This is a genomic window from Nostoc sp. ChiQUE01b, assembly GCF_034531255.1.
Taxonomy (GTDB): Bacteria; Cyanobacteriota; Cyanobacteriia; order Cyanobacteriales; family Nostocaceae; genus Nostoc.
Window position 1 is genome coordinate 1 of the sequence record NZ_JAVRBM010000021.1, and the last position, 57,671, is coordinate 57,671.

The 57,671-nt window shown below is 41.9% G+C and carries 49 protein-coding genes and 2 pseudogenes (1 of these 51 running past the window's edge); 23 read left to right on the forward strand and 28 right to left on the reverse strand.

Annotated features, from left to right (window positions below; translation table 11 throughout):
* Window positions 1-79: 79 nt before the first annotated feature.
* Window positions 80-982, reverse strand: a complete 903-nt coding sequence (locus tag RMY63_RS15815) for an AraC family transcriptional regulator (protein WP_322729611.1) — start codon at window positions 980-982, stop codon at window positions 80-82.
* A 623-nt stretch (window positions 983-1,605) separates the two neighbouring features.
* On the opposite strand from RMY63_RS15815, the gene RMY63_RS15820 reads away from it, so the two are divergent.
* Window positions 1,606-2,346, forward strand: a complete 741-nt coding sequence (locus tag RMY63_RS15820; RefSeq protein WP_322729702.1) for a dienelactone hydrolase family protein — start codon at window positions 1,606-1,608, stop codon at window positions 2,344-2,346.
* A gap of 26 nt (window positions 2,347-2,372) precedes the next feature.
* On the opposite strand, the gene RMY63_RS15825 is transcribed toward RMY63_RS15820, so the two are convergent.
* The 4 genes from RMY63_RS15825 to RMY63_RS15840 all read right to left on the reverse strand — a co-directional run bounded on the left by RMY63_RS15825 (window position 2,373) and on the right by RMY63_RS15840 (window position 5,989).
* Window positions 2,373-3,332: an N-acetylglucosamine kinase gene (locus RMY63_RS15825; protein ID WP_322729612.1), complete on the reverse strand. Its 960-nt coding sequence runs from the start codon at window positions 3,330-3,332 to the stop codon at window positions 2,373-2,375.
* 15 nt (window positions 3,333-3,347) lie between these two features.
* Window positions 3,348-4,613 carry an AmpG family muropeptide MFS transporter gene (locus tag RMY63_RS15830; protein WP_322729613.1) on the reverse strand — a complete coding sequence of 422 codons (1,266 nt, stop codon included), beginning with the start codon at window positions 4,611-4,613 and terminating at the stop codon, window positions 3,348-3,350.
* A 345-nt stretch (window positions 4,614-4,958) separates the two neighbouring features.
* Entirely contained in the window at window positions 4,959-5,495 is a 537-nt protein-coding gene (locus tag RMY63_RS15835) for a hypothetical protein (protein WP_322729614.1), read from the reverse strand.
* Window positions 5,492-5,989, reverse strand: a complete 498-nt coding sequence (locus RMY63_RS15840; RefSeq protein ID WP_322729615.1) for a DUF4365 domain-containing protein — start codon at window positions 5,987-5,989, stop codon at window positions 5,492-5,494. The genes RMY63_RS15835 and RMY63_RS15840 overlap by 4 nt, the downstream gene beginning before the upstream one ends.
* Before the next feature lie 305 nt (window positions 5,990-6,294).
* On the opposite strand from RMY63_RS15840, the gene RMY63_RS15845 reads away from it, so the two are divergent.
* Entirely contained in the window at window positions 6,295-7,593 is a 1,299-nt protein-coding gene (locus tag RMY63_RS15845) for an MFS transporter (protein ID WP_322729616.1), read from the forward strand.
* 381 nt (window positions 7,594-7,974) lie between these two features.
* Here the strand turns inward: RMY63_RS15845 and RMY63_RS15850 are convergent.
* Window positions 7,975-8,127: pseudogene (locus RMY63_RS15850) on the reverse strand (GxxExxY protein); the annotation flags it as partial.
* A gap of 58 nt (window positions 8,128-8,185) precedes the next feature.
* Here RMY63_RS15850 and RMY63_RS15855 point away from each other — a divergent pair.
* Window positions 8,186-11,251 carry a valine--tRNA ligase gene (locus tag RMY63_RS15855; protein ID WP_322729617.1) on the forward strand — a complete coding sequence of 1,022 codons (3,066 nt, stop codon included), beginning with the start codon at window positions 8,186-8,188 and terminating at the stop codon, window positions 11,249-11,251.
* Between the two features lie 142 nt (window positions 11,252-11,393).
* Window positions 11,394-11,828 (forward strand): hypothetical protein, encoded by a 435-nt coding sequence (locus tag RMY63_RS15860; protein WP_322729618.1) that lies wholly within the window; start codon window positions 11,394-11,396, stop codon window positions 11,826-11,828.
* Between the two features lie 188 nt (window positions 11,829-12,016).
* Here the strand turns inward: RMY63_RS15860 and RMY63_RS15865 are convergent, their stop codons facing one another.
* The 5 genes from RMY63_RS15865 to RMY63_RS15885 form a co-directional block, all read right to left on the reverse strand.
* The gene (locus tag RMY63_RS15865; protein ID WP_322729619.1) at window positions 12,017-13,120 is read right to left on the reverse strand and encodes a TIGR03032 family protein; all 1,104 of its coding nucleotides are present in this window, start codon (window positions 13,118-13,120) and stop codon (window positions 12,017-12,019) included.
* Between the two features lie 381 nt (window positions 13,121-13,501).
* The gene (locus RMY63_RS15870) at window positions 13,502-13,927 is read right to left on the reverse strand and encodes a hypothetical protein (protein WP_322729620.1); all 426 of its coding nucleotides are present in this window, start codon (window positions 13,925-13,927) and stop codon (window positions 13,502-13,504) included.
* Window positions 13,928-13,976: 49 nt separating this feature from the next.
* Window positions 13,977-14,921, reverse strand: coding sequence for a hypothetical protein (locus tag RMY63_RS15875; protein WP_322729621.1), 945 nt, complete (start codon window positions 14,919-14,921; stop codon window positions 13,977-13,979).
* 89 nt (window positions 14,922-15,010) lie between these two features.
* A complete protein-coding gene (locus tag RMY63_RS15880; protein WP_322729622.1) occupies window positions 15,011-15,709 on the reverse strand; it encodes a hypothetical protein in 699 nt (232 codons plus the stop codon).
* Window positions 15,710-16,027: 318 nt separating this feature from the next.
* Entirely contained in the window at window positions 16,028-17,245 is a 1,218-nt protein-coding gene (locus tag RMY63_RS15885; RefSeq protein ID WP_322729623.1) for a hypothetical protein, read from the reverse strand.
* 494 nt (window positions 17,246-17,739) lie between these two features.
* Here RMY63_RS15885 and RMY63_RS15890 point away from each other — a divergent pair.
* Window positions 17,740-18,024 (forward strand): annotated as a pseudogene (locus RMY63_RS15890) (IS630 transposase-related protein); the annotation flags it as partial.
* 244 nt (window positions 18,025-18,268) lie between these two features.
* Here RMY63_RS15890 and RMY63_RS15895 read toward each other — a convergent pair.
* From RMY63_RS15895 to RMY63_RS15910, 4 genes are all read right to left on the reverse strand, one after another.
* The gene (locus tag RMY63_RS15895) at window positions 18,269-20,032 is read right to left on the reverse strand and encodes a Rieske (2Fe-2S) protein (RefSeq protein ID WP_322729624.1); all 1,764 of its coding nucleotides are present in this window, start codon (window positions 20,030-20,032) and stop codon (window positions 18,269-18,271) included.
* Window positions 20,033-20,481: 449 nt separating this feature from the next.
* The gene (locus tag RMY63_RS15900; RefSeq protein ID WP_322729625.1) at window positions 20,482-20,661 is read right to left on the reverse strand and encodes a hypothetical protein; all 180 of its coding nucleotides are present in this window, start codon (window positions 20,659-20,661) and stop codon (window positions 20,482-20,484) included.
* 200 nt (window positions 20,662-20,861) lie between these two features.
* Complete coding sequence (locus RMY63_RS15905; RefSeq protein ID WP_322729626.1) at window positions 20,862-21,269, reverse strand: hypothetical protein; 408 nt, start codon at window positions 21,267-21,269, stop codon at window positions 20,862-20,864.
* Between the two features lie 532 nt (window positions 21,270-21,801).
* Entirely contained in the window at window positions 21,802-24,255 is a 2,454-nt protein-coding gene (locus RMY63_RS15910) for an ATP-dependent Clp protease ATP-binding subunit (protein WP_322729703.1), read from the reverse strand.
* A 373-nt stretch (window positions 24,256-24,628) separates the two neighbouring features.
* Here RMY63_RS15910 and RMY63_RS15915 point away from each other — a divergent pair, with 373 nt between their 5' ends.
* Window positions 24,629-24,925, forward strand: a complete 297-nt coding sequence (locus tag RMY63_RS15915) for a DUF3288 family protein (RefSeq protein WP_322729627.1) — start codon at window positions 24,629-24,631, stop codon at window positions 24,923-24,925.
* Here the strand turns inward: RMY63_RS15915 and RMY63_RS15920 are convergent.
* Window positions 24,922-25,260, reverse strand: coding sequence for a choice-of-anchor tandem repeat GloVer-containing protein (locus RMY63_RS15920; protein ID WP_322729628.1), 339 nt, complete (start codon window positions 25,258-25,260; stop codon window positions 24,922-24,924). The genes RMY63_RS15915 and RMY63_RS15920 overlap by 4 nt on opposite strands.
* A 963-nt stretch (window positions 25,261-26,223) precedes the next feature.
* Here RMY63_RS15920 and RMY63_RS15925 point away from each other — a divergent pair.
* Window positions 26,224-27,186, forward strand: a complete 963-nt coding sequence (locus RMY63_RS15925; RefSeq protein ID WP_322729629.1) for a general stress protein — start codon at window positions 26,224-26,226, stop codon at window positions 27,184-27,186.
* A gap of 303 nt (window positions 27,187-27,489) precedes the next feature.
* Here RMY63_RS15925 and RMY63_RS15930 read toward each other — a convergent pair whose 3' ends face one another.
* Both RMY63_RS15930 and RMY63_RS15935 read right to left on the reverse strand, forming a co-directional pair.
* A complete protein-coding gene (locus tag RMY63_RS15930; protein ID WP_322729630.1) occupies window positions 27,490-28,989 on the reverse strand; it encodes an MlaD family protein in 1,500 nt (499 codons plus the stop codon).
* A gap of 122 nt (window positions 28,990-29,111) precedes the next feature.
* Complete coding sequence (locus tag RMY63_RS15935) at window positions 29,112-29,894, reverse strand: ABC transporter ATP-binding protein (RefSeq protein WP_322729631.1); 783 nt, start codon at window positions 29,892-29,894, stop codon at window positions 29,112-29,114.
* A gap of 891 nt (window positions 29,895-30,785) precedes the next feature.
* Here RMY63_RS15935 and RMY63_RS15940 point away from each other — a divergent pair.
* The gene (locus RMY63_RS15940) at window positions 30,786-31,847 is read left to right on the forward strand and encodes a low specificity L-threonine aldolase (RefSeq protein WP_322729632.1); all 1,062 of its coding nucleotides are present in this window, start codon (window positions 30,786-30,788) and stop codon (window positions 31,845-31,847) included.
* 88 nt (window positions 31,848-31,935) lie between these two features.
* On the opposite strand, the gene cobW is transcribed toward RMY63_RS15940, so the two are convergent.
* Both cobW and RMY63_RS15950 read right to left on the reverse strand, forming a co-directional pair.
* Window positions 31,936-32,994, reverse strand: coding sequence for a cobalamin biosynthesis protein CobW (cobW, locus tag RMY63_RS15945; RefSeq protein ID WP_322729633.1), 1,059 nt, complete (start codon window positions 32,992-32,994; stop codon window positions 31,936-31,938).
* 41 nt (window positions 32,995-33,035) lie between these two features.
* On the reverse strand, window positions 33,036-34,037 hold the full coding sequence (locus tag RMY63_RS15950; RefSeq protein WP_322729634.1) for a methyltransferase domain-containing protein: 1,002 nt from the start codon (window positions 34,035-34,037) through the stop codon (window positions 33,036-33,038).
* A gap of 352 nt (window positions 34,038-34,389) precedes the next feature.
* Here RMY63_RS15950 and RMY63_RS15955 point away from each other — a divergent pair, with 352 nt between their 5' ends.
* The 5 genes from RMY63_RS15955 (at window position 34,390) to RMY63_RS15975 (ending at window position 41,808) form a co-directional block, all read left to right on the forward strand.
* Entirely contained in the window at window positions 34,390-34,752 is a 363-nt protein-coding gene (locus RMY63_RS15955; protein ID WP_322729635.1) for a PAS domain S-box protein, read from the forward strand.
* Window positions 34,753-34,785: 33 nt separating this feature from the next.
* Entirely contained in the window at window positions 34,786-34,932 is a 147-nt protein-coding gene (locus RMY63_RS15960) for a hypothetical protein (protein WP_322729636.1), read from the forward strand.
* A gap of 90 nt (window positions 34,933-35,022) precedes the next feature.
* Window positions 35,023-39,423 (forward strand): PAS domain S-box protein, encoded by a 4,401-nt coding sequence (locus RMY63_RS15965; RefSeq protein WP_322729637.1) that lies wholly within the window; start codon window positions 35,023-35,025, stop codon window positions 39,421-39,423.
* 502 nt (window positions 39,424-39,925) lie between these two features.
* Complete coding sequence (locus tag RMY63_RS15970; protein ID WP_322729638.1) at window positions 39,926-41,428, forward strand: ATP-binding protein; 1,503 nt, start codon at window positions 39,926-39,928, stop codon at window positions 41,426-41,428.
* Window positions 41,425-41,808: a response regulator gene (locus RMY63_RS15975; protein ID WP_322729639.1), complete on the forward strand. Its 384-nt coding sequence runs from the start codon at window positions 41,425-41,427 to the stop codon at window positions 41,806-41,808. Before RMY63_RS15970 ends, RMY63_RS15975 begins: the two co-directional genes overlap by 4 nt.
* A 246-nt stretch (window positions 41,809-42,054) precedes the next feature.
* Here the strand turns inward: RMY63_RS15975 and RMY63_RS15980 are convergent, their stop codons facing one another.
* The gene (locus tag RMY63_RS15980) at window positions 42,055-44,397 is read right to left on the reverse strand and encodes a response regulator (RefSeq protein ID WP_322729640.1); all 2,343 of its coding nucleotides are present in this window, start codon (window positions 44,395-44,397) and stop codon (window positions 42,055-42,057) included.
* Window positions 44,398-44,629: 232 nt separating this feature from the next.
* Here RMY63_RS15980 and RMY63_RS15985 point away from each other — a divergent pair, with 232 nt between their 5' ends.
* From RMY63_RS15985 to RMY63_RS16015, 7 genes are all read left to right on the forward strand, one after another.
* Window positions 44,630-44,962: an NHLP leader peptide family RiPP precursor gene (locus RMY63_RS15985; RefSeq protein WP_322729641.1), complete on the forward strand. Its 333-nt coding sequence runs from the start codon at window positions 44,630-44,632 to the stop codon at window positions 44,960-44,962.
* A 99-nt stretch (window positions 44,963-45,061) separates the two neighbouring features.
* On the forward strand, window positions 45,062-45,394 hold the full coding sequence (locus RMY63_RS15990) for an NHLP leader peptide family RiPP precursor (RefSeq protein ID WP_322729642.1): 333 nt from the start codon (window positions 45,062-45,064) through the stop codon (window positions 45,392-45,394).
* Window positions 45,395-45,493: 99 nt separating this feature from the next.
* A complete protein-coding gene (locus RMY63_RS15995; RefSeq protein WP_322729642.1) occupies window positions 45,494-45,826 on the forward strand; it encodes an NHLP leader peptide family RiPP precursor in 333 nt (110 codons plus the stop codon).
* A gap of 99 nt (window positions 45,827-45,925) precedes the next feature.
* The gene (locus RMY63_RS16000) at window positions 45,926-46,258 is read left to right on the forward strand and encodes an NHLP leader peptide family RiPP precursor (RefSeq protein WP_322729641.1); all 333 of its coding nucleotides are present in this window, start codon (window positions 45,926-45,928) and stop codon (window positions 46,256-46,258) included.
* Window positions 46,259-46,394: 136 nt separating this feature from the next.
* Window positions 46,395-49,694, forward strand: a complete 3,300-nt coding sequence (locus tag RMY63_RS16005) for a type 2 lanthipeptide synthetase LanM family protein (RefSeq protein WP_322729643.1) — start codon at window positions 46,395-46,397, stop codon at window positions 49,692-49,694.
* A 247-nt stretch (window positions 49,695-49,941) separates the two neighbouring features.
* On the forward strand, window positions 49,942-50,160 hold the full coding sequence (locus tag RMY63_RS16010) for a hypothetical protein (RefSeq protein WP_322729644.1): 219 nt from the start codon (window positions 49,942-49,944) through the stop codon (window positions 50,158-50,160).
* Window positions 50,160-50,741 (forward strand): hypothetical protein, encoded by a 582-nt coding sequence (locus RMY63_RS16015; protein ID WP_322729645.1) that lies wholly within the window; start codon window positions 50,160-50,162, stop codon window positions 50,739-50,741. The genes RMY63_RS16010 and RMY63_RS16015 overlap by 1 nt, the downstream gene beginning before the upstream one ends.
* 159 nt (window positions 50,742-50,900) lie before the next feature.
* On the opposite strand, the gene RMY63_RS16020 is transcribed toward RMY63_RS16015, so the two are convergent.
* Together RMY63_RS16020 and RMY63_RS16025 are read right to left on the reverse strand one after the other, a co-directional pair.
* Window positions 50,901-52,364 (reverse strand): TGS domain-containing protein, encoded by a 1,464-nt coding sequence (locus RMY63_RS16020; protein ID WP_322729646.1) that lies wholly within the window; start codon window positions 52,362-52,364, stop codon window positions 50,901-50,903.
* A gap of 53 nt (window positions 52,365-52,417) precedes the next feature.
* Window positions 52,418-52,696, reverse strand: a complete 279-nt coding sequence (locus tag RMY63_RS16025) for a hypothetical protein (protein WP_322729647.1) — start codon at window positions 52,694-52,696, stop codon at window positions 52,418-52,420.
* Between the two features lie 398 nt (window positions 52,697-53,094).
* Between RMY63_RS16025 and RMY63_RS16030 the strand changes: the two genes are divergently transcribed.
* Window positions 53,095-53,391 carry a hypothetical protein gene (locus tag RMY63_RS16030; protein WP_322729648.1) on the forward strand — a complete coding sequence of 99 codons (297 nt, stop codon included), beginning with the start codon at window positions 53,095-53,097 and terminating at the stop codon, window positions 53,389-53,391.
* Window positions 53,392-53,492: 101 nt separating this feature from the next.
* Here the strand turns inward: RMY63_RS16030 and RMY63_RS16035 are convergent, their stop codons facing one another.
* The 5 genes from RMY63_RS16035 to RMY63_RS16055 form a co-directional block, all read right to left on the reverse strand.
* Complete coding sequence (locus RMY63_RS16035) at window positions 53,493-53,999, reverse strand: hypothetical protein (RefSeq protein WP_322729649.1); 507 nt, start codon at window positions 53,997-53,999, stop codon at window positions 53,493-53,495.
* A 1,040-nt stretch (window positions 54,000-55,039) separates the two neighbouring features.
* A complete protein-coding gene (locus tag RMY63_RS16040) occupies window positions 55,040-55,270 on the reverse strand; it encodes a hypothetical protein (RefSeq protein ID WP_322729650.1) in 231 nt (76 codons plus the stop codon).
* Window positions 55,271-55,479: 209 nt separating this feature from the next.
* Window positions 55,480-56,283 (reverse strand): aldo/keto reductase, encoded by an 804-nt coding sequence (locus RMY63_RS16045; RefSeq protein ID WP_322729651.1) that lies wholly within the window; start codon window positions 56,281-56,283, stop codon window positions 55,480-55,482.
* Between the two features lie 106 nt (window positions 56,284-56,389).
* Window positions 56,390-56,566: a hypothetical protein gene (locus RMY63_RS16050; RefSeq protein WP_322729652.1), complete on the reverse strand. Its 177-nt coding sequence runs from the start codon at window positions 56,564-56,566 to the stop codon at window positions 56,390-56,392.
* A 50-nt stretch (window positions 56,567-56,616) separates the two neighbouring features.
* On the reverse strand, window positions 56,617-56,754 hold the full coding sequence (locus tag RMY63_RS16055; RefSeq protein ID WP_322729653.1) for a hypothetical protein: 138 nt from the start codon (window positions 56,752-56,754) through the stop codon (window positions 56,617-56,619).
* A 165-nt stretch (window positions 56,755-56,919) separates the two neighbouring features.
* Here RMY63_RS16055 and RMY63_RS16060 point away from each other — a divergent pair, with 165 nt between their 5' ends.
* A complete protein-coding gene (locus tag RMY63_RS16060) occupies window positions 56,920-57,087 on the forward strand; it encodes a hypothetical protein (protein ID WP_322729654.1) in 168 nt (55 codons plus the stop codon).
* A gap of 87 nt (window positions 57,088-57,174) precedes the next feature.
* Window positions 57,175-57,671: the 5' end (the start) of a lipoxygenase family protein gene (locus tag RMY63_RS16065; RefSeq protein ID WP_322729655.1), read on the forward strand. Its footprint extends 1,345 nt past the window's final position; the window shows 497 of its 1,842 coding nt (coding positions 1-497); it begins with the start codon at window positions 57,175-57,177; the stop codon falls past the right edge of the window.

Genomic DNA, 57,671 nt, shown 5'->3' on the forward strand with positions numbered 1-57,671 from the left:
CCCTTGTCGCCCTTGTCTACCTGCCCGTGCTTTGTGCCAGTTGCGTAAGTCCTGCTAAATATAGAAATTAACGTATAAATTATAAAGATTTTCTGTAGGTAGAAGGTGTTATCCCCATATGTTTACGGAAGAAGGTCGTAAATTGTCCCTGATATTCAAACCCTAGACGCATACCGATAGATGAGAGCGATAATTCCGGCATTGCTAATAACTGCTTGGCAATTTCCAGGCGACGTTGCATGACATACTGCCAAGGTGCGACTCCTATAGATTGTTTGAACAAGCGTGAAAAATGACTCATGCTCATGCCGACAGAGGAAGCGATCGCATCAATAGACAAATCCTCTGCCAAATGGTCGTTAATATATTCCAGCGTCCGTCGCAACTGAGAATTAGACAGACCGTCTTGGTATTTGCGAATAGTTAATTTTTGTGTAGAGTATTTTTGCAACAGGTGAAGTGCCAGCATATTTGCCGCAGCTTCAATGTAAAGACGGTTACTCATTTCACTAGACTCAATTTCAGCCTTCAACATCAACCCAATGCTGTGAATTAATGGATCATGGAACTGAGACTGAGGTATAATCTCCACCGAATCTGTATTAACTAATTCACCAGCAGTGCGGTTAATAAATTCCGGTTCAAAGCAAAGAACGATATATTCCGCATCTCCGTGCATCCATACTTGGTGAGGCATATAAGCAGGAACCAGGAAACCGCCGTGACTTTCTATCCACGAGCTATGAAAACAATCATCCAACTTCCGCTCTATTTTGAATGGATGGTATGCATTCATAATGCAAAGGACGTGTTGTTTAAGATAATGCTCAGGAGTTTCATGAGTCGGCTGATATAAATATTCAACATAAATATCGTTCCATCCTTTCTGATGACTAGAGACAAGAGACGGACGTGGGAGAATTAGCGAAAGTGAGTTTTCTGTAGCAAAATCAACTCTAATTAAGCGTGTCTTACTGCTCATTGCTTTCCTCCAAATGCACTGAAGCTTTTTTAACGGTAAATTATCAGCCCTTGAGGTTAATTGTTGTCAGTTAACAGATTGTTTATTGCTTTAAAAAATTAATGTCATCAAAATATAAAATCATACAATGTAAGGTTTTCAGTTGTTGATGCGATCGCTAATCCATGCCCCATGCCTTGTGAGGGATGGTCAAAAAATTAGAACTCCTTGAGCCGACTTGATTAAAGCTGTTATCTCTAGACCAAAGACTCATTGCTATTATCAAAGTGACCACTAATTGTGCTGGTAGCGGTAAGCGAAGCCATGCCCCAGGCTTATCGCCTGCGTTCCTCTTCGGTTTTGGTATTAGCGATTGCCTCTTCGATGGCAAATTTGTATATCTGGAGATACCAATGAGAAATCCTTGAGATGCACCATACTTAACTTCCATTCTTGGTAACAATGCCTAATTTACATGATTTTCAGCCTTAACTGAACCGTATTGGTGTATTAAGGCGATCGCAATAAACTTTCACTGGGAGAAGAACACCAAATTGTGGGTTAAAAGTAACCAAATGCTAGAGAAACTTCGGGTATTGTGTAGATGCAGATGAATGCCTTCAGCAGTACACAAAGACAAAAAAGTGCAAATCACTAAGCGCAATGTTGACTTAAGAGTAGATGGCAGCTTAATGCGTGTTTATGTAGCGGCTCCCAAAGCAGCAGGAAAATATCCTGGTATTGTCTTCTACAGTGATATTTATCAGTTAGGCGATGCAATGATTCGTCTAGCTAACTACTTAGCAGGATACGGCTATGTAGTAGCAGCTCCAGAAATTTTTCACCGAATTGAGCCAGTTGGTTTAGTAATTGAGCCAGACGATCTAGGAAGGATGCGCGGTAATGACGATGCGCATCGAACCTCAGTAGCTGATTATGATGCCGATTGCCTTGCTGTGATTGAATTTCTGAAAACAGAGAGTGCGGTTTATCCAAATCAAATAGGCACTCTCGGCTTTTGTATTGGTGGACATTTAGCTTTTCGCGCAGCATTTCAAAGCGAAATTCAAGCTTGTGTCTGCTGTTACCCTACTGGTATTCCCAGTGGTAAACTGGGTAAAGAGGTAGCCGATACAATCCAGAGGGTAAGTGAAATCAAAGGCGAAATGCTAATGGTATTTGGTACTCTTGACCCTCATATACCAGAGAGCGATCGCCAAACCATAATAAAAGCAATTGATAATGCTAACATACCTCACCAAGTTTTCTTGTATGAAGCAGAGCATACATTCATGCGCGACGACGGTTATCGTTATGATTCTAGTGCTACCACCGCAGCTTGGTCTGAAATAATAACTTTCTTGGGGCGCATATTTGCAGAGTGAAAACTTATATTATTGCTTTCTTCGCGTCAAATTTGAGTTGTCTGCAACGCTAACAAACCAGCACCATAAGCAGGTTCATATCTCGGAAATATCACCTTTACTTTAGGAAACTTCTTAACAAGAGACGCTGCAAACCTTTCATGGATATTGCATCTACCTCGCCATACACTTCCTGTTGTGACGACTTCTAAAGCTGAGTCAGCACTAAAAATAGCATCAATTACTGTAGATGTAGCTTTTACTAATTCTTTGACAGCATCATCAATGATGATATTCGCTACTATATCACCTGACGCTGCTGCAAAATCTACAATTGGTGCTAAAGCTGCTATCTGTTTAACTCCCCATTCTCGCCGATATACTACTTCTATTAAATCTTCTATACTTTCCAAATCAAGATGCTGTTTGAAATCCTCTAGCAAACTCGTTGACATTTCCCGTCCATCATAAGATTTTAATGCTGCATTCATGCCTGCGATCGCAATTTTATAGGCACTACCTTCATCTCCTAAAATATACCCCCAGCCGCCGACTCGCTTGGTATTTCCCTGATGGTTTCGTCCAAAAATTATCGAACCAGTACCTGCTGCAACTACGATTCCTACAGACTGACCAATTCCACCAACTAAAGCAATTAAAGCATCGTTACAAATTACAATATTTGCTGGCTGTAATGCCCAAGTAATAGGCAGAGATTTGTTATTTTGTAACTCTTTAACTAAACCTTTTACTACTTCGATATCTGCTGCGCGACCTATACCCGCTAAACCTAGACATATCGCGTCAATATTCACAGTATTTGTAATTATTGCTGCCTCAATTGCATTGTGAATTGCAGATTGAATAGATTGTAGAGTGACTTCAATACCTATACTCTGATAATTAGATGGGCCTGCTTCACCACGACCTAGTACTTGACAAAAATCATTCATTAGTATGCAAACAGTTTTGCTACCGCCGCCATCTATTCCTAAAACATAACTCATGATTCGGTAATAATGTTAATTATTCTGACGCTTTGGTTCTTCTTTTAAAGGTATAAAAAATAGAGCAATCATCCCAGGAATGGTCAGCAAACAAACCAAAATAAAAAATAATGGATAGTCACAAGCTTTTTGCAGATAACCACTAATTAAACCTGGTAACATCATGCCTAAAGCCATAAACCCTGTGGATATGGCAAAATGAGAAGTTTTATATTCACCTTGGCAAATATACATTAAATAAACACTAAAAGCTGTAAATCCAAAACCATAGCCAAATTGTTCTAAGGAAACCAAGGGATACACTAATGTTAGCGAAGGTTTAGTGTAAGCCATATATACATAAAATATATCAGGCAAGTTCAAAGCTAAAGCCATAGGGAATAGACATTTTTTTAATCCATATCTAGAAATTAGCAAACCTCCTAAAATTCCTCCACAAATTAGGGAAATTACCCCAAATGTTCCGTAGACTAATCCAACATCTGATGTTGATAGCCCTAAGCCTCCTACTTCTGGTTTGTCCAATAAAAATAAAGAGGCTATCTTGACAAGCATTGCTTCACCAAGTCTGTAGAGTAAGATAAACGCTAAAATAGCTATAATCTTCTCTTGAGCAAAATATGAGCTAATAATTGACCAAAAGGGTATATTTTCCCTAGCTTGTATTTGTCGTTGGTTATCTGATTCAGGTAAGGGTAAAATTAGGCGATGCGAAATCAACAAAATTGCTAAAATTAGAGCTGAGAAGCCAATAGTTATAGTCCAGCTTAAAGGAATATTATTGAGAGATAATTCAAGCTGACCTGCTAAGACTACTAATATTCCAGAGCCAAAAATGACAGCCATTCTATAAAACAGTGAGCGAATACCAACAAAGAAAGCTTGTTGTTCTGGAGATAAAGCCAAGAGATAAAAGCCATCTGTGGCAATATCATAAGTTGCAGAAATAAATGCTCCTATTGTTAATATTGTTAGGGAGATGAAAAAGAAATTTGGCACTTGTAAACAGAAGGCTATCAAACCCAAGCAGCAGAACATGGCAAATTGGGTATAAAGTATCCATTTGCGTTTGGTAGAGTAAGTATCGACAATTGGGGCCCAAAACATTTTGATGACCCAAGGTAGATAGAGAAAACTTGTCCACAGGGCAATTTGAGTGTTATCTATTCCCAGTTTTTTGTAAAAGATTACGGAAACTGTGTTGATGATGATGTAAGGGATGCCGGAGGTGAAATATAGGGTGGGGATGAATGTCCAAGGGGAAGTTGTTTGATTTTTCATCGGTTTGGGTTAACGAACCGCAGAGAACGCAGAGAGATTAAGAGAGGATAATACGTTTGATGCCGTCTTTGAGGAGGGGGACGTTAAAGTTAATGGAAGGGCTAGTTTAATTGTTCAAACCATTCGAGAGTTGCAGCTTCCACAACAGATTCAGTAAAATCGCTCATTTTTATATTATTGGCTTTCTGTTCTGGCTAATGATTATTATGACTGATTAAAAGTGTCTTTTGATACACAATTTATACACAAAATGCTAGATTTATCAGTTTCACTAAAAGGTAAATTTTAGGGTCGTATATTTATTCACGACTTCTCCAGTACAATGAGAAGGGGAATTAATGATATTTAAATATTCTCAATTTGAAATTCTTGTGGATTTTTCAAAATAAAAATATTATTTTCTTTAACTAAATCACCCGTACATCTTACAGGTAAGCGTTCTTGATAAGATTTTATTGCTAAAATATAATCATGGTCGAGCAGTTCAGTTTTGATTTGGCGTAATTTCTCAAAAACTGGACAAACAATGGTAACTTTGCCACTTAATTTATCTGCGTTGGGAGTAGCAATTTGCGTGACAAAGCCTTGAATTTTGAGATGAGGATAATTTTGAATAAATTCACTTAAAATTTCGAGGTGAGAAAGATTTTCACAATCTGCTATTGTTTCAATCAGTTCTCTAACTCGCGGAAGATAATCTCTTAAATTTTTTGTGCTTGGTAGCAGAATTTCAAATTCTCCTTTTTCTGCTTGCTTGTGCCAGATTGTGGCATTATCAAGAAAAGGTCGGTCTTCGTGCCAACCGTGAGATTGCAAATACTCTTTGAGTTGTTGTGGTTCTATATTTTTGATAATTTCCGCATCTTGCATAGTAACTTTCATGGTTGTACTCCTTGACCAATACCTTGCATCATTGACTGGAGAGCAGCGACTGTAAATTGATTATTTCTTGGTATGGTGACAGTTACAATCGATGTATTTTGTGTTTCTGGCATGAGCCGCAGCGATAACCAATAGCCGCAATACCTCATACAAAGTTCTTGTTCTGATTGTTGCACCCACTCGTCTAAGTTGTCGGCAAGTAAAACTACAATTAAGATTCTAGGAACGGCAAAGTCAACCATTCGTAAATCATTATAGTTTTTCAGTTTGAGAGGGTAGCGGATAGCCTTATCGTTGAGAACATCCCTTGATGTTGATTTTAGCTGCAATTCCAAGCGAGGCGCACGGATGCGTCCCATAAGACCTGTAGCTGCTATTCCCCAATCTACGCTATCGTCGTCTACGGCTGGTTTATAGAGAGAATAACCTGCAACACTGGTGATGCATTGAAGATATGCGTTGCTAAATTGTTCTTTCTGTTGATTGATGTTCACTAATAATTAGGTTTATTTTTGATGCAATTTTGAGTTTACATTGCCTATGCTGCTATTTTCTCGGCTTCTTTAATGCGGATTTCGCCTGATATATAGTTTGGGGAGTAAGGTGTCGCAGATAGATACGAGGGTACGGGATTGTTCAAGATTATAAATCCACTATTCATGTAACAAAGCTGCATCTGATGCTGTAGTCTGTGTTTAGAAGTAGAGCAATCAACGTAGACGAAACTTTGCCTTGGTCAAAGGCGATCGCTTGACTTTAAAATAACAGCAACCGCAAGGGATAAACTCGGACAACTGAGATGACATCAGATGAAACGCTCAAACGAAAGGTATTAAACAAGGTAACTCGGCGGCTCATTCCCTTGTTATTTGTACTTTATATCATTGCTTATTTGGATCGGGTTAATGTCGGGTTTGCCGCCTTGCAAATGAATCACGATTTGGGCTTTAGTTCCACAATCTATGGTTTAGGATCAGGGATTTTTTTCCTGGGCTACTTTTTGTTTGAAATTCCCAGTAACCTTATCCTAGAAAAAATTGGTGCTAGGGTTTGGATTGCCCGGATTGTCATAACTTGGGGCGTAATTGCCGCAAGTATGATGTTTGTCAAAAGCCCTTTAAGCTTTTACTTATTGCGTTTTTTATTAGGAATTGCCGAAGCTGGCTTTTTTCCTGGGATTATTCTTTACCTCACCTATTGGTTCCCAACAATTCAACGCGCTAAAACCATAGCTTTATTTATGACAGCAACTGCGATAGCTGGAGTTGTGGGAGCGCCCCTTTCTGGTCTGCTGCTGACTCTACATGGAATTATGGGATTAGCGGGTTGGCAGTGGTTATTTTTAGTAGAGGGTTTACCCGCCATCATTATGGGTTTTGTGGTGCTGAGTTATCTATGCGACCGTCCAGAGCAAGCTCAATGGTTGGAAGTAGAGGAGCGTTTCTGGCTCCAGGAGAGATTACGGCTAGAAGACGAACACAAAACTAGCCACAAGAGTTACACCTTACTCCAAGCTCTTGTCAATCCTAAAGTTTGGTTACTGAGCCTGATTTATTTCACGTTAGTAATTGGTCTTTATGGTATTAGTTTCTGGCTGCCACAAATTATTAAAGGTTTTTCTGGATTAAGTGACCTGTGGGTGGGATTTCTTTCGGTTATTCCCTATCTGGTAGGTGCGATTGGAATGGTTTTTGTTGGTAGCCACTCAGACCAGACTGGAGAACGCCGCGCTCATGTGGCTATCCCAGCTTTTATTGGCGCATTTGGTCTAGTTTTGAGTGCTTACTTTCATCAGCCTGTGACTGCGCTAGCATCCCTTTCGTTGGCAGCACTGGGAATTTGGGGAGCTTTAGGGCCATTTTGGACTTTACCTACTGCTTTTTTAAGTGGTACAGCGGCTGCTGGCTCCTTAGCGTTAATTAACTCGGTAGGCAATTTGGGAGGATTTGTTGCTCCCTACGTTATCGGCTTAGTTAAAGATGCCACTAATAGTTTTACCGGAGGGCTGCTTTTAATGGCAGCAGCACTGCTAGTTGGTGGAATTCTCACTCTGATAGTGCGTCATGACTCTTTTCTAGAGCGACTCGATAATATCTGAAGCTGATACAAAGGCTAGTACCTCTGTCAATACTGCTCGGTTAAGGAAAGGTCAGGAATAAAATGTAATCGCTAAAACCTTTCTCGGTAATTTAAATCCCCTGAGATTCCGTTGAAGTCTTTTTTGCTGATTCTCAATCAATCGTAGCGTAGGCGTAGCCCACCGCAGGCATCGCACGCACTTCGCCTGCCCTGTTAAGTAAATTCCTATCTAGCAAGCTTTTTGGGCTTTTCTATCCGTCGAACTCACGTTATATAGCAAAGTGCTGAGTGCTGAGTGCAAAGTGCTGAGTGCTGAGTGCTGAGTACTGAGTAGAAACTCAGTATTATCAAAGATTTCAGCAACCAACATAGTCCTAACCTATGCTTCGACTGTTATAATTAGCGCCTCCTTATACACCTCCTCCAAAAACCCTGGCCCCAATACCCGATGCACCTCAATCGCCGCCCCAATCACCTCGCCCGTAAGCCGATTTATTTCCTCTCCTACCTCTCTTCCCTTTGCGTTTTCTGCGCCTCTGCGGTTCGTTTCCATATAAACCCTCTCCAACCCTGTGGCAAAATTTATTAGAGTCCTTCCTTAGTTTTCCCCCATGACCGCAACCATTCCCAATCTCCCCAGTCTCTACGACCCCTTTTCCACCGAAGCCAAGTGGCAAAAATTCTGGGAAGACAACCAAGTTTACAAAGCTGACCCCAATAAAGGCGGCGAACCCTACTGCATCGTCATTCCCCCGCCGAATGTCACCGGTAGCTTACACATGGGTCACGCTTTTGAAAGTGCCTTAATTGATACCCTCGTGCGTTACCACCGGATGCAGGGACGTAATACCCTGTGGCTACCCGGAACTGACCACGCCAGCATCGCTGTGCATACTATGCTGGAAAAGCAACTCAAGACAGAGGGTAAGACTCGCTACGAGTTGGGGCGCGAGAATTTCCTAGAACGCGCTTGGCAATGGAAGGCGGAGTCTGAGGGAACGATTCTGAATCAGCTACGACGCTTGGGGGTCTCGGTGGACTGGTCACGGGAAAGGTTTACCCTGGATGAGGGTTTATCTAAAGCTGTTGTTGAGGCATTTACTCGCCTCTACGAGGAAGGCTTAATTTATCGTGGGGAATATTTAGTTAACTGGTGTCCCGCTTCTCAGTCGGCTGTATCTGACGTGGAAGTGGAAAACCAAGAGGTGAATGGAAATCTCTGGCACTTGGGCTATCCCCTCACCGATGGTTCCGGTTTTGTGGAGGTGGCGACAACTCGACCAGAAACGATGCTGGGCGATACGGCTGTAGCGGTTAATCCCAATGACGATCGCTACAAACATCTCATCGGCAAAACTGTAACTCTGCCCATTCTACAACGAGAAATTCCGATAATTGGCGATGAATTTGTTGACCCCACTTTCGGCACAGGTTGCGTGAAGGTAACTCCCGCCCATGACCTGAACGATTTTGACATGGGTAAGCGTCACAATCTGCCGTTAATCAACATTATGAATAAAGACGGCACTCTCAATGCCAATGCTGGGGAGTTTCAAGGACAAGACCGCTTTGTTGCTAGAAAAAATGTGGTTTCTCGCCTGGAAGCAGATGGCTTTTTGGTGAAGATAGAAGATTATAAGCATACCGTTCCTTACAGCGATCGCGGTAAAGTACCCATTGAACCCCTCCTCTCGACTCAGTGGTTCGTCAAAATTCGCCCCCTAGCTGACAACACTCTCGAATTCCTCGACCAGCAAAATTCCCCAGAGTTTGTCCCCCAACGCTGGACAAAAGTTTATCGTGATTGGCTAGTAAAACTCACTGATTGGTGTATCTCTCGCCAATTATGGTGGGGACACCGAATTCCTGCTTGGTACGCTGTTAGTGAAACGGATGAACAAATTACCGATAACACGCCGTTTGTAGTAGCGAAATCGGAAACTGAAGCTTGGAAAAAAGCTAAAGCGCAATTTGGCGAAAATGTCAAGCTAGAACAAGACCCAGATGTGCTAGATACTTGGTTTTCTTCTGGACTCTGGCCATTTTCAACTTTGGGCTGGCCGGAACAAACTCAGGATTTAGCGACTTACTACCCAACTACCACTTTGGTGACAGGCTTTGACATCATCTTTTTCTGGGTAGCCAGAATGACCATGATGGCTGGGCATTTTACTGGACAAATGCCTTTCCAAACAGTTTACATCCACGGCTTGGTGCTGGATGAAAAAGGTCAAAAGATGGGAAAGAGCAAAGGTAATGGTATTGACCCGTTGTTATTAATTGACAAATATGGTACTGATGCCCTGCGGTATACCCTAATTAGGGAAGTTGCGGGGGCTGGACAAAATATCCGGTTAGAATACGATCGCAAAAAGGATGAATCAGCATCAGTAGAGGCATCCCGCAATTTTGCAAATAAGTTGTGGAATGCTGCCCGGTTTGTGATGATGAATTTGGATGGATTGGGGACTGGGGAATTGGAACTGGGGAGCCAGTCGCCTGCGGAGGCGTCCTCAGTTGAGCGAACTGGCGTGACTGGGAAAGACTCTTCCCAATCCCCAATCCCTAATCCCTCGCTAGAACTTAGCGATCGCTGGATTATCTCGCGGTATCATCAAGTTATCAAACAAACCACCAATTACATCGATAATTACGGTTTAGGAGAAGCAGCAAAAGGACTCTACGAGTTTATTTGGGGTGATTTCTGCGATCAGTATATTGAACTAGTGAAATCCAGATTGCAAGCAGATGCCAATCCGGTATCGCGGCGGGTAGCACAGCAAACCCTCGGCTATATACTGGAAGGAATTATGAAACTGCTTCATCCCTTCATGCCTCATATTACCGAAGAAATTTGGCAAACTCTCACGCAACAATCAGCAGATTCCTCGCAAACTTTACCGTTACAAATATATCCCCAGGTAGATGCAAACTTGATTGATCCAGCTTTAGAAGAACAGTTTGAATTACTAATTGGTACTATCCGCACAATTCGGAATTTGCGGGCTGAGGCGGATATTAAACCAGGGGTAAAAGTGACAGCGAATTTGCAAACCCAAAGCGAGAAGGAGCGGGAAATTCTCACTGCTGGACAAGATTACATTAAAGATTTGGCGAAGGTTAAGACTTTAACCATTACTGAAAAGGAAAAAAGCCAAACTGTTGCTGTTAAAAAACCTCAGAGGGCTTTGAAGACAATTGGCTTAATTATCGTAGCCATTGTCTTTGGTAGAGTGGGTTTAGCTGCGGGAAATGCCATTGATGACATTCCCATCGTCGGAACTTTCTTTGAACTAGTTGGTTTTGGTTACATAGCTTGGTTTGTTAGCCAAAATTTACTCACTGCTCAAGCAAGACAAAGTTTATGGAGACGCTTTTTCCCGGAGAAAGAATTAGAACAATCACAAGAATCAGAAAATGCGATCGCAGGTGTGATTGGTACAATACAAGTGCTAATTCCTTTGAGCGGCGTAGTAGATATTGAAGCTGTCCGTGCCAAACTAGAAAAAAGCTTGAGCAAAGCTGAAGCCGAAATTCAATCTCTGAGTACCAGATTAAACAATCCTAGCTTTGTGGATAAAGCTAGAGCCGATGTGGTACAGGGAGCGCGTGATGCCTTAGCAGAAGCACAAAAACAAGCAGAAATTTTGCGCGATCGCCTGTGTGGCTTAGGATAACTGTAATGGGTAATAGGGAGTGTCAATAATTCCCAATTACCCATTACCAATTAACAAGATCCAAATATCAATAGCACTTATTTTTTTATTAAATTTTTTTAATTTTTAATTTTTAATTTTTAATTGGAGCGAAGCGACTCTCATGCTATATCTAGCCCAGGTGCGTAAAAACGATTTTTTAGACCAGCACCAGTTACGCTTGTTGGCGCGTCAAGAAGCTGATAACTTGTGGGCGATAATTCCTGAAGAGGCTTTCATTCTCTTAGGAAAGGGAAAGATTATGAGTGAGAACTTGCTTGTTTTAGTGGAACTTTCTTCTACAGGCGACATTGAAAAACTAGAAGATGCCACCAACTGGGTACTGCATCTGGTACAAAGCTACCTTACCATCGGCATTACCCCAGAATTTTTGCAGCACGAAGCCGAGCGAGCAGAACATTGGCGACAATCACTGACGTTGCAAAACCAAGACTTAGCGCGGCGTTCTTTGGAATTGGAAGCTCGTCGTGAACAAATTCAAGCCTTAGAAGAAAGCCTCAAACGTGATAAAAATGGTTATCCCCAAGAGGAAAGTTAAAATACCAACCCCATCTGCGTCAAAGAAAAGATTACCGGTAGTTTGATCATAGATGAAGCGATCGCTTGCTGTTGTCGCACTAGTCCCAAGTCGGAACAAATTGGCATTGAGCGTAGTATTCTGAGATTGGCTAAGTGCGAATTCTGCCTTGGAAACAAAGATAGTATCATCTCCAAGAGTAAAATTCCTTAGTCATTAGAAATCACCGCACTCGGTCGCAGCCAATAATTCAACTCTGGTGCAGTAAATGCTTGGCGGATTTCTTTTCGTTCCTGATTCAAAACCATCGGACGCTGTACACCAGCAAGAAACTGCACATCATAAAGTTCTTGACAGCCTGTGCTGAACTTCAACATCCCCATCTGCTGCCCATTTCGCAAATCCACCACTGCTACGCCACAGAGCAACTGCTCAAACCGTTGGGTAATGGGCAACCCTCCGAAAATATGCCGTTCCCGAATCTGGCAAAGTCCCACTAGAGCGTAATACCCCACGCAGCACAAACCCCGCAAAAATCCAGGCAGTACACAGACTACTTGTTTATCTCCTGATTCTGGATGAATGCGCCATATTTCCCCTGCACCAGAGTTGAGTAACCACAAAAACCCGTCATGCCAGATTGGGGAATGGGGCATTGATAATCCATCTACAATAATTTCATTGCTCTCTACTTCCACCACCACCCCACCGTTAGCTTTGCCCGGTCGCCATCCTCCGACAGTATCTGTCGCACCGAGGGCAGTCACATACTTGGGTTTGCCATCCACCATCGCTAACCCATTCAGGTGACAACGGTCTTCTGGCACTACTTGGGAAATAAATTTGGGATGCCAGCGCGGTACAAAGCTAAAGTCTGGACTCAAGGCAGAAAGGCACGAAAAGCGGGTATTGACAATCCACAGCCCTTCTCTGCCAAATTCCAGGTCGTGAATGTTCAGGTCGCCTGTGAAATATGCCATCCGTGGCAGGTAGAGGGCATCGTAGCGTCCGGGCTGATCTTCTAAAAACTCATAAGCTAATACAGGGGCATTGGCTAATAAACAGACTTCGTGATGGCTAGCCAGTGCTAGACGTGAACCATTCACTGCCAATCCCATTGGTTTGGAAAATTGGCGTAACAGCATGGTTATCTGTTCCCCATTCCAGCCTACTAGTGCTAGTTTTCCGGCTTGGTAGGTGGTGATGGCAACTGAGCCTCCAGCTTGACTCAGCCAGGAGATAAATCCCTGATCGGCATCACATTGAATTAAGTTATTCTCTTCTGGGGCAGTATTGGGAAAAGTAGACAACATAAATCAGTTGAATTAAATTTCAAATTTGTTGAGGAACTTTAGACTTAGTTAAATACAAAATATACTCAGTGGCTCTAGCTCTTAAAATTGAGCGGGAAATCACCAACTACAAATCTTTTAGAATTAATGACACAGACCACTAGGCGTGCCATCATTGTCATTGACATCCTCCCCCTTGTAAAACGGAGGGGATTCCCAAGAATCACTTCTTGAGTTTTCTGCTTCGTCCCGTGCCAGCTAGACTAGTAACACTAGTAAGAGCCGCATCCAGTCCACAGACAATTTGTTTTATTTCCAGGTCATACCCTGACCCATTCTGACTCTGGCTTTGACTGGGTGCTGCCCAGTAATAGACACAGCAAACAGATGATGGGAGCGGTTTTAAGGTGTGATTTTCGGGACACGGGACATTCCACATATACTGAGCGACCACCAAGCTAGATGGGTAAATTGGGCGCACTCAAACCAGGTCAACGTAAAAGCGAGGTAGGCAATAAAGACTGCTTCAATTCCACGGTAAGGTGATTTGATAACCTGCCACAGACACCATACTAACAGGGTAAGGTAGGATGCCATCCCCAGTAATCCTACGGATAAAATTGTGTCCAAAATTAGATTGTGCGCTTTGGTTGTGGGTAGTTGTGCCGCTTGTATTTGCCCCTTTTTATCTTGGTAGTCGAAACTAAAATCATCCAAACGAATCACTTTGGCTATTGTTCTTCCGTAGCGCACATAGGGATAAACTGCGCCGAAACCATTCATTCCCCATCCGAGTAAAGGACGCTGACTAATTCCCCGGTTGGCCATTTCCCACAGATAAACTCGGTCTGATGTAATTTATCTAATCAAAGGTGCATTATCGATGTAATGTATTTGGATTGCATCGATTTCCAGGTATGTCATTGTCAATATAGGCATAAAATTTTTTCCCTGGAGTAAGTTCTTTTAGCTGAAATGTATCTTCTTCATAACCTGAGGATAGATTGTCAGAAAAATAATAATAGGAACAGTTATCATCACTGCTAATACTTTTAACTGGACAATAATCTTCACGACGACGCTTTGTTTGATTTCTCCAGCCCCAGGATATCCCATCATAAATCATGACTGTCTGATTTCCAAGTTCACGAACCAGGAAGAGTTCGGCATTCCAATAATGGCTATTCTCGGCATCAGGTCTGTATGGTCTGTCATAAAAAGTGGGGAAAAAGAAATTGGGGTTATTTCTTGTCGGAAAATAGTATGGACTGTCTGTTCTGTCTTGAATATCTATTCTGTCTTCTTTCAAATTATGTGCACCATACGGACGTGGCTCCTCAGAATGATTACTCACAACTCGCTGAATCCAATTAAGGCGGTCTGGAAACTGAGGGTCGCTCTCTCCTGAGATAAAGTCCACATCAAACAACGCACCAACTCCACCAAGGACAGGAAAAGTTGAAGGAGAGCCACAGTTGGTAAGATTACCACAAGCATAATATTGTTTAACCCTGAACTCACCCTTAAGGCTTTGGTTCCCTTCTTTAGGAGGTGCAATAAGAAATGTCCAGTCTGGAAATTGCTCTTGTAATAAGCGTCTCAATCCGGGTGTTCCACCTCGTTGAAGGACTCTAACATTCTCTTCCTCTTTTACCCATGATTGACCCTCTCTGTTTCCTTCTCTATATGGAACTTTGTTAAAGTTGATGTGGTTCTCTATATCTGTGTCATAGGTAATAGAGACAGCATGGGTAGACTGAGTATGGAATAAGGCTAAAAACGTTGTTGCTAACACAGCAATGAAATATTGTCTTGACTGCATTTTTATCTCCTTGACACAGTGATTGACCGCAAAACAACAGTTTTGTTTGCGTTCCAAATAGAGCGAAATTATAATTAAAATTCAATTCACTATTGGATAAGGCGAAACTCAAGAGGAAAAGTAAATATCTCACCCACCCAGACATCTTCTATTTTTAGAATCTCACGTGGTAGGTAATTGTTTCTTGGCAGCTTTCGCATTGGCATTAAAAAAATAATTCCATCTCCCCAACTAGCTTGCTCCCAGCCAGGATAAGGATTTTCATATATGACATTAATCGAGTATGTACCAGATTCAAAATTGCCATACCACCAGTAGGTAGCATCTTTTCTCATAAACGTAAACTTCAGTTCATTTTCAAACCATTCAAAATATCCTTTAACTAAGAAAGTCACACTTTCTCTAGGCATCAATAATTTAAAATCAGATAATTCTGGAGATGCAGATGTGTTAGCAATAGGCCCAAACTGTGGTACCTTTTGTTTGTTTACTTGGAGGAATTCTGGACGCGCTGTGAAGAGTAATAAATTACAAGGTTTTGCTGTATTATTAGTGATATGAATGCCAAACCAAACCTGAGTTTTAGCATCAGACTGCTTTGGTGGAATTCGCAGTACACGCTCAGGCATCACCGTTTCAAATTGAATTCCATCTACTTGAACAGTATTATTACTGTTTGATTTAAAAGATGACATGTTGGGTATCCTTTCAGCTTCTACTTTTTTACGCGCCATTACACTGATTGGCGTATAGCTTAATGACATTATCCCAAAAAAGACTAAAACCACAGCTAAAACTATTGCTCTTGAGTGACGCATGAGATATTTACTGAAGTTTAGAGGGTTTTATAGAAACTAGATTTCAGTATGAGGCTTCACATAAATTTTGCACGAGCATTAAGGATACATTTTGTTTGTTGGTCTTATTGAAATGTATAAGATTGTCTGGTTATCTTGGACGGTCTTCATGAAGATAGGAGCGACTACGTAAGAGAGATGCTCAGACTTAACTAGTGGAAATGATTGTAACTTTTGTAAATATTAACTACCTTGAAATAGTGTTTCTATCTTTGCAAATAGCAGTTTTGATGTCGTTTAAGTTCAAGGCTAGACTAAACGAAACTCTATTTTAGGTGTAGACACCATCCCTATCCAAAGACCTTCTATTAAGTTCGTATTCAGACTTTCTCTGTCATATATTTCTATTTCTTGCACTGTATATTTGTTGTTGTAGGCAAGCTGAATTTGATAAATGCCCGCCTTAAGTCCATCCAAATTCCAGTAGCCACCATCACCCGCTTCAATTATTAGGGTAAACGGGTCAAGCTTGCGCCAAGAGAGTTCGCTGTATGGAAATAAGGTGAAACTCTCTCCTGGCATAACTAGTGGAAAATCAGATTCTGATGGTCTTTTAGTACCACGCCGATAATACCCTTGGAAATGTAGTTGACCATCTGCTCCCACAAGTTGGGGAATTATAGTAGCAAAAAGGCTAAAGCGGACTGCCGTGGACGTATTATTAGTAATGCAAATCCCTAACTCCATACGAGTCTTAATACCGCGCTTTTTTTCTGGCAGTATCAACACTCGTTCTGGCATCAAGGTTTCAAAGTGGATACCATCTACTTCTATTGCACTGTTATGAGATACCACGGGTTCAATTAAGCGAAGATTCACGAATTGAGTCGCCAATTGCACCGCACTCACTGTTTCTTCTGTTGGCGGGTCTAAGCTTGATTCACTTTCACCATAATTACCCCATATAAACCGAAGCTGATACGATTCTGGTTGGGGAATATTGAAAAACCAAGTTTTGTCAAGAAAGCGAAAAACTTTTGATAAAGAGTTAGGGCTGTTAATAACTTGAAGTTGCAGATGGTTATTTTGCCAAATCAGCCTTAGAGCCAAAGTAAGAGGTATGCGTAGTCCCGAATTGATTAAACGAGGAGCAAATACTATAGTCTCACTTCGCTTTAGCCATTGGGCTAAGTTTGATACGAACTGCCTCAACCAAATTCCAAAAGCTGCCTGGGGAGGTATGTTCCTTTGAAGTTCATCAACAGCTTCATCTAAAGTTATTTGCCCTTGTAATACTTGACCATCTGATGTCAAAAGCTCTGGAATTAAGGTTTGATTGGGATTGAGATGACAAGGATTTGGCGTGTTATTGATTAGGTAAACCTTAATTTCCACAATTTCTACAGAGATACTGGAATCAGAGCGATTCTCCGGGATAGGTAACACTATAAGATTGGGTTCCCAGATTCTTAAATGGATACCATCTATTTCAAAGAAATTGCTTTCATTTGATTCAAAAAATGTCATATTGCTTACCCTCTAAATTTTTAATTTTTTACGCGCCATCACATTGATTAGCGTATAGCTTAATGACATTATCCCGAAAAAGACCAAAACCACAGCTAAAATTGTCACCAATAGATTACGTATGTAATACTTCAAGGCTGTTTCGTGAAGATTTTATGGAAACAATGTTTTAACTAGAAACTGAAAATAAATTCTTGATTGCAGGGCTAAGGTTGAGCAATCAGAAAGCATTAAGATAAATGTATCCTCTTATCGAGTATGTGATAACCCAATATTTACTAGATTGTAAAAATAGCATCTATTGAATTAGAAGAAGAAACTTTATGAAGTTAATCTGAAGTAAATGGTAATGAAAGAGTTTAAATAAAAAAATAAATATAAAGCCGAGCATTAAGGATACATTTAGTTTGTTGCAGAAATGTTGAAATGTATAGCAGTCGCCATTTCAGTTAGGACGTAGAATATATAGAGAGGTGATTAATTTCTGCATTCCTATGGCAAACCCTTACAGTTATGACCTACGACGAAAAGTGATAGAGGCGATTGAACTCAATGGGATGAAGCGCTCTTGAGCCAGTGAATTCTTCAACATCAGTCGTAATACTATCAATACATGGTTTCAGCGTCGGAGGGAAACGTGTGACTTTAATGCCAAAGTCAGAACACATCGGGGTAATGAGCACAAAATCACTGACTGGGAGAAGTTTCGAGCATTCGTAGAAACCTACGGGGACAAAACTCAGGCGGAGATGGCCGAACTGTGGGAGGGTGATATTAGCGATGCCTTCTCTACGAGACGCTACGCGAACGGCGAGCTACGCTAACGCACCATCTCACGAGGGCTGAAGAAAATCGGGCGGTTGCTATATCTGTTGCGTTATTTTAGGAGTTGGTATAACATTGATGCAATTGACCCTGAAACTGATGTCCACTCGCCTCAATTCTGAGCTTACCATCAGCACTTTGGTAAACAGCAAAATGATCGGGCCAATCGTGATAATGTTCAAATTCTCCACTTTCCGGTCACGATTCTTCAAATAGGCGAGCACCCTGATGTAAACGTTCCGCAATTTGATAAGTTTGTCCTTGAGATCGCATTGTCGGAGAATGAGCGGCTAAATACCGAGATGCAGCCACTAGTATATGAATTCCAGCCGAAGTTTGACCGAGGAAAGAATACTGACGAAAAGCGGCTTCTATTTCTTGAATGACATGAAAATCACGGTTTTCTCGCAGCATCAATTTCCCCAGTTTTGCCATCAGTCTTTCAGCACTACCACCACTGTATAAATAATTAGCAACTAGTTGTCCTGTCTGGTTTACTTGCTGCTGACGGTTTAATAAATCCGGTAGCTGCTGGAGTAATTGTTCGGGATTTTCCACAATGTCTTTGGGTTCTGGCAGCCTTGCTGGTGGAACATTCAAAAAACGATTTAAATATACACTCATCGCCGCATCAAACACACCTCTTAGTAGTTCGACTGTTGGTACTCTTCGTAAAGCTTGATGTACGGCATTTGCAAACGTAAATGGATGGTGGGCTGAATTCCAATCTCCAAAGTCATTATTAGTGTGGAAACGAGCTACTCGTAATGCTGCTGTATAAGTAACTACACCAGCTAATTGTTCTTCAGTACAACCTGCTTTCAGTGCATTCAATAGCGAGTCTGCGATCGCTTGTGGGTCTTCACCTAATAAAATTGGTACTAGTTCATCTGCTTGTGACCAACTTCCTTGTCGAGATTTTCCCACACTTAATACAGTCGGTAATTGCTCAAAAGCCGACTCTAATATTGCCACCAAATCTACAGGGTAGCGCCAGGAATTGGATTCTTCCATCCGGGAGGCATTGGCTAAACCCGAAACTAGACTAGCCAGAATTGATTCTGCTGCTTGCCAAGCTATAGCATCCAATGCTTCTAATGCTTTATTGATAAAATCAAGCGTATGCCCAACATCAAGATAGCGACGATCTGTTGCAGCACAGAACAGCATATCTGCTATTTGCTTTGAATTAGCTCCTGAACGAACAGCAGATACTAAACATCTTTGTGCAGCTTCAGCATCTCGTACCTGAATAAATTGGCGAAACCAGTTTTTGAGAGTCGCAAAATCTACTTTAGTGTTGGGTAATGGGTGAACGACAAACTCTGGTGGCGCACCCGCACTATCATTAGCTACTGCCGACAGTCCGTGGAATAAAGCACGAGGTTTGTCTTCTGCATCTAGATAAGGTAATAGATTCATCATACAGGTATGGATAGTCAAACCTGTACTCCAACCCGCTTTGTTATAACGAGTACCAAATTCTAACCCGATGAGAAACGGTTCTGTCGGGTTTACCCCGATATCTAACAGTGCGAGGGTTGATTTTGCAATCACTAAAGAAATATTCTGCTCTAAACCGTCTTGCAGACGTTGGCGGTGGTGAGCATGAGGGTTAACTGGTGGTGCTAAATTTATCCAAACTTCACCATCACGGATTTCTACCGGGAAACAAGGAACATCATCTGCCCACGAGTCAAATGTTCCACCACTAGCAAGGTCAAAGCGGGCATAATGCCAAGGACAGGTAACAATACCATCTTTGCAAGTGCTTCCTTGTAAGGGAAAGCCCATGTGAGGACAACGGTTATCAATTGCGTAAACTGTATTATTTGAGTAAAACAAAGCAATCGTATGCTTTTCCTTGTGGACTAACAAACTGCCTGCTGCCTGAACTTCTGCAAGTTGAGCAACACGGATATAATCGTCTGTTTTCGTCGCATCTTCAAATATTTGAGTCATTTAATTACAGATAGGTAAATGTCAAATCCCTTATTTCTACTCTGGCAAAGTTTTTCAGATTTGAGCATTTATGCATTCTAATTTTTGTTAACTAACCTGAGTTCGGGATAATAAATCCTCAAAACCCTTAACCTCTCGTTGTTCGGTCTGAAGCTCTGTTTGAACCTATTCTCAATAAAGCATATTGTTGATATTAATCTCATTTGCGAACCTTATTGACAAACTGATTCGACTTTAATTGCTTCTTTGATCGCTTAGATTTTTGTTCAATCCTTATAGAATAAGCTTTTTAGCTTCTGGCTTAACCCGAACTCAGGTTAACTAATAACAATTCAAAAAATCTTTACAACAGATAACTCCACCCCAGGCGGCCACATCATGTCAATAAACAAAGTATATTCTCAATAAAGTCAATACCTTTGCCAATTTACGAGGCTTGAAAATAGGTTTTAGTAGAGCGATCTTAGAAATACCGTTCCACGGTGGCTATCTTCCAGGTTTTGAGATTCATCGTCAGTTTTCTCTGCGATCGCAAAATGTCCTCGGCTTATCTTTATCAGACCGAGATTCGATGTATACAGGGAAATTTCTACCCAAATCCACGCTTCCTTATATGATGGTACTTTCAAAATTTTTAGTTATTTTTGCATAAAACACAAGACTTTAGCTGAAGAATATTACATACCAAACCTAGTATATGTAAAACAGGGAGAAGATTTTAAAAATCCCTTATTTAATCCCCTTTTTCAAGCAACGCCCTGGACTTGTGCCAGGGCAGTTTTTATTGCACGCAATAGAAATCAGATATTATCTGTAAATCTAGCGATTATTAATTTTTGCCATTGGTCAGAATATGAATAGCTGCTCCTGCGACTGCACCATCGACTGCATCCCCCAGGGTATCTTTGCGACCACGAGTCACAGCACCTGTAACTGTGCTTGCTGCTGCCCCGACTCCAACATCTTGGCCTAAATTTCGATGCTTTCTATGATACCTAGACCTCGTACCATTGACAGCATTAACAGCTGCCCCAGCAGCAGCTCCTTTTATAGCATTATTCAGTAACGAACCACGTCTCCTTACTGTCCCAGATAATACTCCTGCACCTGCTCCAATACCCACATCTCGCAGTATGTGTTCATCCGCAGATGCTTGCTCTGCCGGAACTAAGCTCACACTGACTAAGCTTACAGCCATCAGGCTGGAAATCAATGCACCTGAAATAGTTCGGTTCATACTAATACCTTCACCTTTTTAAAACTGAAAACCAATCAATTAACAATTCAAAAATAAACAAGCATTATCCTCCTCCACCTACTTATAGCAATAGTTTCAGATTATCAAACGTTATATTCTACTATCGTTGATAGTTTATTAAGTGGCACATCAAGTGAGAATAATCAATCCCAGACTTGTTCTCGCCCAGGAAGCCGACCAGGACGACCTCTTCTTTGGACGCGATCGCTCATAGGTGGGTATTGACCACTTAAACTAATTCGCAATTCGCAATTCGCAATTCGCAATTACGTGTTGTAACGGGGATTTAGAAAGTGCCACAACACTTGCGGCTTGATAGAAGCCGGGGATTTAAACCCCTACACTTTGTTAAAAAGAATCGCATAAAAAACCCCTAGCATTTCTACTAGGGGTAGGAAATAATACCATTTCACTTGATGTTTGTCTGAGATGACCCTGTTTGTGCCTCTGCTCTACGCAAGAGGCTGGAGTGTTTCTCAAATATTACAGTAAAAAGCGATCGCGTATAAAATTAGCCAACATTTGCCAAGAGCAATTCTCGTTTTTCTGATTTTTGTACTCTCACTTGAGAGTCATCATCAACATCGATAAGGGCTGTGTCTCCATCTGTAATTTCACCAGACAGTATTGCTTCGGCAAGAGAATCTTCTAGAAGGCGCATAATTGCCCGACGTAATGGCCTAGCGCCGTAGCTGGGGTTATAACCTTCTTGTACCACAAGCTCTTTGAAGCGATCGCTAACTTCTAGGATAATTCCCTTTTCTGTCAAGCGATTAGCAACATCGCGGAGCATAATTTCGGCGATTTGCTTAACTTCATCCTTGGAAAGCTGGGTGAAGACGATAATTTCATCAAGACGGTTGAGGAATTCAGGACGGAAGTAAGCTTTCAATTCTTCATTTACCAAGGTGCGGATGCGGTTATAACTAGCGTCGGCTTGAGTGTCAAAGTCAAAGCCTAAACCACTACCACCTTTTTCAATCACCTTGGAACCGATGTTAGAAGTCAAAATGATCAGCGTGTTCTTGAAGTCCACTTTCCGACCTTTGGCATCGGTAAGATGACCGTCATCCAAGAGTTGCAGCAGCATATTGAATACATCGGGGTGTGCTTTTTCGATTTCGTCGAATAGCAGCACTGTGTAGGGTTTTCGCCGCACGGCTTCTGTAAGCTGTCCGCCTTCGTCGTATCCTACATAACCAGGAGGCGAACCAATTAGCTTGGCGACGGTGTGGCTTTCCATGTATTCGGACATATCTAGGCGAATCATCGAGTCTTCCGCACCGAAGAAGTAGGCAGCTAGTGCCTTCGCCAATTCTGTTTTACCAACTCCAGTCGGCCCAGAGAAGATAAAGCTAGCAATGGGACGATTGGGATTCTTCAGTCCGACGCGGGCGCGACGGATACCGCGAGATACAGCCGTGACTGCTTGCTCTTGACCGATGAGCCGTTGATGCAGAGTGTCTTCTAGGTGTAGGAGCAACTCTGATTCAGATTCAGTAAGCTTGTTGACTGGTACGCCAGTCCAAGAGGCAACGATTTGGGCGATGTCTTCTTCGTCAACTACAGTTGAGTTGACAGGTTGATCGTTTTGTGTATACGTTGTTTGCAGTTGTTCTGCAAGTTTTAACTCTTGCTCGCGCAGTTGTGTCGCTTTATCAAAATCTTGGACTCTGACTGCTGCTTCTTTCTCTTTGGTAACACTAGCGAGTTCGCGCTTGAGTTCTTTATTCGGAGAACTTTGAGAGTTCCGCAGACGAACGCGAGAACCAGCTTCATCAATTAAGTCTATTGCCTTATCTGGCAAGAAGCGATCGCTAATGTAGCGGTCTGATAACTGTGCTGCTGCGACAAGTGCTGAATCCAAAATTGTGACTTTGTGGTGTTGTTCATAAGCACCACGCAAGCCGTAAAGAATTTGTACGGTTTCTTCTACTGAGGGTTCCCCGACCATAATCGGTTGGAAACGACGCTCTAGGGCGGCATCACGCTCGATATGCTTACGATACTCATCAAGGGTAGTTGCGCCGATACACTGGAGTTCGCCCCGTGCTAAGGCAGGTTTGAGGATGTTGGCTGCATCCAAGCCACCTTCTGTACCACCAGCGCCAACTAAGGTGTGAATTTCGTCAATCACCAGAATGATATTGCCGACAGTGCGGACTTCTTCTACGACTTTTTTGATGCGTTCTTCAAAATCGCCACGGAAGCGAGTTCCAGCTACCAATGACCCCATATCGAGGCTGATAACTTGCTTGTCTTGTAAACTTTCGGGAACATCCTGGTTGATAATACGTTGAGCTAGACCTTCTGCGATCGCAGTTTTACCAACTCCTGGTTCTCCAATCAACACAGGGTTATTCTTGGTGCGGCGACCGAGAATTTGGATCGCCCGCTCAATTTCCTTCTGGCGACCAACTACGGGGTCAAGTCTGCCTTCTTGGGCTAATTTGGTCAAATTCCTGCCAAACTCTTCCATAGTTAGCGGTTGGGTACGCTTTTGACTACCACTACCAGCAAAAGCTGGTGCATTTTCACCCAAACGGCGAACTATGGCACTGCGGACACTCTTGAAGTCAACCCCTAGATTTTGTAGTACTTTGGCGGCGACACCTTCACCAGCCTCGGTTAATCCTAAGAGTAAGTGTTCAGTGTTAATGTAATTCTGTCCTAGACTATGAGCTTCTTTAAACGATTGCTCGAAGAGGCTTTTCACTTTAGGAGTAAAAGGAATTTCTGGTGGTACAAAGCCAGAACCCCTACCAATAATTTTTTCTACCTCGCGACGTGCATCTTTGAGGGTAACGCCTAATTCAGCCAGCACTTTAGCAGCGACCCCAGTTCCTTCTCCCATTAAACCCAGGAGAATTTGTTCAGTTCCTACGAAATTGTGTCCCAGGCGACGTGCTTCCTCCTGAGCTAACATAATTACTCTAATGGCTTCGGAAGTGAAGTGTTCAAACATAATGGGTTCTTGCTCCCTCGCTGCTTGGACTTTGGGTGAGATAAAATTCACCCTCATCTAAAGTTTTTTGTATTTTCTTAAGGACTAATGTAACTTTATTTAAAGTTAAGTGGCAGTGGTGAGAGCCGTAAGACATCAGGTGTACTTGCCGTCTACTAGGAGTTAGGAGTGAGGAGTTAGGAGTGGTGAGTAAGTTAAAAGTTTTAAATTTTACAACCTACTTTTAGGTACAGAAGATGATTTTCTTTTGCCTTTTCTGCTCCTCTGCTCTCGGCTATAGTTAAAAACTAAGACTCAGCACTCTTAACTCTTGTACAGACGCGATTAATCGCGTCTCTACTCTTAACTCCTAACTTCTCATTCAGGACTGACAATGACTGAAGCAACGGCCGGTAAAGACCAACAACATCCACTTTATAACCGCGATCGCCCCCTTATTGATATTTTACTCGCTCAAGAGGCGACAGACTATAACTTAGCAGAATTGGCTAGACTGCGAATGCGCTATCAAGGGTTTCCAGGGGCAAGAGACATCCAAAAAGACCTAGATAAAGTCTTGCAACAGTGGGGTTTGACCGAAGCCGAGCTTTTTGAGAAAACTCGTCAAATTCACAATCTGGGGGGGATTTACAAAAGCCGCGGTAAAAAGGACGAGCAAGATTGGAATTAGGGAATGGGGCTAGGTTTCACAACTACAGTGATAGCATCCAAACTGCTTAGTTTTAAACTTGTTCCCACTCGGTAAACTGTGCCACCACTACCCAATGCTGTACCATATAAATTGCCATCTTGAGTTTGAATTAATTCGCTGCTTGGTTGGTAAGGTTGACCTTGTTGAACTTTAAATGAATGCAGCAAACTAAAGCTTCCTTGAGGCGTAATTTTAAATAGTGTACCGCCGTTCTGTTGTGTTCCATAAAAACGAGTTGTGCCGTAGAAGTTACCATCGCTAGCTTGTAGGGAAAATGCTTCCTCCTTAATGTAATTTGATTTAAGTATTAGCACTTTTGCCAGCCCCAAAAAATTAACACATAGTAGCCTATTTGCGGCTTATCAAATTTACACATATCATAATGGAAGCGATCGCCTAAAAAAAAGTGGCAGTGGCACATAGCGCCACCGCACCTTAGCTTGATTAAGATTCAGTAACTGAATTTTTTAAAGTTATTTAAAATACCTAAACAATAAAAGCTTGCTTTGTAGCGAAAGCAAAAATAAATACTTTTAGCCTAAGTAAAAAGACTTACAAATAACTGTGCGATCGCCCACAAGAGAACTAGCAACTTGGGTTACTAATATAGCGGAATGGCGATCGCTTCCTCAATTTCTGCTCCCTGCTCAGGAAAGGTTTGCCCATAAAGCTCGATAGCTGCCAGAGAATCGTAAAAATTGAAATATAGCAACCGCCAGGGCAGTTAGGACATTGGTGATTGCTCAAAACCTTGAAATTACTGGGTTTTTACTCAGCACGGGCTAAACGCCCCGCTTCCGCTAACAGCACTTTGCTATATGTTAGGAATTTGTTTTGGCAAAAGTATTACATTTCTGAGGATCGCCCGTTTCAATACCTTGTTTAAAGAATCCTTATCGACGTGATGCGTAAAACCGCCGTCTTTCAAGCGGCGGATATAAGCGAATAGCCGAATTTCTTCGGCATTCTTATATCTGCGTTGACGTTACTTATAATTAATTGTAATAATTATTGCATTTTTACTGCTTACCCTGCTTGGGCGGCAAGAAATACGATATTCCAAGAAATGTTACGAATACTGCCACCGCCACATTTAATATCTGTATAAGAATGGCTATTGTTTAGCAAAATGACTTGCACTGTTGAGGGTATTATTGCCTACCTAATGAGCGAGAGAATGTATTTTATTACTAAGGATAGTTTTGAGTTGAACACAACTCGTATTTAATATAACAGGTACTGATGATTAATCTTTCCCCTGCGACCAAGGAGTAATAATGGTTTTAAGTCAATATCAACGTGCTGTAGGCGTATTTACTCATCGGATAGATGCAGAGCAGGCAATACATGAGTTGAGAGATTCTGGCTTGGCAATGGAGAAAGTATCTGTAGTTGTACAAAATTCAGATCGTAATCATGAGATTGCCGATAATGAAGTTAAAGAGGACACTGGTGATAAAGCTGATGAAGGTGCAACAGTAGGAGGGCTTTCAGGGGGCGCTGTTGGTGGGTTAACTGGTTTATTAGTGGGTCTTGGGACTTTAGCAATCCCTGGAGTTGGCCCAATAATGCTGGCTGGAGCAGCAGCAACTGCTTTGGTCACAACCCTTGTTGGAGCAAGTATTGGTGCTGCCACTGGGACTTTTGCTGGTGCATTAGTTGGTTGGGGAATGTCGTCAGAGCAAGCTAAAGCATATAACGAGCGAGTAGAGGATGGACACTATTTAATAATTGTGGATTGTACATCTTTTGAAATTGCTAAAGTAGAAGAAATACTACGGCGTTGGGGTATTGAAGAGTTTGGCATTTATGAGCATCTCAACAGTGAATATGAAACTACAAATTATCTGACCACAACGACTTCTGCTACTGCCATTCCTAATAAAAGTGGGATGATGTCCAAGTATAGTGTTAGTTGTTTTAATAGCATAGAGAATGCTGAAGCGGCAATTAAGGATATGTCTATCGCAGGTTTTTCATTAAACCAAATTTCTTTAATTTGCAAAGACTTTTCTCAATTGGTTGGGTCAACAGGCATTAATTTAAGTGAACGCTTTGACGCTATGAGGTTAGGAATAGCAGATGAGTGGGCACGCTTTTACAATGAGCAAATAGAGCAAGGCAATTACATACTTATCGTTAGTGGCACAGATAATGAGCAAGATATAGCTCGCTCTATTCTGTGTAATTATGGGGTTCAAGAGTGTCAAATTTATGACCCAATGTTAATTCGTTCTTAAAAGCTAGCGAGTGGTGTCGATGAGTTTCAACACATTTACCTAACAGTAAAATATCTTACTTAAAATTCTCAACAGTTCGGCTTCGCTCAGGGTCAGCCCCTTCTCTGCGAGACGCTACGCGAACGGGGAAGTCAAAAGTCAAAAGTCAAAAGTCAGCCAATTTTAGATTTTGGATTAACCTCTTCTTATAAAGAAGAGGCTTAAATATTGATTGAAAATTTTGGAATTTTCTTCCCGACTTAAGTCGGGGGCTTGAAACCTTTTTTTAGATTCTAGATTTCAATTTAATCCAAAATCCAAAATCTAAAATCTAAAATTGTCTCGGTCAGCAGTGAGCGAAGCTGAAGGGTCAACCTGTACTGCTTCTTTCTCCGTCTCCAGTTGCTCCCGTTGCTTGCTATACTCCCGCAGCTGCTTCAAAAGGTTTTCTTGGGATGAGTTCGGAATAGACGGATTGGGAGTTGGTTGAAGGTCGGTGTCGCTACTTGCAAAATTAGCCTGTGAGGGGCTAATTTCGTAGATTGGTAACGACTTGTCATTAAACATCGCCTGTTGGGTTGGTGCTGGGGTAGGAATTAGATTCTTTGGTTTGCTCACAGCAGCTTTTAGGGAATCTAGAGTAGTAGCAACCTGCACTTGTTGCTGCATCTGTTGTGTAGAAGATACTAAACCACTTAAACCATTTACCAATTGCCGTAAATTTTTACGGAAATTAGGATCGCCTGTCAATTCATCTAAATCAGATGTAATTTTTTGGGTATTTTCAAAGGTGACTCGTGCTGAATCTAAAGTTTGTTGCAGCAACACCACGTTCTTGGGATCTTTTAAGGTTTTAGAAGCATCACGTAAATTAGCTGAGGCTTGGGCTGCATTTGCGGAAAGCGTTTCTAAATTGTTGAGTAATTCTCCTTGAGTCAATCGATTTACAGATGGTGATAAGCTACTGACTGTAACCCGCAATTGGTTGCTAGTTTCGGTGATATTGTTCAAAGCACCAACCAGCGACGAACGATTTGTTGTCAACAGATTATCCAGGTTGTTCAGCAATCGATTTGCTTGAGTTGCAGTTGCACCGAATTTATTTACTGTTTGATTTGCGGATGCATTAAGTTGGTTTGTCGCCCGTTGCACTGAATTAGCCGTAGCAGAAAAGGTATTAAGTTGTAGTCGTAAGCTTTTGGTCAAACCTTGTAAATCCTGACTTAACTCAGTAAAACTGGATGCTGCGCCTGTGGTAGTTTCTAAAACCCTATTGACATTTCGATAAAATTTGGGGTCATTGTATGCACCGGCTAGCTCAGTTGAACTCCGAATTAGTTCATCAACACTGATACCAACCTGACCTTTTAACCGAGAGGCATTGCACACTATGAGGCTGGTATCACAACTTTTATCTAGGGGTTTAGCAAGCACAACCCCAGCAGGCAAGGTTGCTTTTGGTGTGATGTCGATAATACTTTCGCTAATTAATCCGCTTTGATTAGCTTCCACCACTACATTACGGGGGATAATGAGGTTAGTTTGGGCAATTTCGATCTCTACATCAATGGCATTTGGCCCCGGTCTAATCTGGGAAATAGTTCCTACCTTAACACCACGATAGCGAACTGCTGCTCCCTTTTGCATTCCGCCAGCGTTAGCAAATTCTACAATAATTTTGTATGAACGACCAGCAGCAGTGAATCTATTTAACCACAGAAAGAGTAATCCAAATACCCCTAGTCCTAGTAGGAGTAATAACCCCACAGAACCTTCTCTAAATGTTCGCCCAGACGCGAAGCGGCTTGTCATAAGACCTCGCATTGTTTTGCCTCCACCAACAACCAATAATCAATTAGGAGTTAAAAGTTAGGAGTTAGGAGTTAGTAGTTAGTAGTTAGGAGTTAAATTTAACTCTTCACTCCTCACTCCTCATTTTTAAGTTTCTAGCCAGCGACTTTAATCGGGCCTTCAACACTTCCACTGATAAATTGTCTGATCAAGGGATGTTCTGTGTTGTATATTTCAGTAACTGTACCTTGCCACTGCACTTTACCTTCATAGAGAAATATAAGTCTATCGGATGTACGGCGGATAGTGCTGTCCTGATGGGTAACAACGGCATAAGTACTACAAACTCCATGTAAACATTGCAAATGGCGGATTAAATCTTCGATTACTGTCGAGGCAATGGGATCGAGTCCGGCTGTTGGTTCGTCGTATAGTAGAACTTCTGGGCCTTCACTGGGAATATCGGGATTAGAGATAATCGCACGGGCAAAACTCACCCGTTTTCGCATTCCCCCGGAAAGTTCGGCTGGGTAGAGGTCGCCTACTTCTGGCAAACCTACCATCTCCAATTTTTCTTTTACCAAATCTTGGATGCGCGATCGCGGCAGCTTTGAATTTTGATAAAGTAAAAATCCTACATTCTCCTCGACTGTCAGCGAATCAAATAGTGCCGCCTGCTGAAACACCATACTAATGCCAACCTGCTGGTTGCCATCCTCAATCAAACCCTCTCGCCGCACTCCTTGCACATAAATTTCTCCTTCATCGGGACTAAGTAACCCCGCTACTACTCGTAAGATAGTTGATTTCCCAGTCCCTGATGGCCCAATAATCCCCAGTGCTTCTCCCCGGTAAATGGTCAAGTCTACATTATCTAGAACTTTATGGCTACCAAAGGACTTAGAAACACCTTTCAGTTCAATCAATGGTTCAGTCATTAGTTATTAGTCATTGGTCATTGGTCATTGGTCATTAGTCAATGGTCAATAGCCATTAGTTAAGAGTTACTAGCTATTGGACAAATGACAAATGACAAATGACAAAGGACAAATATGCCAAATAGTGATTTCATAGTTATTGGTAGGACATTGTATAGTGTATTATAAGTACATAATTAGCATTCTGATTAGCAAACTTTATTTTTTTAGCATAATATTTAGTTATTGGCGATGTTGATCGTCTCAAAATACCCTCAATGCAAGGCTGACGAAGACACCGTAGTAATTAAACATCTCAGTGATGTGAAAATAAGATTCCAGTTTTCTGTAGACATCAGCAAAGTCATTTAGTATTACTATACTACTTAAGGTCATAACTACTTCCGAGAAAAGTTACAGCAAAAAAAGCTAATTAATAGGTTGATATAGCAATCCTAAATCATTCGTGAAAAGTTAGATCCCCGACAACTTTTACGAAGTCGGGGATCTGGACACCGAGAATTTTCACAAATCAGATAGGATTGCTATACAAGATATAAAAATCAGATTTAAGTTGTGAAAATCAAAAGGTTTAGACTTCCGAGTTTTTATATAACAGGACTTACGCAAGATGTGCCTGAAAACCTGATTATTGCGTAGCGGTAATTCATAAATTACCGCTACTTTCGTTATGTTTTGCGTAAGTCCTATATAAGTCAAAAACCTGTTTTTTATAAATGATTAAGTATGGCTACCAAAAATATTTTTCTGCCATCCAAAGTTATTGGAATTAGCATAATTATTAGATGGTTGGAGAAGTTGATAACATTATCCGCCAATTTTAGAATTGGCAAATTCAAAAATTATTTATTAGTATTGTAACAATTACTGTTAAAAACCAAAGGAGAAATTATGAGTAGCCAATTAGAACAGTTTGCAAGTGATAATTCCTCTGGTATTTGTCCTGAAGCACTGGAATATATGATTAGAGCAAATCAAGGTAGTGTTCCAGCTTATGGAAATGATGAATGGACTCAAAAAGCAACAGATTATTTTCGGGAACTCTTTGAAATTGATTGTGAAGTATTTTTTACCTTTAACGGTACGGCCGCAAATTCTTTATCTTTAGCTGCTCTTTGTCAGTCATATCACAGCGTCATTTGCCATGAGACATCTCACATAGAAACAGATGAATGTGGCGCACCTGAATTTGCATCTAATGGCTCGAAACTGCTACTTGCTCACGGTAAAAATGGCAAATTAACATCAAAAGCTATAGAGACAATTGTCACCAAACGCACTGATATTCATTATCCCAAACCTAAAGTTATTAGCATTACACAATCAACTGAATTAGGAACTTTATATTCTATTGAAGAACTTTTAAGTATTAAAGAAGTTGCAAACAAATATAACTTAAAGATTCACATGGATGGCGCTCGTTTTGCAAATGCAGTTGCCGCTATGAATAAAAGTCCTGCTGAAATTACTTGGAAAACTGGAATCGATGTATTGTGCTTTTGTGGTACCAAGAATGGAATGGCATTAGGCGAGGCCATTCTTTTCTTCAACAAATCGCTAGCAGAGGATTTTGATTATCGATGTAAGCAAGCAGGCCAGCTAGCTTCAAAAATGCGGTTTATTTCGGCTCCCTGGTTGGGTTTATTGGAAACTGGTGCTTGGTTAAGAAATGCTAGACATGCCAATCAATGTGCTGAATACTTAGAAAATCAACTATTAAACATAGAAGGTGTTGACTTGATGTTTCCTAGACAAGCCAACGCCGTATTTGTAAAATTACCTGAAGAAGTCATTCACAGCTTAAAAGCCAAGAACTGGCAGTTTTATACATTTATTGGTGTGGGAGGAGTACGTTTTATGTGTTCTTGGAACACTACTCAATCAAGGATTGATGAATTAGTTGGTGATATTATAGCAGGAGGCAGGGGGCAGGAGGCAGGAGGCAGGAGGTAAAAACATTACTCTTCCTGACATTCACGCTTGTCATTATGTCCTAACCTATATGACTATGGCTATACTTCCGAATTGGCGTTGCCAGACACTATTGGATGGTCGCATTTATTTTCTCTCCCAACACCAGTGATTCAATGTAAACCCGATCTAGTTCCCGACCAATTAACACTAATTTTGTTTGACGCTGTTCGCTCCTTTGCCAAGTCCGGTCATAAAAGTAGTCAAATCGATTGCCGACACCCTGTAGTACCATACGCATAGCTTTATTTGGAACTGCTACAAATCCCTTAATTCGATAAATTTCTTGCTGTTGTACCAATGTTTGCAAGCGTTTGATTAGGACAGTCGGCTCAAATGCTTGATCTAAGAGTAATTGCACCGCATTAATCCCGTCATCATGTTCGTGTTCGGCTTCGTTGTCGTGGTGACTAGGACGACTATCTAAGTTGTCTTCCACAGCAGCGTTGAAACCGAGTAACAAATCGCTACTGATTTTCCCGTCCTGACAAGGAATGACTTTTACGCCAGGGGATAAGTTTTGCTTTAGCCAATCTTGCACTCTCACTTGCGTTTGTTCGTCAACGCGATCGCTTTTAGTCAGCAACACTAAGTCAGCACAAGCGAGCTGATCTTCAAACAGTTCCTCGATGGGTGTTTCGTGTTCTATGCTAGAGTCAGCTTGTCGCTGTGCTAAGAGAGCTGCTAAATCACCTACATATTGATTAGTTGCCAAGGCTTCACAATCCACTACAGTGATTACGCCGTCTACTGTTGCACCTGTGCGGATTTCTGGCCAGCGAAATGCTTGTACTAATGGTTTTGGCAGTGCTAGTCCAGAGGTTTCAATTAACATACAGTCTAGGCTGGCGCGTCGTTTTAGTAATTCTTGCATTGCTGGTAAGAATTCCTCTTGTACTGTGCAGCATAAGCAACCGTTAGTGAGTTCAACAATGTTACTGTTGGAGTCTTCTTCATCATCACAAACTTGGCAATCACGCAATAGTTCGCCATCAATGCCGATTTCTCCAAATTCATTCACCAAAACAGCAATACGTCGCCCTGAATTATTTTGCAGTAGATGGCGGATTAACGTCGTTTTGCCTGCACCTAGAAATCCTGTAATGACTGTGACGGGAATTTTATGCATATAAAGTATCTATCAACTCAAAATTGGCGATCGTGCGCTTGCTACCCAACTATGCTTGAAGGAGTTTCCTTAGCAAAGTTTCTATCCATCAATTCTGTACGTGAGTGCGATCGCACAGCGCGGAACATTCCAAATCGGCACAACCCTACACCAAACGCCAAACGCATCAGCAAAAACGTTGGCACTTCGCGCACAGACTTGATGAAACCAGACAGTCCAAAACGCAGAAATCCGCTCGGTCGAACCACCCCTTGCCAGATAGAATCTAACCAAGAAGGAAGGGTTTCTTGCGTCCAATCAGCCGTAATTACCTCCCCTTCTACTAATCCTGTAGCTGCCAAAAGCTCAGAAAAGCCCTCAATGCTAGAAAAAGCTGGATGAGACCACTGGTCTAGGAGTTGTCGCATCACTGGTTTCTCCCAAAAATTTAACGGCTTTTGGCGATCGTCCCTTTGATTCCAGTCAGCTACAACCAAGATTCCACCAGGTTTCAGCACCCGCATTAATTCTCTTGCAAAAACAGCTTTATCAGGGATATGGGGGCCTGCTTCGATTGACCAAACCACATCAAAACTAGCATCTGGAAACGACAACGCCATCGCATCATCGACCGCAAACTGGACGTTTAGTTCTTGGGGTGTTAGTTCCTGAGCGCGTTTCACCTGAATAGGGCTGATGGTAATGCCTGTGACAGCAAACCCATAATCTCGCGCTAAAATCCGGCTGCTGCCTCCGATCCCACAGCCAACATCTAAGACGGTAGTACCAGGAGGTAATTTATCTATTCCACCCCATTTAACCATGTAATGTACAAAATCAGATTTAGCAACCAAAAAATCCTTACGTCGTGGCGGCGAACCATAATGACCGAGGTGAATGTGTTCCCCCCAGTAAAACTCTAGGATGCCGTCAAGCGTCCATTGATCGTAGGAATTGGCGACTGTGACTGAGGATTGATATTTACGGGCAGTTAAGAAATAAGCCGCAATTCCAATTAGCAAAAGTACTGTAAAACCAATTACAAAATATAATAAATTTGACATGATTTTGAACGCTCCTGTACGGTCTTGCTCATACCGTGTTAGGGCTGACCACTGTGATGCAAGGATTTTCGGCTATTTTACCTTCACCTCTTGCACCTGATTATACTTCTTTGCTCTGAACATCTTTATAGGAATCATATTTGATTTCTGAAATTATCTACGTAGCTGGGGAGTAGGGAGTAGGGAGTAGGGAATAGGGCTGAAGGCTTTTCGAGTTGTGCGGAGTTTTTTCACGCAATCAAATCATAGTCCTATATCATGTAACCTTTTCTTTATTTCTGATTTCGTGGTTTTCAACACAAGAGATATACTGACAAAGCATTTGCAACACAACCCCTAGTTCCTACTTTTTATGACTGAAGCAGTGATGAAAACCCTCAGTGAGATGAAGCAAGAAACAGACGTGCCAGTTGTAATTACAGATCAACAAGGGTTTGTCACTTATGTAAACGATCGCTTTACCTCTGTTTTTGGCTGGAGTATGGCTGAAATTAACGGTCAAATCATCACGGTAGTTATTCCAGAAGGTTTTCATGCACCGCACCACCTTGGTTTTTCCCGCTTTCTTTCAACAGAAAATTCTACTATTCTCAATCACCCACTGCATCTAGTTGGAATCACCAAAGATGGGCTAGAAATTGAAGCCGAGCATTTGATTATGGCAGAGAAACATCAGGGAGAATGGGTGTTTATGGCCATGTTGCGTCCTCTTTAAAAGAAGTAGGAAGATGGATAGCAAAAGAAAAGATTGACCAAAGAAAAAAAGGATACAGAGCCAATGAATTTATTTATGGAAAAGAAAAAATGCAAAGCAACATTAATTCAAGCCCACTTCGGCTACGCTCCCAACGACTACGCTCAGGGCGGCGCAGTGCATCGCCCGGATTTATCCTGATCGTGCTTCAATTTTGACTTTTGACTTTTGACTTTTGACTTCCCCGCAGGGGTTGACCTCTACCGTTGCTTCTCAAACAGGAGTCTGCCGATGAGCATTAATTTAACTGGTTTAGTCAATCAATTACGGGCGACTCTGGGCAAGATGGAGGTGGCGCTGGGGGCGATCGCTGATGCTATTGTCTGGACTGGTAGTGATGGCAAAATACAATGGTGCAATACTGCTTTTGACAAACTTGTTAACCAACCACATATTTTAGTTCTCAATGCCAAGCTGAGTGACTTGTTATTCCTGAGCCTAGCTGGTGAAACAGTTGCACCAGAATCTTATCCAAATATGAGGGTTCTAAGGGAAGATTATGAAATCACAGAAGAATACGAATGTCATGATGCTAAACATCGCTGCTTAATTTTAGAAATATCAGGCAACTGCGTCGAACTTTCAGGAGGTGAAAGGTCATCTATATTAGTAATTCGAGATGTCACTCAAGCAAAGCACTGGGAAGTAGAACGCTCTTTGGTAGAACAAAAACAAGCAGAAACTTTGTCTCTTTTGCAAGCAACACTGGAATCTACAGCTGATGGAATTATAGTTCTAAATCGAGACTTTAATGTAGCAGTTTTTAATCAAAAGTTTCTTCAGATGTGGTCAATGCCAGAATCGTTGTTACAACCTTCTCAAGGTAATGAACGATTTAAGTTTATGGCTGAACAAACACAAGATCCTAAAGAGTTTATTGCCAGAGTAAAGGAACTGTATGATGAGTGCCCACAACAGGAAACTTTTGATTTAGTAGAGATGAAAGATGGACGTGTTTTTGAACGTTATTCTCAACCTCAATCTCAGGGCGGTAAAGTTATTGGACGGGTTTGGAGTTTTCGGGATATTACTGCACGTCAGCAAGTAGAGAAAGCCTTGAGCGAAAGTGAGGTTAAGTTTCGCAACCTGTTCGAGAATTCTCAATTTGGCATCCTTCGCAGCCGAATTGACGATGGGCTGATTTTAGATGCCAATCAACGCCTTGCCGAACTATTAGGCTACAGTTGTGTAGTAGACTTAATTAGTGGCACAAAATTTACCACAGATTTTTATGCAAACCCAAGCGATCGCCAGCGTATAATAACCGAACTGCGTCAAAAAGGTTCACTCAACAACTTTGAGCTACAGTTTAATCAGTGCGACGGTAAGAAGCGCTGGGGCTTGTTTTCCTTACGTTTGAATTTGGAAGATAGTTGTCTGGAAGCGGTGGTTGCTGACATTAATGATCGCAAGCAAGTAGAGGCAGATTTACACCGCAGTAATGCCATACTAAAAGCCCAACAAGAAGCTTCAATTGATGGGATTTTAGTCGTTGATGAAAATGGTCAAATAGTATCTTACAATCAACGTTTTTGCCAGTTATGGCAAATTCCAGAAACATTTGTCAATAATAACGATCAGCGATTACTCAAATTAGCACTCGATAAACTAGAACAGCCACAAGAGTTTCTCGCAAAAGTTGAGTATCTCTACGCCCATCCAGACCAAATCAGCCGGGATGAAATTCGCCTGAAAGATGGGCGGACTCTAGACCGATATTCTGCATCTGTACGATCGCCAACAGAAGATTACTATGGTAGAATTTGGTACTTCCGCGATATTACGAATCGCAAACAGGTAGAAGAAGCTTTACGTCGCAGCGAACAGAAATATCGCAACATTTTTGAAAACTTTCAAGTGGGAATTGCTCGCATTCGTTTAGAAGATGGGCTATTTCTAGAAGCCAACCAACGCCAAGCCGAAATTTTGGGTTATAGTTCCCCCACCGATTTAATTGGCAAGCAATTCACGACGGAGTTTTACGCCAATCCAGATGATCGCCAACAGCTGTTGGCAGAAATGGCACAGCAGGGTGAGGTACGTAACTTTGAATTACAACTATGTCGTCGGGATAAATCCTTTGGTTGGGGGCTACTATCGCTGAGACGAAATGCTGAAGATGGCTGTATAGATGCCGTAATTACCGATATTAGCGATCGCAAGCTTGTCGAAGAATCTTTACGACAATCAGAAGCCAGATTTCGCGCTCTTTATGAATCAACCAGTATTGCTGTGATGTTACAGGAAAACGGAATTCCCCTTGATTGTAACCGGGCAGCAGAAGAACTATTCGGCTATTCTCGGCAAGAGTTTTTGCAAAACCATCCAAGTGAATTTTCACCGCCATTCCAACCAAATGGTCAAACTTCTGCTAGTTTGGCCCGTGAACAAATTGTCCTCGCCTACGAACAAGGCAGACATCGTTTTGAATGGGTTCACCGTCGCGCCGATGGTACAGATTTTCCGGCTGAGGTGTGGTTAAATGTATTTAAGTTGGGTGAGCGCACACTTATTCAGGGGTTGGTGCAAGACTTGACTGAACGTAAGCAAGTTGAAGCCACACTTTGGCACCGCGCTCAGGTAGACAGATTCCTAAACAGCATTTCTCGCCAGTTTATCGACCAAGATGCAGATACCGCAATCAATTTCACCCTGCAAGCGAGCGCCGAATTGATGGAGGCGGAATGTAGCTGTATCTTTGAATACTATGAATCACAACAGCAATTTCGTATAGCCCATAAGTGGTATAATCCCACCAGCAGACTATTATTAAACAATACCTCATCAGCTGAGCCGTTGCCCTGGTTTTATAACCAAATTCTCAACGGTAATCCTATCCAAGGTTTACAAGCGTCCCGCATTGCAGATATTTCATCAGAGGCGCTGGCTGAGACAGAATTAATTAAATCTGTAGTGGCTGTACCAATGATTTACTCTGGCAAAGTCGTTGGACTACTGGAATTACATGCTGTGAACAAATCTAAAACTTGGAGCCAAGAGGAAATCAGCTTACTGCAACGGGTGAGCGAACTCATAGCCATTGGGCGATCGCGGCACAAGGCCGAGGAGGCACTACGGATTGCTAAAGAAGCCGCCGAAACTGCCAACCGTTCAAAAAGCGCCTTCTTAGCCAACATGAGCCATGAATTGCGAACGCCACTCAATGCTATTTTGGGTTTTGCCCAGCTAATGGAACGAGACACCACCCTCAGCAAACGTCAGCGAGACTCTCTAGCAACTATCAATCGTAGTGGAGAACACCTGCTCAACTTAATTAATGATGTGCTGGAAATGTCCAAAATCGAAGCTGGACGGATTGTTCTTAGCCCTACATCCTTTGATTTGTATGGCTTGTTGCAAGATATGCAGCAGATGTTCCAGGTACGAGCCAAGGACAAAAAGCTATCACTTTCATTTGAACTTGCCTCTGATTTGCCGCAACATATTCTTACAGACGAAAGCAAACTCCGGCAAGTACTGATCAACCTATTAGGAAATGCCATCAAATTTACCAATACCGGGGGGGTGACGTTGCGCGTAAAAGTAGGAAAAGATAACGCTAACGCTGAGAATTATTTCCCCGTCTCCTCTTTGCCCAATCTTCAATCCCTGATTACCTTTGAAATTGAAGATACAGGATTGGGAATTTTTACCGAGGAATTAGATAATTTATTTCAGCCTTTCGTTCAGACTGCAAGTGCTAGACAAGTGAGAGAAGGAACGGGACTAGGACTAACAATTAGCCGTCAATTTGTGCAGTTAATGGGTGGCGATATCCGAGTTGATAGTGTAGTAGGCCGTGGCTCAACTTTCTACTTCGATATCAAAATTGAACTAGCAGAGTCATTAGAAATTGCACCACCAGTACTTCAACGCAGAGTAATTGCTTTGACACCAGGGCAACCTGTATACAAAATTCTAGTAGTTGATGACCGCAAAGACAATTGTGATTTATTAACGCAGTTATTTAATAGTGTTGGTTTTGAAACTCTAGCAGCAGCTAACGGTCAAGAAGCGATCGCTCTCTGGCAAACATGGCATCCCCACCTGATTTGGATGGATATGCGAATGCCTGTGATCGATGGATATAAGGCAACTCGACAGATTCGTGCTATGGAGCAGGGGACAGAGAGCAGGGGGGCAGGGGAGACAAGGGGAATAACTAATCCCCAATGCCCAATGCCCAATGCCCAATCCCCAATCCCCAATGCCCGCACAGTGATTATTGCCCTAACAGCTAGTGCTTTTGAAGAACAAAGGTCTAATATTTTAGCGGCAGGTTGTGATGATCTCATCCGCAAGCCTTTTCGGGAAGATGTCATCTTTAGCAAGATGGCTGAATTTTTAGGAGTTAGTTATGTTTATGCAGAAGAACAAGAGAATATTGACCAGATGCAATTGGCTACCTCGGAATTAAAGAATCTCAAACCACAAGACCTAGTGATTATGCAAGAGGAATGGCGAACTGCCTTACACCAAGCAGCCATTCAGGTGGACGCAGAGGTTATTTTGCAGCTAATTGAACAAATTCCCGAAACTCATTCTGCTTTGTCTCAAAGACTGACCGATTTGGTGAATCGTTTCTGTTTTGACGAAATTATCGAGCTGACCGAAACAAGAAAGGATATATAGGACTCATATCATGTCTGGTCAAAGACTTATCCATTTAGACAGCAGGGGGGCAGGGATTAGTAAGTCAAAAGCTAAAAGTAAAAAGTGAGCCACTGCGGTGGACGGGTTCCCCGGCATAAAGCAAGTGGCGTTAGCGCAGCGTTAGCGACGTAGGAGCGTCACCCGTAAGGGTAAAAAGAAAAGAATTAAGACTTCATCAGTTCTCTTTTGCCCTTTAACTTTTGACTTTTAACTTCATCTTGGGGGCAGGAAGAAAGAGGCTTTTGGGATTTTTGCACAGATCCAGTAATCATAAGTGATTAACCAGACTTGATATCATATTTGATTGCGTGAAAAAAACTCAGTACACCTCTATTCCTTCTTCCCAGTCCCCAGTCCCCAGTCCCCAGTCCCCAGTCCCCAGTCCCCAGTCCCCAGTCCCTACCAGTAATTCACCGAATCAAATCGGATTGCTATATGTTAATTTTTAATTCGGAGCGCAGCGACGTGACTCAAGGGGAAGATGATGCATAGCCAGCCACTAGATACACCAAAAGCTAACATTTTAGTGATTGATGATACTCCAGAAAATTTGTACCTTCTAGCTTCCATGTTAACAGAACAAGGTTACAAAGTCAGGAGCGTTACTAAAGGTGCGGCTGGTTTGCGAGGAGCACAGGCAGCTCCCCCAGACCTAATTTTACTTGACATTAATATGCCAGAAATGAATGGTTATGAAGTTTGTCAATGTTTAAAAAGTAGCGATCGCACCTGCAACATACCAGTTATTTTTATCAGTGCAATGGATGATGTGCTAGATAAAGTTAAAGCTTTTACAGTTGGAGGGGTTGACTACATCACCAAACCTTTTCAAGTTGAAGAAGTGCTAGTGCGGGTAGAAAATCATCTGACAATTCGCCATTTACAAAAACAACTCCAAGAACAAAACACCAAGCTACAGCAAGAAATTCGGGAGCGCCAACAAGCAGAGGAAAAGTTTGCCAAAGCCTTTCGTTCCAGCCCTAGCCCAATTGCAATCACTACTTTCCAAGAAGGACGCTTCATTGACGTAAACAGCAGTTTTCTCAGAATGAGTGGTTATTCTCTAGAAGAAATCATTGGCTTTTCTTCTGCTGACCTGAACCTGGGAATAACCGCAGCGCAAAATTATAGCACCTGGCAAAAATTACTAGAAACCGAATCTGTGCAAAACCATGAAAGAGATTTTCGTACTCAATCTGGTGAAATTAGAATTGTCTTGCTATCTGCCGAACTGATTGATCTAGATGGTACACAATGCATCTTGAATATTATTAATGACATTACCGAGCGCAAGCGGCTAGAAAATGAATTTATCTCTTTAGTAAGTCATGAATTGCGAACCCCACTCACTTCTTTAATTGGTTCATTAGACCTTTTAGGTACTGGACAATTAGGAACACTGACCGCTAGAGGAGAGCAAGTTCTCAATATTGCCATTACCAATATTGAACGCCTGAATCGCTTAGTCAACGATATTCTCGACTTAGAGCAGATGAAATCAGGTAAAATTGCCATGCAAGCAGTAAAGTGTAACATCAGTGATTTGCTGATTCAAGCCGCAGAAGCAATGGAGGCGATGGCAGAGCGATCGCAGATTAACTTAATCATTCAAGCAGCCACTGCAAAAATATTGGCAGATCCTGACAGGATGCTGCAAACCCTCACGAATCTGATTGGTAACGCGATAAAATTCTCAGAAGCAGGTGGTACTGTTTGGTTGCGTGTCAAACTGCAAACAGATTACGTGCAAATTGAAGTGCAAGACCAAGGACGAGGAATTCCGACAAATAAACTACAGACAATCTTTGAGCGTTTTCAGCAGGTTGATGTATCCGATTCCCGCAAAAAAGGTGGAACAGGTTTAGGGCTTGCCATTTGCCGCAACATCATTGAGCAACATCATGGCAAAATTTGGGCTGAGAGCATTTTAGGTCAAGGTAGTACCTTTTATATCATTCTGCCATTATTAAACGGAGCATTATGAGCAAGTGTGTATTAATTGTTGACGATGAGGAAGATGTCAGAGCGATCGCCCAAATGGGCTTGGAAATGTCAGCGAGTTGGAACGTGATTAGTGCTAGTTCTGGTCAGGAAGCCTTAATTCTCGCCGCAAACAACCAACCTGATGTTATTTTGCTGGACATGATGATGCCTGATATGGATGGTCGCGCCACACTCCAACAACTTAAGGGCAATCCTGTAACCCGTCATATACCTGTTATTATCGTAACAGCAAAGGTTCAACAGTTAGATCAAGAAAGTTTTGCCAAGTTGGATATTGCAGCCGTATTTGTCAAACCTTTTCGCCCTCTGAAACTGGCTGACCAAATCAGTGCTGTATTAGGTTCAATGGATGTGGAATGATAAGTAATATCATGTCCGGTTGAAGACTTATCATTTAGAAGGCAGGGGAGCAGGGGGCAGGGGGAAAGAGGCTTTTGGGATTTTTGCACAGATGCGGTAATTATAAGTGATTAGCCGGACATGATATAAGTCAACATAAAAAAACCGAACTATGTTATGAAACGTAAACATCATTGAAACCCTTACCAATGACCAATGACAAATGACAAATGACAACCTTAGCCAGTTATATTTAATTACGCCGATCTACTTACTAGCAATTTGAAACAGAGATTGTAAAGTCGATCCATCAGTAGGATATTCAGCAATACCAACACTAAAGTTTATCTGAAAGCGGCTGCTATCTTGGGCGATGAACACTTGTTGTCGTAGAGTAGTCAAAAATTGCCCTAAGCGATCGCTTGCCTGTTGTTTAGTCAATCCAGGTATTCCCACCACAAACTCTCCATTGCCCCAATATCCCAAAACTTCTGCACCTCGAAAGTTAGATTGGAACAAGCGACCCCACTGTTGTAAAACTTGATTGCCAATAGCATGGCCGTATTGAATATTAATCTGCTGTAACTCAGTCACTGTGAACACTGCCAAACACCAAGGATGAAAAGTACTGCTGTCTGCATCTTTGAGTCTTTGGATAAGAAGCTCTAAATCACGGCTGGAGTGAGGTTGATTTGCTAATCCAGTTAGATGGTCTTTGCGAGAAAGGTTTTGCAACAAGCGGGTTCGTTCCAGGCGATTTGTGATCCGGGTGAGCAATTCTGCTGGCACAACTGGCTTGCTTACATAGTCATCGGCTCCAATAGTAAACACCTGTTGAATCGTGGTGCGATCGCACCGAGCCGTAAGAAATAAGATCGGTAGTCCTTGCCAATCAGAATCGATACGTACTGCCTGACAAAGTTCAATGCCGTCAACTTGGGGCATATCCACATCCAAAATCAGCAGATCGGGAACAACAGATCGCAACACTTCCCAGAAGCGTAAAGGGTCATCTAAACCTGTCATCCAAATGCCCCAAGGTTCAAGCATAGGGCGCAGCGCTGCCAGAAACACCGGATCGTCATCTACAACCATTACATTAACTGTTTTGGACTGAGTAATTTGCAATAATTGCCTTGCTATCTCCCAAACTCGGACTGCCTCTACAGGTTTGGCTAAAAACCCCCGTCCACCAGCACGCGCCACCGCCACCCGATCTAGTAAACCATCAGCAGAAGCAAGTACCAATGCAGATATGGGCGGTGTCCGAGATGCCAATTCTGCCAGGAACGCCAGACTTTCTTCCTGCTGTTTTACAGCGTCTGTTGCCAACACTAGCAAATCTGGTGAGTGAGATTGCAGCCATGTTTTACCTAACTCTAAAGTTGCCACCTGTTTCCAACTCAAATTGAGTAATTGCGCTAATTCTTGCAACTCTCGACCGAGATTTAAGTCAGGGTCAATTAACAGTAGCCTGGGTGTTTCTGCGGGCAAAGATGGTTGTAGCTCACCTAAATTGAGCATTTTGGCCAATTCGCGCACTAAATCTAAAAATTGTTGTGACTGGGCTGCTTGCAATGCTTCATCTGATAGCAAAATCTCTTCTATCTCTCGTGCCAAAACGGTTCCTGCTTCCCGCTCAAACATCCCCAACACGCCTGCTAACTTATGGGCTGCCTCTCTAGCACTTTGGCGTAACTCCTGCGTGAGCGTCCCCGTCTCTACTGCCTCTCTTGCTATTTGTAGAGCCTGTAAGCGTTGAACCATCAAGCCGCGATACTGCTGCCATAGCTGGCTCATTCCCTGCTGAAATTGCTCCTCGATAGATGAGGCGGGAAGCGGGAGAAATTCTTCCTTGTCCCCTTGTCTGCTTGTCCCCTTGTCCCCTTGTCCGGTTTCCCCCACCCCTTCCTTCAACCGATACCCTAGACCGTAAACATTCTCGATCCAATCCACAGCTCCAGCTGTCTTCAATTTTTGGCGCAGTCCTTTAATATGTGCTTTGACGCTTTCTTCTAGAGGGGGATCGTCAAATGTCCATAGATGCTCAACAAGTTGTCCGCGACTGAAAACCCGTGATGGATTTCGCAGGAATACTTCTAACAGAGTATATTCTTTGGGGGTTAATTTTAGAGGTTTATTGCCGTAGTTCACCTCACAACTGCGTGGATCTAAATGTAAATCGCCTACCTTTAGCACCGTTGTCACAGAAACCTCGCCACGCCGCAGTAATGCCCGTAAACGCGCTTGAAGTTCTGCTAAATCCAGGGGTTTGATTAAATAATCGTCTGCACCTGCGTCTAGTCCGCGAATGCGATCGCTACTGGCATCTCTGGCTGTAATCAGTAAAATCGGGATGGCGCAACCTTCAGCACGTAAGCGGTGGCATAACTTAATCCCATCAAGACCAGGCAGCCCTACATCCATCAAAATCAAGTCATAGCTGGCGCTTTGGGCATATTCCCAACCGCTTTGACCATCCTGGACTGCATCCACAACATAGTGCTGGCTGGTGAGAGATTGTAGCAAGACAGCGAGCAAAACTTCGTCGTCTTCGATCAGCAAAATTCGCATGGTAGAAGCTGTACCGACACGTGACGATCCTCTCATAATTTGCGATCGCTTTTGGCAGAAATCTTGATTTGGGCTGGTTTTTAGGGATGCAAAATACTGCTGAAAATTTTTTGAGAGATTGCGATCGTGCTTCCCTAGTTCTTCTCGATTGCCTCCTAAATTAAAAACATCGACCGAAGAGCAAATCTAGAAACCACCTAGAAAGACAAAGCTCAACGAACGATGTTTTTTACTAAATCTCACTCAATTATACATCAAGGAGTCCAAAATGTCTGCACAATATCAAGACCAAGTAAGTATCGAAGCTAAATTGATTGCCCGCGCAATGAAGGATGAAGCTTTCCGCACTGAATTGTTGAATAATCCCCAAGCTGCCAAAGCTGCTGTTGAACTTGAACTCGGACAAAAGCTTCCTCAAACTTCCCAAATTCGTGTTGTTCAAGAATCAGATGATGTTGCTTACATTATTCTGCCTGCAACAGCTTCTGAAACTGAACAATTGTCTGAAACTGAACTCGAAGCTGTCGCTGCTGGCGCTTTCACTATCAAAGTTGGTTGTACTTTCTTCTCGATTTGCATTACCACCAACAAGTGCTTCTAGTTTCCACCTAAATTGCTGAAACTTACACATGAATCAGATGTGTAAGTTCCAACTACAAAGGATTTTCTCATTCACTTTATCTTCTACAAGGAGTTTAACATGTCTAACCAATATCCAGAACAAGTCAGCATCGAAGCTAAACTAATCGCCCGTGCAATGAAGGATGAAGCTTTCCGCACTGAATTGTTGAATAATCCCGAAGCTGCTAAAGCTGCTGTTGAACTTGAACTCGGACAAAAGTTACCCCAAACTTCCCAAATTCGGGTTGTTCAAGAATCAGATGATGTTGCTTACATTATTCTGCCTGCAACAGCTTCTGAAACTGAACAATTGTCTGAAACTGAACTCGAAGCTGTCGCTGCTGGCGCTTTCACTATCAAAGTTGGTTGTACTTTCTTCTCGATTTGCATTACCACCAACAAGTGCTTCTAGTTTCCACCTAAATTGCTGAAACTTACACATGAATCAGATGTGTAAGTTCCAACTACAAAGGATTTTCTCATTCACTTTATCTTCTACAAGGAGTTTAACATGTCTAACCAATATCCAGAACAAGTCAGCATCGAAGCTAAACTAATCGCCCGTGCAATGAAGGATGAAGCTTTCCGCACTGAATTGTTGAATAATCCCGAAGCTGCTAAAGCTGCTGTTGAACTTGAACTCGGACAAAAGTTACCCCAAACTTCCCAAATTCGGGTTGTTCAAGAATCAGATGATGTTGCTTACATTATTCTGCCTGCAACAGCTTCTGAAACTGAACAATTGTCTGAAACTGAACTCGAAGCTGTCGCTGCTGGCGCTTTCACTATCAAAGTTGGTTGTACTTTCTTCTCGATTTGCATTACCACCAACAAGTGCTTCTAGTTTCCATCTAAATTGCTGAAACTTACACATGACCTTCATATGTAAGTTCCAACCACAATTACTTTCCATCAAATTTATTTCATTCACAAGGAGTTCAAAATGTCTGCACAATATCAAGACCAAGTAAGTATCGAAGCTAAATTGATTGCCCGTGCAATGAAGGATGAAGCTTTCCGCACTGAATTGTTAAATAATCCCCAAGCTGCTAAAGCTGCTGTTGAACTTGAACTCGGACAAAAGTTACCCCAAACTTCCCAAATTCGGGTTGTTCAAGAATCAGATGATGTTGCTTACATTATTCTGCCTGCAACAGCTTCTGAAACTGAACAATTGTCTGAAACTGAACTCGAAGCTGTCGCTGCTGGCGCTTTCACTATCAAAGTTGGTTGTACTTTCTTCTCGATTTGCATTACCACCAACAAGTGCTTCTAGTTTCCATCTAAATTGCTGAAACTTACACATGACCTTCATGTGTAAGTCCAAAACATCTAGATTTTGTCACTAATAAATTAGAGCCCAGTAATATTTCTAATAGTCAAAAATTACCACCAGAAGGAATTTAGTGAAAATGCAATTTACTCATTTAGATTTAATTACAATCGCCGAACAAGCAAGCACTGTTAACGAACGTTTGGGAACGGAATTTAAAGCTGAAGAGGCACAGGCAATAAAAAATAATGAACTTGTTAACTCTCGGATAGAAAATTGGTGTCAGGTTGTTGCCCAAGGAAATAAAGAATTATTTGAACAGCGTTTGGCTTGGGATGGTCTGGATATAGAGACTGTTAGTCAGGTACTTGGTTCTGTGCATTTGACTGAAGCTCAAGATTTACCAAGCTGGACGGAAACTTTAAAGTCTGTTTTGGAAGCAACTAACTTAGTCTCTTTAGAAATGTTAGAAAAGGGTATTTCATCAGAAAATGGTTGTTTAAAGCCCCAAGAACCTTTGCCTTTTGAAGAATTATTATTGCCCTTTATCTATGTTGCCCGTAAACAACTTAGTAATCAAGTTAGTACTAGTTACTACTTACTTTCAGATGAATCTCATGCTGTTTTAGAGCGTGGTTTGTTACATTCTTTGGCTTCTCTTTGCGCGGAAGCACTAGGATTAAATTTTTTAGTGTTTCGGACTTATAAACAACCGAGATTAACTCATCGGCTAGCGCAAATCCAGTCGGCTAAATCTCGGCAACATTACAATAGTTTTATCAGAGAGATGTTAGCAGGAGGACTGCTAACATTTTTCCAAGAATATAGTGTATTGGCACGGCTAGCTGCAACAATAACAGACTTTTGGGTAGATAGTATTAGCGAATTTATCCAACGATTAGCATCGGATTGGTCAGATATTAAAACAACTTTCCAAGATGATGGCGAACTTGGACAAGTGGTGGCTATTCATGGTAATCTTTCTGACTTTCACCACAATGGACGCTCAGTTATTGGAGTTACTTTTGCTTCGGGGCTGAAAATTATCTATAAGCCTAAAGATTTGGGTTCGGAAGAAGCTTATTTTCAATTACTAGGTTGGTTGAATGAGCAACAAATACCGCTACAATTCAAGTTACTCCAAGTGCTGAATCGTTCAACTCATGGCTGGGTAGAATATGTAGAACATTTACCCTGCGAAGATTTACAAGCAGCCAAGCGTTATTACCAACGAGCCGGAATGTTGCTGTGTTTGTTATATGTTCTAGAGGGGACAGATTGCCATTCAGAAAACATTATTGCTTCTGGAGAATATCCAGTTTTCATAGACATGGAAACTCTGATGTCTCATCAAGTTCGGGACATAGTAGGCGATGATATTAATGCCACAGCCTCAAATTTAGCTACTCAGCAAATGATGGATTCTGTGTTGCGTATCGGTTTCTTACCGACATGGAATTTAGGGCCAGATGGAGTTGTTTATGACAGTAGTGGTTTAGGTGGAGTAGGGGTACAAGAAACTAATTTTCGGGTGCGACGATGGCAGCATATTAATACAGATAGCATGGCTTTGGGTTACGAGTCTATGAAACCACCAGTGTATAGCAACATACCCTCTGTTGCTGGTGTAAGTTTATCATCAAGTCAATATGTTGCGGAATTGGTTGATGGTTTCCGCCAAATGTACGAGTTTTTGATTGCTCATAGAGAAACGCTTTTGGCTGCAAATAGTCCTTTGACAAGATTAGCCAATCAACGAGTCCGGTTTGTTTTTCGTCCCACTCAAGTATACGGTAATCTGCTCAAGCAAACCTTACAGCCCAAATTCTTGCAAAATGGTGTAGAGCGTAGTATTGCTCTTGATGTTCTCAGCCGATCGCTACTTAAATCTGAGACTAAGCCGGAATCTTGGGCAATTATAGCAGCAGAACAGCAGGCATTAGCACAGTTGGATATTCCTCTGTTTGCTACTCACTCTAATAGTGATGCTTTACCAATCACAAGCGATGTCTGCGACAGGCTACGCCTACGCACCATCAAAAAATATTTTACTCAACCTAGTTACGATCTGGTAATTGCCCGTTTACAAAAGCTCAATCAAAAAGATTTAGCACAACAGATTAGCTTTATTCACAGTTCACTCTATGCCCGCGCTGGTAACATGGTTGATGATTCATCACTATCAGCGCCATCTCAACTGAATCTCGATACCGTGTCTCCCATAACCCCAGAAGCGTTAGTAGAGCAAGCAGTTATCATTGCTGAAGAAATGCAGCAAACAGCACTACGGGCGGCAGATGGTAGCGTTACTTGGATGGGGCTGGAATATATTCCTGATGCTCAACGCTTTCAACAGCAACCTATGAGCTATGACTTGTACGATGGTAGTTATGGTGTAGCGATGTTTCTGGCTGCATTGACAAAAGTTACGGGTGATGCAGCATATAAGGAAATGGCTTTAGGGGTGGTGCAACAATTACGCCAAGTTTTACAAGGCTTAGACTATGAAGCTCAACAACAAGCTACTAAACATTTAGGAATTGGTGGTGCTAAGGGGTTAGGTTCAATTGTCTATACACTGGTGCAAAGCAGTCAATTTCTTCAAGAACACATTTTATTGAAGGATGCCCAACAAGCAGCAGCTTTAATTACACCAGCAAATATTGCTAGCGATCGCAAATTTGATATTGTATCTGGAGCGGCTGGAGCGATTTTAGGATTGTTATCTCTCTATTCCTACATCCCAGATCCAGTAGTTCTAGAGCAAGCAGTTATCTGCGGTCATCATCTCTTAAATCACCGTAGCGTTAGTAGTAATGGTATGAGAGCTTGGGCTACCCTAGACGAAAAACTTTTGACCGGATTTTCTCATGGTGCAGCTGGGATCGCCTACGCGTTATTAAGGTTGTATGGTGTCACTCAAGACACAATCTTTCTCGCTGCTGCTGAGGAAGCGATCGCTTACGAACGCAGCGTTTTTTCGCCTACAGCACAAAACTGGCCAGACTTTAGGGGTGACAAACCTGTATTTATCGCCAGTTGGTGTCATGGTGCGCCTGGTGTTGCCTTAGCACGTCTGGGTAGCTTGGGCATTCTAGATAATCAGGAAATTCGTCAAGAAATTGATATCGCTTTGCAGACAACACAAAAATTCGCCTTGCAGGATATTGACCACCTCTGCTGTGGTAACTTTGGACGCATGGATGTGTTATTAGTAGCAGCCCGCCAGCTTCAGCGCCCAGAACTGCTAAAAATCGTCCAAAAACAGGCAGCATGGGCTGTAACTAGGGCAGAAAAAGCAGGTTCTTATCAACTGTTTTCCAGCTTACTCAGAGGTACTTACAACCCTGGCTTCTTTCAAGGAACAGCTGGTATCGGGTATGAATTACTACGTTTAGCGTATCCAAATTTACTACCTTCAACGCTGCTATGGGAATGAGAGTGTTCGCTCATGGTTTTCAAAACTTACAACGTTTTGCAAGTACATGAGGTACAACCCTCCCCTTGGTAACTACGGTGTACACACAAGTCGAAAAAAGCTTGATTGACGCATTTGAGATGCGCTTACCCTGGAGCGATCGCGTCTTTGCCGGGGCGATCGCTTTAACTTTTGTGCTTATCCTACCACTAGATTGAAAAAAGTGGGGTAAATTGGAGGATAACATAGATGCTGCATATTGGCGGTTATGCCCAAAATAGATATCACAGTTTCTGAAGACCTAAAACAATTACTTGAAGAACTATCGCTTGACAGTGGGCAAACACTTTCGTCTCTAGCTGCTGACTGCCTGAAAGTTGGGGCTTATGCGGAAGTGGAAAGCCGTAACAAAGTGGAAGTGTACCGCAAAACTAGAAAGCAGCGCATGGAGCGCGAATTACAAGAAAAATCACAGGAGAACAAGTAATGCCCGTACCCAAGACTACTGACCAGCTAAAAGAATTCTTAGAGAATCACAAAGACTTTGGAAAAATTAATGGTGAAGAAGTAGTCTCTGTGAGACAAGACACAACAGAGCTTTCTAATATTTTTGTTACTAAAGATACTTATTACAAATCTATGCTACGGGGTACAGTTTTAACCTATTCCAAATCTCAAATAGCTACATCTGCACTAACTTTGTTTTTGACAGATGAATCAATTTATGGTAGGCAAATTGTACCTAAACCAGCAGATTCCGGCTGGTACAATACTGAATATGCTACCTTTGTACCAGCTAATACTTATGAATTAGCTTGTTCTAGAGCAAGAGAAATCGGCTTTAGTGAATCAGATTTACTAACTTATGCTTTAAATTTATTTGCAAATAATCCTGGAATAAACCAGATTTACGACACTTACATTGAAAACCTATGTAAACAGCACAACGTCAAAGCTGACTACGTTGAGTTAAAAATTTTGGGTTGGTTGAAGTATCAAGCACGGAAGAAAAGGCTTGAACTTTCTTTAGCTGCTGGTAAGTTTGTTGATCGCGCTAAGTTACCATAATCATTTTCTTAGAGGATAAAGGCGATCGCAGAAGCACGCATTTTAATTCTGTGGAATGCTATGAGGAGCGATCGCCATAGTATTGGAGGTAATATGAAACTTATGAAACTTGACAAACAAACTGAAATAACACTCCCTGAACCCTGCATACTTTGGGTGTCATTTTAAAGGAATAGGAATCATACTTTTAACCTTGAGTTGACCAACTTTAGGCATATTTTTTACTGCTGCTAAGATACTCTCCAAATTTTGACCAGAGCCAAGAACTATATCAGCTGATATTAAGGAAGTTCCATCAGCACAAGGGTTGACACTATGTAAATTTGGAGTAATTGAGTTATCTGCCAACATATTAAGAATAGGTCTAAGAGTATCTCGATGATCAATTATACGAAGCTGTAATTGAACTTTGGCTTTATCACAATTCCAATCAAGAGATATCCGTTGCTCAATTTTAAGATTTTTTATGTTAGGACAGTCTGTATGATGGACTCGAATCGAACGTTCGGAAGAAGTTAATATTCCAACAATTGCTTGTCTTGGTATTGGGTGACAGCAAGAAGCTATTTGAAAATTTCTATTTCCAATTCCTGTTATTAAGTCCTCTTCACCAATTGGTTTTAAGCAATTATTTTCTTGTTTGCAGGAAAATTGATGAAAAAGCTCCTGAACTTTCTGAATTCTTTCTTGACCAGAGCCTATTTTAACTGCCAATTCATCTAAGGACTTGCAGTTCAATTGCTGTGCAACGTACTCTAAGCCTTTTTTATATACGCGGATATTTTTGCCTATTTCTTGCTTTATAACTAACCAGCCTTGAGCTTGGTGCTTATGCGTTAAACTACGCATAATGCGTCTTTTAGTTGCTGCTGTCACAGGAAAGTCAAGCCATTTGGGATCTGGATTAACCTCTGGGCTTTTGACAATTTCTACGATATCTCCATTTGACAGAGGTTTGTTTAGAGGATACTCACTACCATTAACTAACGCTTCAAAGCACCGATCTCCTATGCTGGTATGTATAGCGTAGGCAAAATCAAGGGGAGTAGCCCCATTGGGTAGTCTAATTACTCTATGGTGCGGTGTAAAAACAAATATTGTCTTATCTTGATTGATTGGTCTAATTTGATCCTCAGATGCAAGTTTTATGAATGAATACAGGTTCATAATAGGTATATTAAAGTCAGAAAAATGCCGGACATTCAAGGTTACTATTTGTCGTAAGACATTTGGGTAATGTGACAAAATTGCATCAGCATTTAATTCTTTCGCCAATATTAAGCATGTTGCTTCAGATAAATCTGTATCATTTGGATAGAAATCTAGACTATTTGCCTTCTCCAAGATATCGTCATAATCGACACCTAGATTAGTAGTTCCGAGATCCAAGATTTTTTGGACAACTTGGCGAGCTTCCTGGCTGCTAAGATGCTCCCTAGCAGCCATATCTACAAGCAAAATTGAGTCTTGTGGTATGTAAAGCGTGACTTCTCCTGACTCAATCAAATTGTGCAGTTTTTCTAAATTTAATGTGCGCTGTTCAATATCTCTATTATCACCGTCCCATCCCGGCTGAGTTGCAAGAGCAAGAAGGATGTTGGAACAGCAGAAAATTTTGCACATCTCACTTACTTCTCCTATGAAATAGCTTTGGGTGATTGAGATGCTTAAGGAGATCAGGAAGAATGCTTTCTCTTTAGTCGATCTTTCACTGCACTCTTAACGTTAAACGCTGGTGGAGCTGGTACAACTAGAAGTTCTCCAGAACCAATCATTCTGAGTAAACCAGCCAGCCAGGGCTTTCCACCATAGATGCAACCGTATTGTTCAGCGATTTGGTCAAGATTCTCTCGTATCTCAGAAGACATACGCATACAAACCGTTTCGTTATCCAACTTGGGACGTTTGCCGCGTCCCAGTGCCAGTGCTTCTGTATTTGGATTTGAGTTAGCCATGACTGCAAAAATTTCTGAATATGTTAACTTTAGCAAAAATGCTTCCTAAAGCTATGAACTCTTTTCAGAGTAGCACAGGCTTTAAAAGTTTAGGTAAATTTTATCAAAAACATCACATATCTTTTACTGCTGAATATAAATATTAAATAGGTTTAGGATTTTTTTTTGCTCAACCTATGTTATGTTTGTATTTAAAATCAAGAGTCATAGGAAACAAGGCTATGCCTAGAGGTAAGGCTTATTTCGTTTGTGGCGGCTACATGTAAGACAGCCAAAAGGGGTGGCCACCAAGAGCCGCGACGACTACCTAAAAGGGAAAATTATATTTATGAAATAAAGCTAACCTAAATGTTTCTCAGGCTCCTAGATTGGTTCTCAAGCTCAAAATAAAAAACAAGATGATTAACAAACAACGCACAAATAAACAAAGCCAACTTGGATGTTTCTCAGGCTCCCAAGCTGGCTTAGTAAATCAAACTATGGAGAAAAACGAAATGGACGAAGAAGCCCAATCGATTACTCCCATTCAATCTCATGATAAGTTAGAACCTGAACTTAATGTAAATCCCGACATTCAAGCAAATCAGAAATCTTCACTTTGGAAATTTCGGGAGTTATGCAAGTTCTGGCAGCCAATCCTGGGAACCAGTGCAGCAATAGTTTCCTTGTTAGTGGCATTAGCTCAAATATTCTAGGGAGAATAGGGGTATTAGTAGCAGACATCCTCTAAAAAAAAAGGCGATCGCGATTTGAGAGTGTATAACCTGCTTCTGCGCGATCGCCCATCTCCAGTTTCTTACTTCAATCCAGACTGCTCTTTACTTTTGAGCTTGTCACTCTCAAAAGTAACGGTGATTTTGGAACCATCAGGATTTTCCCAGACAAAGGTTGCCATTGTTGCAGAACGGCTGACCTCGACACCTCGGCTCAAGATTGACCGCACATCCGTTAATGACATTCCTACTCTCAACTGTTCATACTCTGCACGACCAAAGAGGCGAAGTTGAACTTGGGCAGATGGTTCAAGCTGCTGAGGATGAAAAGCAGCTTGAAAACCATACGATAAATAACTGAGTATTACTACTATTACTCCAGTTGGAATAACGATCTTTATATCTGCCTTTGCCAGTAATCGAGCGAGAATATTATTAGATTGTGTGGGGTTGTTTTTATTAACCATTGAAGTAACTCCATAAAGTTTATTGTTTGGTGCTAGTTTGGTGGCCGCCAAACTAGCTTTAACTGTCATACCAACTTGTACTTGATACAAAGTAGGCGTTCTTGGGTTTTGCTTTTTCAGCAAATTTAGTAACCTCCTTTTTCTTGCTGATAATGTCACCAGGTGTACAAACTTAGTCAGTCAACCTTACTGGGTTTGTTATTCCCACTCACAGAAATATTTAGTGGAGTTTTTAATGGGAGAAACAAAACCGTTCACAAATAGAGTTCCCTGCATAGCTTTTGTCAGGGTTGATAGCGTTTGGTGAGCAAAGATAACCACCTCCTCAAATAACTTTGTCAACTTGTTCTATGTGGGTTAAGTATCACCACCTTCTGTAGTAACTTCGTCAACTTGACTTAACTGTTATTCCCAACCTGTAGTAACTGCCCTGCTAATCTCCAGGAACTCATAACTCAGAGTTCCTTATGGTTTGCGTTAGAGGTGAAGGGCGCAGTTTTCAATTCTTTTCCCCCTCACGGGGATGAAAACTATCACCTTCAGCTGAAATTCCGGCCTTTTTAATTGGAGTCTGTCTAACTTTGGTTTCAAAACAAAGCCAATTGGCTTGCGTGACTATAATGTTGATGTTGCACTTCAGATTAAAAACAAAAAACCCAGTCGTTGTGACTGGGCTTTTGTGGGATTAAAAACAAAAAACCCAGTCGTTGTGACTGGGCTTTTGTGGGGCTATATTCCCCTGTTTATTTATAGAAGTTATTTATAATTCAGCATTCTGATAGTTACTACCACCTGGGCGCTGGTAATTTCGGACAACTGTGCTTGGTTCTAAAAATTTCCTTCCATACAACGAGCGATCGCACGGCTTGGTGATGAGGAAACCAGAAAACAACTCATAGAAGATGCGAAAGTCCTAAATCTCTCACTGAGCGAAATCAAGCGTAAGATTCAAGAAATTGAGCAGCAGTCTAAATCAGAGTCATCAAAGCAAACAGAATCGGCATCCATAAAAGAGCGTGTTGATGATACTTTCCAACGCTTCAAAAAAGCGAAAGTGTGGGATGATCCGAAGAAAAAATTCAAAGTAGAGAAGTTGTTAGCTCAGTTAGATGCACTGATGCAAGACGACAATCCAAAGTAAACCAATGTGGTAATTCTCGAAACTATTCAATTTGCTGTCTAAGGGATGGCGACATAATCATTAGCCCTCGCACAACTTCTTCAGGAGTAGCCGTGCCATCAATTATCTTTGGTATAATCGCTATCACTTCCAAAGCCAGGTTCGTAGGAATTCCCCTTGCTTCTAACCGCTTCAACTCCAAAACATCAATCCCTGCTGCCAATCCCTCTAAATACTCTTCTACACTCACTCCTAAGTTTTCAATCTTCGACATGGGTATAATTGGTTTTTTGTTTGACTTCTATATTCAAGCATCTATTACGTGGCTATCTCACAGTGCGATCATGTCAAAGTGCGGCGCTGCGAGGTATGCAACAGCTACAGCTACAGCCTGAAATTTCCTCTAAGAAAAAGGTCTGCATCCCAGTCAAATCCCAATATGGTTTCGTGTTATACGATCGCTCCCCTCAACCATTCCACTTCTCAAACCCATTGAGTATCAAACGCATCTTGCCCAGTTCCATAAATCAAGTTACCGTATTCCTGCCAATTGGCTACTTCTTGAGCTTCAATTTGGGGCGCGTGCAGAACAGCGAGATTTTCTTCTAATTGCTGCCTAGTTTTGGGGGCGGTGAGCGCCAGACGCACCCGTGGATGATTTAGCGCATAGCGATAACAATCTGCTGCCGTAGGTAACTTTCCGTGCCAGTTGTGATGACCTTTGAGTAACGTTCCCCAGCGCGTGCAAGTGAATGCCACCACGGGAATACCAACTTTTTGAGCGGCAGGCAAAATATCTTCTTCAGCCTTGCGATGTGCCATATTGTAACGGTGCATTAACACATCACACTGATGATGCTCTATCATTTCTAAAGCAATAGCTCGGTTGTGTGTAGTGACTCCGACATAGCGCACAACTCCAGAGTTCTTCCACGACCGAAGTTCATCAAGCAACACCTGAACCTGGGTCATGTCATCAGCAGGGGAGATATATTCAATAAAAAATACATCTACATGATCGACATTTAAACAATGGCGCACAGAGTCGAAGTAAAGGCGTAAAGATTGTATATCCCGATTTTCACTCCCGGTTGCCACCAAGACCTGCTCACGCTTTGTTAGCAAGAGAGATTTTAAGCCGCCCAAAAAGTTTTTAGATTCCAAATTGTAAAAGAAAAAGTAATTAATTCCCGCCTCAAATGCTAACAAAACAGTTGCAGCATCTATCGATTGCCCTGCTAAACCCAGAATGCTTGCTGGTTGCCCTTGTAGTGTTGATAATTCCACGGTCAACTATCCGACTTCTTACTTTCAGTGTATTACGCCAGTACGATGCTAGTGAGGACATCATCAATGAATGTTAATTTTTGAGCGTTCACTCCTTCTAGCTTGTCTACAGAAGGCTTCGCTTGGCGCTGGCAATGCGAGTTTCAAGGAAGGAAATGTGAGATGTGCTTGGGGCGATCGCTATAAAGTGGGCGGGTACGCCATCGCACTGAGAGACTTCGTAATGGGGTGCGACGGCACAAAGCGATCGCCGCAAAGCAAATGGTAAAAATGCTTGAATCAAACACAAAGTAAGCAATTAGTTGCTGGAGTTTCTTACTTTTGTAGCCACAGTTAAGTAATGTCTTTTTTGGTCACTGCATTGAGGGCATTTGTAATTGCTTCGTCTAATTCTTGATATGTTCTAGCAGCAAGCGATGCCTGCGGCGGGCTACCCCTACGCAAAAATTCTTTCACCCCAGATATTTGCATTCCGCCCAATTCGGCAGATTTGAACTGTCACCAGCCAACTACACACCATAGATTTACACCCCGGAGCTTGCGTATACAGCAATCTGGCACTGACCAAGACACCCATTCCAAAACGCTTCACCATCAGCAATCTCTATAGCATCTCCGATTTTTGAAACTGAACAATTGAGCGCAATCACTCTCAAAACCCAACAATTCACTCTATCCACTGCACCCAATCAGGAGCAGCTGCAACTAACTGACCAAATTTCTCCGGCTGCACCTCCTCAAACCGTACCATCACTCCAGGGCGCTTATCACTTGTTAGAGTTTTTTCGATTTGTAATAATTTAAAGATAAGTATCGTATTTTACACAAAAATAAATAGAGATCGTATGATTTTTGTTGGTGAAAAGTAAGGTTTTTGAGGAGGATAATGTAATGCGCTTACCGACTCGACAGCAAAGACACCAACAATTAATAGAGCAATACGTCATATCGCGCCGTACTATGCTTGCGCTGTTAGGTTTAGCCTGTACCCCTGGTTTGGAAAACTTAATCCGAAGCGATACTCAACCTTCAAAGCCAAGCCCTCCTGGTAATGGGCAGATCCCGACTTTACCGCAGTACGATCAACTGACGACTCAGCAAGAGCGTCAACAGCAGCTAGAACAAACACGTCAACAATATCAGGTCGCATTGCGGCTACCGACTGCTGTTCGTGTGGCAACTTTACCAGCTCAAGAGGTTTTTTCCCAAGGGTATAACAATAATCGTGCAACTTTGTCAGAGAAAATAGCAGCAAATCAACAAGCATTTTTGCAGAATCCGCAGTCATTTCTCAAGTTGTCAGACTACGCAGCGGTTTTTCCGGTTTTACCTTTACCAGATGTTGCCAAGACCTTCCGCAGCGATGCCACATTCGCACAACATCGGCT

Excerpts from the sequence above, each read along its gene's own strand:
- RMY63_RS15815 (WP_322729611.1), bottom strand. The coding sequence starts at position 982 with ATGAGCAGTAAGACACGCTTAATTAGAGTTGATTTTGCTACAGAAAAC.
- RMY63_RS15825 (WP_322729612.1), bottom strand. The coding sequence starts at position 3,332 with ATGAGTTATGTTTTAGGAATAGATGGCGGCGGTAGCAAAACTGTTTGC.
- RMY63_RS15830 (WP_322729613.1), bottom strand. The coding sequence starts at position 4,613 with ATGAAAAATCAAACAACTTCCCCTTGGACATTCATCCCCACCCTATAT.
- RMY63_RS15835 (WP_322729614.1), bottom strand. The coding sequence starts at position 5,495 with ATGAAAGTTACTATGCAAGATGCGGAAATTATCAAAAATATAGAACCA.
- RMY63_RS15845 (WP_322729616.1), top strand. The coding sequence starts at position 6,295 with ATGACATCAGATGAAACGCTCAAACGAAAGGTATTAAACAAGGTAACT.
- RMY63_RS15855 (WP_322729617.1), top strand. The coding sequence starts at position 8,186 with ATGACCGCAACCATTCCCAATCTCCCCAGTCTCTACGACCCCTTTTCC.
- RMY63_RS15860 (WP_322729618.1), top strand. The coding sequence starts at position 11,394 with ATGCTATATCTAGCCCAGGTGCGTAAAAACGATTTTTTAGACCAGCAC.
- RMY63_RS15865 (WP_322729619.1), bottom strand. The coding sequence starts at position 13,120 with ATGTTGTCTACTTTTCCCAATACTGCCCCAGAAGAGAATAACTTAATT.
- RMY63_RS15870 (WP_322729620.1), bottom strand. The coding sequence starts at position 13,927 with ATGGCCAACCGGGGAATTAGTCAGCGTCCTTTACTCGGATGGGGAATG.
- RMY63_RS15875 (WP_322729621.1), bottom strand. The coding sequence starts at position 14,921 with ATGCAGTCAAGACAATATTTCATTGCTGTGTTAGCAACAACGTTTTTA.
- RMY63_RS15885 (WP_322729623.1), bottom strand. The coding sequence starts at position 17,245 with ATGACATTTTTTGAATCAAATGAAAGCAATTTCTTTGAAATAGATGGT.
- RMY63_RS15895 (WP_322729624.1), bottom strand. The coding sequence starts at position 20,032 with ATGACTCAAATATTTGAAGATGCGACGAAAACAGACGATTATATCCGT.
- RMY63_RS15905 (WP_322729626.1), bottom strand. The coding sequence starts at position 21,269 with ATGAACCGAACTATTTCAGGTGCATTGATTTCCAGCCTGATGGCTGTA.
- RMY63_RS15910 (WP_322729703.1), bottom strand. The coding sequence starts at position 24,255 with ATGTTTGAACACTTCACTTCCGAAGCCATTAGAGTAATTATGTTAGCT.
- RMY63_RS15915 (WP_322729627.1), top strand. The coding sequence starts at position 24,629 with ATGACTGAAGCAACGGCCGGTAAAGACCAACAACATCCACTTTATAAC.
- RMY63_RS15925 (WP_322729629.1), top strand. The coding sequence starts at position 26,224 with ATGGTTTTAAGTCAATATCAACGTGCTGTAGGCGTATTTACTCATCGG.
- RMY63_RS15930 (WP_322729630.1), bottom strand. The coding sequence starts at position 28,989 with ATGCGAGGTCTTATGACAAGCCGCTTCGCGTCTGGGCGAACATTTAGA.
- RMY63_RS15935 (WP_322729631.1), bottom strand. The coding sequence starts at position 29,894 with ATGACTGAACCATTGATTGAACTGAAAGGTGTTTCTAAGTCCTTTGGT.
- RMY63_RS15940 (WP_322729632.1), top strand. The coding sequence starts at position 30,786 with ATGAGTAGCCAATTAGAACAGTTTGCAAGTGATAATTCCTCTGGTATT.
- cobW (WP_322729633.1), bottom strand. The coding sequence starts at position 32,994 with ATGCATAAAATTCCCGTCACAGTCATTACAGGATTTCTAGGTGCAGGC.
- RMY63_RS15950 (WP_322729634.1), bottom strand. The coding sequence starts at position 34,037 with ATGTCAAATTTATTATATTTTGTAATTGGTTTTACAGTACTTTTGCTA.
- RMY63_RS15955 (WP_322729635.1), top strand. The coding sequence starts at position 34,390 with ATGACTGAAGCAGTGATGAAAACCCTCAGTGAGATGAAGCAAGAAACA.
- RMY63_RS15965 (WP_322729637.1), top strand. The coding sequence starts at position 35,023 with ATGAGCATTAATTTAACTGGTTTAGTCAATCAATTACGGGCGACTCTG.
- RMY63_RS15970 (WP_322729638.1), top strand. The coding sequence starts at position 39,926 with ATGATGCATAGCCAGCCACTAGATACACCAAAAGCTAACATTTTAGTG.
- RMY63_RS15975 (WP_322729639.1), top strand. The coding sequence starts at position 41,425 with ATGAGCAAGTGTGTATTAATTGTTGACGATGAGGAAGATGTCAGAGCG.
- RMY63_RS15980 (WP_322729640.1), bottom strand. The coding sequence starts at position 44,397 with ATGAGAGGATCGTCACGTGTCGGTACAGCTTCTACCATGCGAATTTTG.
- RMY63_RS15985 (WP_322729641.1), top strand. The coding sequence starts at position 44,630 with ATGTCTGCACAATATCAAGACCAAGTAAGTATCGAAGCTAAATTGATT.
- RMY63_RS15990 (WP_322729642.1), top strand. The coding sequence starts at position 45,062 with ATGTCTAACCAATATCCAGAACAAGTCAGCATCGAAGCTAAACTAATC.
- RMY63_RS15995 (WP_322729642.1), top strand. The coding sequence starts at position 45,494 with ATGTCTAACCAATATCCAGAACAAGTCAGCATCGAAGCTAAACTAATC.
- RMY63_RS16000 (WP_322729641.1), top strand. The coding sequence starts at position 45,926 with ATGTCTGCACAATATCAAGACCAAGTAAGTATCGAAGCTAAATTGATT.
- RMY63_RS16005 (WP_322729643.1), top strand. The coding sequence starts at position 46,395 with ATGCAATTTACTCATTTAGATTTAATTACAATCGCCGAACAAGCAAGC.
- RMY63_RS16010 (WP_322729644.1), top strand. The coding sequence starts at position 49,942 with ATGCCCAAAATAGATATCACAGTTTCTGAAGACCTAAAACAATTACTT.
- RMY63_RS16015 (WP_322729645.1), top strand. The coding sequence starts at position 50,160 with ATGCCCGTACCCAAGACTACTGACCAGCTAAAAGAATTCTTAGAGAAT.
- RMY63_RS16020 (WP_322729646.1), bottom strand. The coding sequence starts at position 52,364 with ATGTGCAAAATTTTCTGCTGTTCCAACATCCTTCTTGCTCTTGCAACT.
- RMY63_RS16025 (WP_322729647.1), bottom strand. The coding sequence starts at position 52,696 with ATGGCTAACTCAAATCCAAATACAGAAGCACTGGCACTGGGACGCGGC.
- RMY63_RS16030 (WP_322729648.1), top strand. The coding sequence starts at position 53,095 with ATGATTAACAAACAACGCACAAATAAACAAAGCCAACTTGGATGTTTC.
- RMY63_RS16040 (WP_322729650.1), bottom strand. The coding sequence starts at position 55,270 with ATGTCGAAGATTGAAAACTTAGGAGTGAGTGTAGAAGAGTATTTAGAG.
- RMY63_RS16055 (WP_322729653.1), bottom strand. The coding sequence starts at position 56,754 with ATGCAAATATCTGGGGTGAAAGAATTTTTGCGTAGGGGTAGCCCGCCG.